The 57,671-nt window shown below is 61.5% G+C and carries 50 protein-coding genes and 1 pseudogene (1 of these 51 running past the window's edge); 29 read left to right on the forward strand and 22 right to left on the reverse strand.

The features are described 5' to 3' along the window. A pseudogene (locus IU397_RS17425) lies at nt 1–757 on the reverse strand (transposase); the annotation flags it as partial. A gap of 89 nt (nt 758–846) precedes the next feature. On the opposite strand from IU397_RS17425, the gene IU397_RS17430 reads away from it, so the two are divergent. After that, the gene (locus IU397_RS17430) at nt 847–1,692 is read left to right on the forward strand and encodes an aminoglycoside N(3)-acetyltransferase (RefSeq protein ID WP_204416231.1); all 846 of its coding nucleotides are present in this window, start codon (nt 847–849) and stop codon (nt 1,690–1,692) included. A gap of 388 nt (nt 1,693–2,080) precedes the next feature. On the opposite strand, the gene IU397_RS17435 is transcribed toward IU397_RS17430, so the two are convergent. Continuing rightward, complete coding sequence (locus tag IU397_RS17435; protein ID WP_204416232.1) at nt 2,081–2,662, reverse strand: transglycosylase SLT domain-containing protein; 582 nt, start codon at nt 2,660–2,662, stop codon at nt 2,081–2,083. 77 nt (nt 2,663–2,739) lie between these two features. After that, nucleotides 2,740–3,621 carry an AEC family transporter gene (locus IU397_RS17440; protein WP_204416234.1) on the reverse strand — a complete coding sequence of 294 codons (882 nt, stop codon included), beginning with the start codon at nt 3,619–3,621 and terminating at the stop codon, nt 2,740–2,742. Nucleotides 3,622–3,705: 84 nt separating this feature from the next. Between IU397_RS17440 and hspQ the strand changes: the two genes are divergently transcribed. Beyond that, nucleotides 3,706–4,032 (forward strand): heat shock protein HspQ, encoded by a 327-nt coding sequence (hspQ, locus tag IU397_RS17445; RefSeq protein ID WP_204416374.1) that lies wholly within the window; start codon nt 3,706–3,708, stop codon nt 4,030–4,032. 15 nt (nt 4,033–4,047) lie between these two features. Here hspQ and IU397_RS17450 read toward each other — a convergent pair whose 3' ends face one another. Further along, the gene (locus IU397_RS17450; RefSeq protein WP_204416236.1) at nt 4,048–6,294 is read right to left on the reverse strand and encodes a transglycosylase domain-containing protein; all 2,247 of its coding nucleotides are present in this window, start codon (nt 6,292–6,294) and stop codon (nt 4,048–4,050) included. Between the two features lie 263 nt (nt 6,295–6,557). Here IU397_RS17450 and IU397_RS17455 point away from each other — a divergent pair, with 263 nt between their 5' ends. From IU397_RS17455 to IU397_RS17465, 3 genes are all read left to right on the forward strand, one after another. Then, a complete protein-coding gene (locus IU397_RS17455) occupies nt 6,558–6,896 on the forward strand; it encodes a P-II family nitrogen regulator (protein WP_204416238.1) in 339 nt (112 codons plus the stop codon). A gap of 28 nt (nt 6,897–6,924) precedes the next feature. Further along, nucleotides 6,925–8,304 (forward strand): ammonium transporter, encoded by a 1,380-nt coding sequence (gene amt, locus IU397_RS17460; RefSeq protein WP_204416240.1) that lies wholly within the window; start codon nt 6,925–6,927, stop codon nt 8,302–8,304. Between the two features lie 205 nt (nt 8,305–8,509). After that, nucleotides 8,510–9,463, forward strand: coding sequence for an acyl-CoA desaturase (locus tag IU397_RS17465; RefSeq protein WP_204416242.1), 954 nt, complete (start codon nt 8,510–8,512; stop codon nt 9,461–9,463). On the opposite strand, the gene IU397_RS17470 is transcribed toward IU397_RS17465, so the two are convergent. The 4 genes from IU397_RS17470 to dapA all read right to left on the reverse strand — a co-directional run bounded on the left by IU397_RS17470 (nt 9,453) and on the right by dapA (nt 12,955). Next, entirely contained in the window at nt 9,453–10,637 is a 1,185-nt protein-coding gene (locus tag IU397_RS17470) for an aromatic amino acid transaminase (RefSeq protein WP_370541721.1), read from the reverse strand. The two genes, IU397_RS17465 and IU397_RS17470, sit on opposite strands and share 11 nt — an antisense overlap. 5 nt (nt 10,638–10,642) lie before the next feature. Next, nucleotides 10,643–11,491, reverse strand: a complete 849-nt coding sequence (gene sseA / locus IU397_RS17475) for a 3-mercaptopyruvate sulfurtransferase (RefSeq protein WP_204416246.1) — start codon at nt 11,489–11,491, stop codon at nt 10,643–10,645. A gap of 72 nt (nt 11,492–11,563) precedes the next feature. Next, complete coding sequence (smpB, locus tag IU397_RS17480) at nt 11,564–12,037, reverse strand: SsrA-binding protein SmpB (protein ID WP_204416248.1); 474 nt, start codon at nt 12,035–12,037, stop codon at nt 11,564–11,566. A gap of 42 nt (nt 12,038–12,079) precedes the next feature. Next, complete coding sequence (gene dapA, locus IU397_RS17485) at nt 12,080–12,955, reverse strand: 4-hydroxy-tetrahydrodipicolinate synthase (RefSeq protein ID WP_204416376.1); 876 nt, start codon at nt 12,953–12,955, stop codon at nt 12,080–12,082. Nucleotides 12,956–13,115: 160 nt separating this feature from the next. Between dapA and IU397_RS17490 the strand changes: the two genes are divergently transcribed. Then, nucleotides 13,116–15,053: a lytic transglycosylase domain-containing protein gene (locus IU397_RS17490; RefSeq protein ID WP_239479898.1), complete on the forward strand. Its 1,938-nt coding sequence runs from the start codon at nt 13,116–13,118 to the stop codon at nt 15,051–15,053. A gap of 1 nt (nt 15,054) precedes the next feature. On the opposite strand, the gene IU397_RS17495 is transcribed toward IU397_RS17490, so the two are convergent. Both IU397_RS17495 and mnmD read right to left on the reverse strand, forming a co-directional pair. Beyond that, nucleotides 15,055–15,921: a DMT family transporter gene (locus IU397_RS17495; RefSeq protein WP_204416250.1), complete on the reverse strand. Its 867-nt coding sequence runs from the start codon at nt 15,919–15,921 to the stop codon at nt 15,055–15,057. Next, on the reverse strand, nt 15,918–16,589 hold the full coding sequence (gene mnmD, locus IU397_RS17500) for a tRNA (5-methylaminomethyl-2-thiouridine)(34)-methyltransferase MnmD (RefSeq protein WP_204416251.1): 672 nt from the start codon (nt 16,587–16,589) through the stop codon (nt 15,918–15,920). Before mnmD ends, IU397_RS17495 begins: the two co-directional genes overlap by 4 nt. 53 nt (nt 16,590–16,642) lie before the next feature. Between mnmD and IU397_RS17505 the strand changes: the two genes are divergently transcribed. After that, the gene (locus IU397_RS17505) at nt 16,643–17,704 is read left to right on the forward strand and encodes an FAD-binding oxidoreductase (protein WP_204416253.1); all 1,062 of its coding nucleotides are present in this window, start codon (nt 16,643–16,645) and stop codon (nt 17,702–17,704) included. Here the strand turns inward: IU397_RS17505 and pncB are convergent. From pncB to pncA, 3 genes are all read right to left on the reverse strand, one after another. Beyond that, on the reverse strand, nt 17,686–18,978 hold the full coding sequence (gene pncB / locus IU397_RS17510) for a nicotinate phosphoribosyltransferase (protein ID WP_204416255.1): 1,293 nt from the start codon (nt 18,976–18,978) through the stop codon (nt 17,686–17,688). The two genes, IU397_RS17505 and pncB, sit on opposite strands and share 19 nt — an antisense overlap. 96 nt (nt 18,979–19,074) lie before the next feature. Beyond that, nucleotides 19,075–21,333 carry an ATP-binding protein gene (locus tag IU397_RS17515; protein WP_204416257.1) on the reverse strand — a complete coding sequence of 753 codons (2,259 nt, stop codon included), beginning with the start codon at nt 21,331–21,333 and terminating at the stop codon, nt 19,075–19,077. 78 nt (nt 21,334–21,411) lie between these two features. Further along, on the reverse strand, nt 21,412–22,011 hold the full coding sequence (pncA, locus tag IU397_RS17520; protein WP_204416259.1) for a bifunctional nicotinamidase/pyrazinamidase: 600 nt from the start codon (nt 22,009–22,011) through the stop codon (nt 21,412–21,414). Between the two features lie 69 nt (nt 22,012–22,080). On the opposite strand from pncA, the gene IU397_RS17525 reads away from it, so the two are divergent. The 8 genes from IU397_RS17525 to IU397_RS17560 all read left to right on the forward strand — a co-directional run bounded on the left by IU397_RS17525 (nt 22,081) and on the right by IU397_RS17560 (nt 32,347). Further along, nucleotides 22,081–22,986, forward strand: coding sequence for a rhodanese-related sulfurtransferase (locus IU397_RS17525; RefSeq protein WP_204416261.1), 906 nt, complete (start codon nt 22,081–22,083; stop codon nt 22,984–22,986). Nucleotides 22,987–23,377: 391 nt separating this feature from the next. Further along, nucleotides 23,378–24,670, forward strand: coding sequence for an ABC transporter substrate-binding protein (locus IU397_RS17530; protein WP_204416263.1), 1,293 nt, complete (start codon nt 23,378–23,380; stop codon nt 24,668–24,670). 97 nt (nt 24,671–24,767) lie between these two features. Next, complete coding sequence (locus tag IU397_RS17535) at nt 24,768–26,531, forward strand: phosphate ABC transporter substrate-binding/OmpA family protein (RefSeq protein ID WP_204416265.1); 1,764 nt, start codon at nt 24,768–24,770, stop codon at nt 26,529–26,531. A gap of 363 nt (nt 26,532–26,894) precedes the next feature. Then, complete coding sequence (locus IU397_RS17540) at nt 26,895–28,502, forward strand: peptide ABC transporter substrate-binding protein (RefSeq protein ID WP_204416267.1); 1,608 nt, start codon at nt 26,895–26,897, stop codon at nt 28,500–28,502. A 57-nt stretch (nt 28,503–28,559) separates the two neighbouring features. Further along, nucleotides 28,560–29,483 carry an oligopeptide ABC transporter permease OppB gene (gene oppB, locus IU397_RS17545; protein ID WP_204416269.1) on the forward strand — a complete coding sequence of 308 codons (924 nt, stop codon included), beginning with the start codon at nt 28,560–28,562 and terminating at the stop codon, nt 29,481–29,483. Nucleotides 29,484–29,486: 3 nt separating this feature from the next. Further along, nucleotides 29,487–30,404, forward strand: coding sequence for an ABC transporter permease subunit (locus IU397_RS17550; protein WP_204416271.1), 918 nt, complete (start codon nt 29,487–29,489; stop codon nt 30,402–30,404). 1 nt (nt 30,405) lies between these two features. Continuing rightward, entirely contained in the window at nt 30,406–31,380 is a 975-nt protein-coding gene (locus IU397_RS17555) for an oligopeptide/dipeptide ABC transporter ATP-binding protein (RefSeq protein WP_204416273.1), read from the forward strand. Further along, a complete protein-coding gene (locus tag IU397_RS17560) occupies nt 31,373–32,347 on the forward strand; it encodes an oligopeptide/dipeptide ABC transporter ATP-binding protein (protein WP_204416275.1) in 975 nt (324 codons plus the stop codon). The genes IU397_RS17555 and IU397_RS17560 overlap by 8 nt, the downstream gene beginning before the upstream one ends. A gap of 58 nt (nt 32,348–32,405) precedes the next feature. Here the strand turns inward: IU397_RS17560 and IU397_RS17565 are convergent, their stop codons facing one another. After that, the gene (locus IU397_RS17565; RefSeq protein WP_204416277.1) at nt 32,406–32,966 is read right to left on the reverse strand and encodes a hypothetical protein; all 561 of its coding nucleotides are present in this window, start codon (nt 32,964–32,966) and stop codon (nt 32,406–32,408) included. A gap of 106 nt (nt 32,967–33,072) precedes the next feature. On the opposite strand from IU397_RS17565, the gene IU397_RS17570 reads away from it, so the two are divergent. The 6 genes from IU397_RS17570 to IU397_RS17595 all read left to right on the forward strand — a co-directional run bounded on the left by IU397_RS17570 (nt 33,073) and on the right by IU397_RS17595 (nt 39,104). Further along, nucleotides 33,073–34,335, forward strand: coding sequence for an Hsp70 family protein (locus IU397_RS17570; RefSeq protein WP_204416279.1), 1,263 nt, complete (start codon nt 33,073–33,075; stop codon nt 34,333–34,335). A 48-nt stretch (nt 34,336–34,383) separates the two neighbouring features. Beyond that, complete coding sequence (gene mtnA, locus IU397_RS17575) at nt 34,384–35,481, forward strand: S-methyl-5-thioribose-1-phosphate isomerase (protein ID WP_204416281.1); 1,098 nt, start codon at nt 34,384–34,386, stop codon at nt 35,479–35,481. Between the two features lie 89 nt (nt 35,482–35,570). Next, a complete protein-coding gene (ltnD, locus tag IU397_RS17580) occupies nt 35,571–36,473 on the forward strand; it encodes an L-threonate dehydrogenase (RefSeq protein ID WP_204416380.1) in 903 nt (300 codons plus the stop codon). Then, complete coding sequence (gene otnK, locus IU397_RS17585; RefSeq protein WP_204416283.1) at nt 36,473–37,705, forward strand: 3-oxo-tetronate kinase; 1,233 nt, start codon at nt 36,473–36,475, stop codon at nt 37,703–37,705. Before ltnD ends, otnK begins: the two co-directional genes overlap by 1 nt. Next, nucleotides 37,702–38,349, forward strand: coding sequence for an aldolase (locus IU397_RS17590; RefSeq protein WP_204416285.1), 648 nt, complete (start codon nt 37,702–37,704; stop codon nt 38,347–38,349). Before otnK ends, IU397_RS17590 begins: the two co-directional genes overlap by 4 nt. Further along, a complete protein-coding gene (locus IU397_RS17595; protein ID WP_204416287.1) occupies nt 38,346–39,104 on the forward strand; it encodes a hydroxypyruvate isomerase family protein in 759 nt (252 codons plus the stop codon). The genes IU397_RS17590 and IU397_RS17595 overlap by 4 nt, the downstream gene beginning before the upstream one ends. Here IU397_RS17595 and IU397_RS17600 read toward each other — a convergent pair. Beyond that, entirely contained in the window at nt 39,090–40,004 is a 915-nt protein-coding gene (locus tag IU397_RS17600; RefSeq protein ID WP_204416289.1) for a hydrogen peroxide-inducible genes activator, read from the reverse strand. The genes IU397_RS17595 and IU397_RS17600 overlap by 15 nt on opposite strands. A gap of 178 nt (nt 40,005–40,182) precedes the next feature. On the opposite strand from IU397_RS17600, the gene katG reads away from it, so the two are divergent. Continuing rightward, nucleotides 40,183–42,408 (forward strand): catalase/peroxidase HPI, encoded by a 2,226-nt coding sequence (gene katG / locus IU397_RS17605; protein WP_204416291.1) that lies wholly within the window; start codon nt 40,183–40,185, stop codon nt 42,406–42,408. A gap of 84 nt (nt 42,409–42,492) precedes the next feature. On the opposite strand, the gene IU397_RS17610 is transcribed toward katG, so the two are convergent. Beyond that, complete coding sequence (locus IU397_RS17610) at nt 42,493–43,116, reverse strand: LysE family translocator (protein WP_204416293.1); 624 nt, start codon at nt 43,114–43,116, stop codon at nt 42,493–42,495. Between the two features lie 262 nt (nt 43,117–43,378). Between IU397_RS17610 and IU397_RS17615 the strand changes: the two genes are divergently transcribed. From IU397_RS17615 to IU397_RS17645, 7 genes are all read left to right on the forward strand, one after another. Further along, nucleotides 43,379–44,410 (forward strand): LacI family DNA-binding transcriptional regulator, encoded by a 1,032-nt coding sequence (locus IU397_RS17615; protein ID WP_204416294.1) that lies wholly within the window; start codon nt 43,379–43,381, stop codon nt 44,408–44,410. 99 nt (nt 44,411–44,509) lie between these two features. Next, nucleotides 44,510–45,823 (forward strand): sugar ABC transporter substrate-binding protein, encoded by a 1,314-nt coding sequence (locus IU397_RS17620; protein WP_204416297.1) that lies wholly within the window; start codon nt 44,510–44,512, stop codon nt 45,821–45,823. A 143-nt stretch (nt 45,824–45,966) separates the two neighbouring features. Further along, on the forward strand, nt 45,967–46,833 hold the full coding sequence (locus tag IU397_RS17625) for a carbohydrate ABC transporter permease (protein ID WP_204416299.1): 867 nt from the start codon (nt 45,967–45,969) through the stop codon (nt 46,831–46,833). Nucleotides 46,834–46,846: 13 nt separating this feature from the next. After that, on the forward strand, nt 46,847–47,677 hold the full coding sequence (locus tag IU397_RS17630) for a carbohydrate ABC transporter permease (protein ID WP_204416301.1): 831 nt from the start codon (nt 46,847–46,849) through the stop codon (nt 47,675–47,677). A gap of 12 nt (nt 47,678–47,689) precedes the next feature. Then, nucleotides 47,690–48,694: an ABC transporter ATP-binding protein gene (locus IU397_RS17635; RefSeq protein WP_204416303.1), complete on the forward strand. Its 1,005-nt coding sequence runs from the start codon at nt 47,690–47,692 to the stop codon at nt 48,692–48,694. Continuing rightward, a complete protein-coding gene (locus IU397_RS17640; RefSeq protein WP_204416305.1) occupies nt 48,691–49,458 on the forward strand; it encodes an L-iditol 2-dehydrogenase in 768 nt (255 codons plus the stop codon). The genes IU397_RS17635 and IU397_RS17640 overlap by 4 nt, the downstream gene beginning before the upstream one ends. After that, complete coding sequence (locus IU397_RS17645) at nt 49,446–50,933, forward strand: mannitol dehydrogenase family protein (RefSeq protein ID WP_204416307.1); 1,488 nt, start codon at nt 49,446–49,448, stop codon at nt 50,931–50,933. The genes IU397_RS17640 and IU397_RS17645 overlap by 13 nt, the downstream gene beginning before the upstream one ends. Nucleotides 50,934–51,144: 211 nt before the next feature. Here the strand turns inward: IU397_RS17645 and IU397_RS17650 are convergent, their stop codons facing one another. The 6 genes in view from IU397_RS17650 to IU397_RS17675 are tightly spaced (at most 9 nt apart) and all read right to left on the reverse strand, a layout consistent with a single transcriptional unit that may run on beyond the window. After that, nucleotides 51,145–51,960, reverse strand: coding sequence for a TIGR01459 family HAD-type hydrolase (locus IU397_RS17650; RefSeq protein ID WP_204416309.1), 816 nt, complete (start codon nt 51,958–51,960; stop codon nt 51,145–51,147). After that, nucleotides 51,957–53,204, reverse strand: coding sequence for an FGGY-family carbohydrate kinase (locus IU397_RS17655; RefSeq protein ID WP_204416311.1), 1,248 nt, complete (start codon nt 53,202–53,204; stop codon nt 51,957–51,959). The genes IU397_RS17650 and IU397_RS17655 overlap by 4 nt, the downstream gene beginning before the upstream one ends. Next, entirely contained in the window at nt 53,201–54,247 is a 1,047-nt protein-coding gene (locus tag IU397_RS17660; RefSeq protein ID WP_204416314.1) for a class II aldolase/adducin family protein, read from the reverse strand. Before IU397_RS17660 ends, IU397_RS17655 begins: the two co-directional genes overlap by 4 nt. Further along, nucleotides 54,244–55,764: a glycerol-3-phosphate dehydrogenase gene (locus IU397_RS17665; RefSeq protein ID WP_204416316.1), complete on the reverse strand. Its 1,521-nt coding sequence runs from the start codon at nt 55,762–55,764 to the stop codon at nt 54,244–54,246. The genes IU397_RS17660 and IU397_RS17665 overlap by 4 nt, the downstream gene beginning before the upstream one ends. A 9-nt stretch (nt 55,765–55,773) precedes the next feature. After that, the gene (locus tag IU397_RS17670; protein ID WP_204416318.1) at nt 55,774–56,814 is read right to left on the reverse strand and encodes a 2-hydroxyacid dehydrogenase; all 1,041 of its coding nucleotides are present in this window, start codon (nt 56,812–56,814) and stop codon (nt 55,774–55,776) included. Continuing rightward, nucleotides 56,811–57,671, reverse strand: the 3' portion of a protein-coding gene (locus IU397_RS17675; RefSeq protein WP_204416320.1) for an FGGY-family carbohydrate kinase. 699 nt of this gene lie beyond the right edge of the window; only the last 861 of its 1,560 coding nucleotides appear in the window; the start codon falls outside the window, past its right edge — the gene reads right to left on this strand; it ends in the stop codon at nt 56,811–56,813. Before IU397_RS17675 ends, IU397_RS17670 begins: the two co-directional genes overlap by 4 nt.

Consider the following 57,671-nt stretch of genomic DNA (forward strand, 5'->3'; position numbering starts at 1 on the left):
CAATCATGGTTTGCGCAGCACCTACTTCAGCCTGTCTGATTGAGCGTGTCGCCTCAACATCCACGATAACGGAATGATCCGTGTCGATCGGATAATTGTTCGAATAGCTGAAGATTGCAGGCCGCAGTCCATTGGCTGGCCGGATCAGAATGTGATGTGAACTTCGGCTTGACCGGTGTCGAAGCCCCAAACGCTTTATCGTCAAGAACGTCGAGATATTCCCTGACAGCGCGGGGTGCATCATCAGGATCGATGGCGGATGCATCCCAATCTGCTTGTGCAGTTGAGTTCATCCTGTCGACGTCGGCCTCAATCAAGCTGGCATCAGCGGCAAATCCATGACCACCAACCAGGCCTTCAGAAATGCAGCTTGCGACGGTGGCTTCAAATACGGTGCGCAGAAGATCACTATCCCGGAACTTACCATGGCGATACTTTGAGAAGGTGCTGTGATCTGGCACTTTGCCGTCGATGCCAAGACGACAAAACCAGCGATAAGCTAGGTTCAGATGGACTTCATCACATAGCCGCCGCTCCGACCGGATGCCCAGGACATAGCCAATCACCAACATCCGCACGATCAGCTCAGGGTCAATCGAAGGACGGCCTAGATGGCTGTAGTGTGGTGCAATTTGCTGCCGGACAGTGCCGACATCCAGAAACCGATCAATCTCGCGCAGTAGATGGTCCGCAGGGACATGCGCCTCAAATCAAAGTCGTAAAACAACCGAGCCGGAGCTTCCTGAACACCCATCATCGTCAAATCCCTCCTCATCCGACAAAAGGAAGTGAAGCAAACGAATTGGCCCAAAACAACAAAGACTTCTTCAACAAAATAAGCCCAGTTTGACGGATGTTGCATCTGCAGAAATGGTGATAGTCAGGCGTATGGTTGCCGCATTTCATACCCAGACAAGCCTTTTCGGCGATCTGATCTCGCTCGGCGTTCACGCAGGAGACGGGCTTTTTGTGCATGGCTCGATGAGGGCCGTTGGCGGTACCGTCGCCGGTGCCCGAACGATTGTGGAAAGCCTTCTCAAAGCGGTGGGTGAAACAGGTCTTGTAGGAATGCCAGCGTTCTCTTCCGACGCCTACTTTCCTGCTGGAGTTGATGCGTCCCGCTTGACTCAAGATCAGATTGCCGAAATCGAAGACGCGGTTCCCGGTTTCGATCTAGCGAAATCCCCAACGTCGGGCATGGGTGTCATTGCGGAGACTTTCAGAAACTGGCCGGGAACCCAACGCAGCGACCACCCGGCTGTATCAATCTGCCTCAATGGGAAGAAAGCAAAGGGCTTTCTCAAGGAACACAGCCTCGCGTGGGCAACGGGAGAGAAAACGCCCCTTGGGAAGCTCCGTGATCGCCCTACCATGAAGATCCTGCTGATCGGGGTCGGCTGGAACCGATGCTCGGCCCTTCACACAGCCGAGACCTTTGCGCAACATAAGCGGACCAAGACACGGCGCTTCAAGAACGGTGGCCCCAAAGGATCATGGATCGAAACAACCGACGTAGCAGATGATATGAACCGGCTTTTTCCTGCAGTGGGTGAGGCGTTCGAAAAGACTGGCGCGGTGTCTTTCGGGAAATTCGGTGGTGCGGATTGCAAGATATGTGATTTTCGATCTCTAGTCGAGTTTGCCTCTGATTGGATCGACTGCGCCAACAAAAGAAGCGGCGATCTCAGCTAGCTGAACTGTGCTCCGCAATGGCAGCGTTGTCCGCACAACGACTTCAGACCGGGACGGCGTGACCAAGATCGCCTGAGATGACTAGTTGAGACGCTCCACACGACCTGCTGTATCGGGTCAGAGGTTTGTGGCGTTCCATAGCAATGTTAACGCATCACCACCGCGCGCTCTGTTAAGAGGCGTCCGGACTGCCTCTCGTATGCATGGAATGTGCATCATTTGTGTATGGGTTCTGCACCACGGATTTCACCCAAATCCCGGCTGTTTACGGGTTGGACGCCCCAAAAGCCCATCGGGTGTTCAGTTCCACCGAACGGTGCGTTAACCCTTCGGGGCCATGCAACATGCGTCCTGACGGGCAGTTATCCCACCAGCCAGAGCGGTCAGGTCACAGCCTGCCGCAGCTGATCAGCTGATTGCGATAAAGCTGCGAGCGCGCGTCGATCTCACCTGCGATGCGCACCAGCCACGGCTTCTTGTTGTAGCTGCCCCGGGCGAACCCGGTATGCCCGTCGTGATAAGCCAGATACTGGTTGCGCGCATCGGTCAGGGGCACGCCGTTCCGCTCCCGCGTTTTGGTCATGTACCAGCCCATGAAATCCGTTGCATCCTTGATATCGTTGCGCCTTGCACCGCGCCGACCGGCTTCCTGCTTGTACTCTTTCCAAGTCGCGTCAAGGGCTTGGGAATATCCGTAGGCCGAACTCCGTCGCCCCATCGGGATCACGCCCAGCGCATATTGGAACGGTGTCCGCGCGTCGCTCTTGAATTTGCTCTCCTGATAGATCGTCGCCATCTGCACGTTCACCGGCACACCCCATCGGCGCTCGGTCTGCTTGAACGCGCGCAAATAACTGGGTCGTTCCCGCACGATGCTACACGCATCATCCAGGTTGCGCGGGGCCGTATTACTGCCACCGCCACAGCCACAAAGGACCGCCAATAGAAAAACGCAAAGGATCCTGCTCATATGCCCCTCGCTATGTGTTTGTTTTTTCGCGTTATAGCTGATCCGACAAGCTAAGGAAACCAACTTGACGGTCACGTTTACAGCAGAAATGCCAGCGCCAGCGGAAAGGTGACAATCGACAGAAGGGTCGACACCACGACCAGGCCCGCCACGTCCTGAGGCCCCGCCTGGTACCGTTCGGCCAGCATGTAGGATGTGACCGCAACGGGCGTGATCAGCTGTAAAACAAGGACGCCAAGGGCCACTGGCGAGAGGTCCAGGGCCATGCCGACCCCCACCGCGATTGCCGCCGACAGACCAGCCTTGAGCAGTGATAACCAGATCGGGCGCCACAACGTGCCGGGCGACATCCGACCCACGGCGACCCCCAGTGTCAGCAACATCAGTGGGATCGCCATCTGCCCGATCAGATCCAGCATGTTGCCCAGCCATCCCGGCACCTGCCACCCTTGCGACAGAAACAATGCGCCCAAAACCGTGCCAATCAGGATCGGTTCGCGCAATACACGCCCCGGCGCTCCACTGCCCGAAACCAGCCAGATCCCATAGGTGAACGTCCCCATCGCCATGATCGCGAACACAACCACAGCGAGTGCCAGGCCCTCTTCGCCAAACGCAAACAGCGCCAGCGGCAAGCCGACATTCCCGGTATTGCCAAAAATCAGCGGCGCCCAATAGGTGCGGCGGTCCAGCCCCGAAAGCCAGCCGATCAGGCAGACCATCAACGTCACACCTGCATAAGCCACTATGGTCGCTACGGAAATTGCGGTCAGTGCTGCGGCCTCCAACTCTGTATCGACCAGCGCGGTAAAGATCAGGCACGGCACGGCCAGCGTCATGGCCAGCCGCGTGACGAATGCCACCGGGTAGTCAAAGCCCAGGCGGATCCACCCGAAGCCCAGCCCGGCAATCGCAATGACAGGGGCCACAACCTGGAGTACTGTGAGAATCAGTGCCACAAACTGTTTCTCTCAACCGGAACATGTTGAATGGACAATACCCCCGTAGAGCGATTAGGTGGGGGCGTCGAAGGGTGCATTACCATGTTGAAAAAGCGCGCCAAGTATCACTTAGGTCAGATCGTTCGCCACAAGAAACATCCGTTTCGGGGCGTTGTCTTTGACGTGGACGCCATGTTTTCGAATACCGAGGAATGGTATGATGCCATCCCCGAAGACAGTCGCCCGTCCAAGGAACAGCCGTTTTACCACCTGCTGGCGGAAAACGAGCAAAGCTATTACGTGGCCTATGTCTCGGAACAGAACCTGCTGCCTGACTATTCGGGCGAGCCTGTGGACCACCCTGACCTGCCCGATCTGTTCGGTGAGATCGAGGATGGCGTCTATCCCCTGCACTTCCAGCTGAACTGATCGCGGGGCCACGCTCTACTGGCCCAGCAATTCACGAAGTACATTCTGCAAAACCCGTTCGGCAACATCGCCCTGCTCCTGGCGGCGCTGCTGTCGCTCCAACCGACGTTGGCGTCGTTCGGCCCGGCGCTGATCCTGCAGGCTGGGCTGTCCTGCCTGTTGCTGGCGCGACTGACTGTTGGCGCTTGCCGTCGATCGCTGGCTCACCGGGGCCTTGGGTTGCTGGGGCACCAGCATAGGCAACGGATTGATCGGGGTATCCTTGTGGACCCGCACCATGGTTTCGCGCCAGATATCAGCCGGCAGACCACCGCCCGTGGTGCCTTTCAGCGGGGTGTTGTCATCATACCCCATCCAGACACCCACGACGTAATCCGCAGTAAAGCCGATGAACCACGCATCCCGCGCCGCCTGGGTCGTGCCGGATTTGCCCGCCGCCGGGCGCTCCCCCAGTTGCGCGCGCTTGCCGGTGCCATCCTGAATGACCCGGCTCATCATGTAGACCAGGTACTGGGAGGCTTGCTCGGTGATCACCCGCTCTCCATACCCGCCATCTTGCCCAGCCAGGGGGTCGGCATCGCCTTTCAACTGCAACGCGCGCAGACCATAGGGTTTGACGCTGCGCCCGCCATTCAGGATCCCGGCATAGGCGCCCGTCATCTCGATCAAGGTCGACTCCGATGCGCCAAGGGCCAGCGCCGCGCCATCCGCAAGGTTGCTCGCAATGCCAAAATCGGTGGCGATCTTCTGAACGTTTTCGCGGCCCACCTCCTCTGACACTTTCACCGCAACCACATTCACACTATGGGCCAGCGCTTCTGACAGGGTGATGCGGCCACGAAAGTTGCGCGTGTAATTCTTGGGGCAGTACTCTCCCGATCCGGGAATATTCATGCAAAACGGCTCATCCACCACGGTGGCATTGGGCGTGAAACCCAAATCCAGCGCAGCCGCATAAACGAATGGCTTGAACGACGACCCGGTCTGCCGCCGCGCCATCGCCGCACGGTTGAACGCCCCTGAAACCTTGGTCTTGCGGCCTCCCACCATGGCCCGAACGGCCCCATCGGCCGACATGACGACAATCGCCGCCTCCGCCTTGGATCCTGGGCTGACCTTGGTGGTAAAGATATGATCCATCGCCTCCTCGGCTGCGGTCTGCAGCTTTTGGTCCAGCGTGGTCTGCATGATCACGTCTTCGGTGGTGTCCCGCGTCAGAAAGGCCGGGCCGGATTTCATGACCCAATCGGCAAAATATCCACCGGCCCGCTTTTCCGCTGCCGATGACAGCGTGGCAGGCGCATTCCAAGCTGCATCGCGTTGCGCGGCCGTCAGATATCCCTGTTCATGCATCAGTTTAACAACCGTCGCCGCGCGATCCTGGGCCCGTTTCAGGCTGTTGGTCGGGGCATAGCGCGTGGGCGCCACCAGCAGACCAGCCAGCATCGCGGCCTGGTTGGGTTGCAATTCCGCCGCCGATATTCCGAAATACCGCTGGCTGGCCGCCTCAAACCCGCGGGCCGAGGCCCCCAGATAGGCCCTGTTCATATAGATCGTGAGGATCTCGTCCTTGGTATAGCGAGCCTCCATCGCCATGGCATAGATGGCTTCCTTGACCTTGCGCCATTTGGTCGTGCGGCGGCAATCCTCTTCATATTCCGCTTCCGTCATGCCTGTGGCGGGATCAAAGGGAACGCCCAGGCATAACAGCTTGGCCGTCTGCTGGGTCAGGGTCGATCCGCCATGGCCCGATAGCGGGCCGCGCCCTTCCCGCAGGTTGATCTTGACGGCGCTGGCCACACCGCGCGGGCTGACCCCGATATGGCGATAGAACCGTTTATCTTCGGTCGCGATCACGGCATTGGTCAGGTTGTCCGACACCTGGCCCAAATCGGTGATGCTGTTAAACACCTCACCCCGCCAGGCAAATGTCCTGTCTTCGCGATCCAGTAACGTGACCGACCCGCGGGTGCGGCCATCGACCAATTCTTCAACCGGGGGCAGTTGGGCGTAGAAATAAAAGACACCAACGGCGATCACAGCGGTCACCATGGCGGTCGCCCGCCAGGTCACACCCCAGATCAACCGGGCCACGAACCGCACCAGGCCGATGATCCATCCCAACGGGCCACGCGACCGGGCTGCCGCCTTGCGTTTGCGCGGCGATTTTCGGGCCGGGGCCCGCTTGGATTTTGCCTTGGCAGACGGTGTCGTCCGCTTGTCGGCCCGCAAAACTGGGCGCTTGCCGCCGGAATTGGCCATGCTTTGTCCTGTTTGTCTGCGACTGCTCGTTTTGACGTCATCTTAGACTGCGCCAATCGGAAAGGGGAGAGAAACGCTGCAATTGTCCGGTTTTATGTCTGCTCAAAAATTAAGCTGATCAGCGTATTTGTGTAAAAATTGTGCACAAATGCCCAAGGAACGATCCATTTTTAGGCTGCCCTTTCTTGAAGCACCCCGGCTTAGCCTGTTGTCACTGCACGGGGGCCCGACTGGAACGCCCAAACGGAGAGAAGGGGACAAGCGTGAAACTGATTATTGCAGCGATCAAGCCGTTCAAGCTGGAGGAGGTCCGGGAGGCTCTGACCACCATCGGCGTGCGCGGCATGATGGTCACGGAGATCAAGGGGTTTGGATCGCAATCCGGCCATACAGAGATCTATCGCGGCGCCGAATATGCCGTGAATTTCGTGCCCAAGGTCAAGCTGGAGTTGGTCGTATCGGCCGCAATGGCGGATCAGGTCGTGGATACGATCCAAAAGACGGCAAAGACCGACAAGATCGGCGACGGCAAGATCTTTGTGCTGGACGTAGATCAGGCCGTGCGTGTGCGCACCGGCGAAACCAACGACGACGCGCTGTAAAGCCTGCGCACCAACAAGGGTAAAGTATATGAAACTCAAATCACTCCTCTGGGCAGGCGTCGTCGCTGCGACGCTTGTACCGGTCATGGCCATGGCGCAAGATGAGGTCGCCGCCGCATCTGCTGAAGAAACGGCGTTTATTTTCACGACATTGCTGTTCCTGATCGGCGGTTTTCTGGTGTTCTGGATGGCAGCCGGATTTGCCATGCTGGAGGCTGGTCTGGTCCGCGGCAAGAACGTGACCATGCAGCTGACCAAGAACATTGGCCTCTTTTCAATCGCGGCCATCATGTACTGGTTGATTGGCTATAACGTGATGTATCCCGGTGATGGGAACTGGATCATCGAAGGCGTCTTTGGCACAATTTCCCCCAAGGATATCAAGACCGACATTGATGCGGGCGGGTATTCCAACGCCTCGGACTTCTTCTTTCAGTTGATGTTTTGTGCCACCACGGCCTCCATCGTTTCGGGTACCCTGGCCGAGCGGATCAAGCTGTGGCCCTTCCTGATCTTTGTCGCGATCCTGACCGGCCTGATCTACCCGATCGAGGCATCCTGGCAGTGGGGCGGCGGCTGGTTGTCCGCCATGGGCTTTAGCGACTTTGCGGGTTCCACTCTGGTGCATGCAGCCGGTGGGTTTGCCGCGCTGGCCGGTGCCATCGTCCTTGGCCCCCGTTTGGGCAAATACAAGGATGGTCGCGTCAATCCGATGCCGGGCTCCAACCTTGCCCTCGCCACTTTGGGAACGTTCATACTGTGGCTGGGTTGGTTCGGCTTCAACGGTGGTTCGCAACTGGCCTTCGGTACACTATCCGATGCCGATGCCGTGGCTCAGATCTTTGCCAATACCAATATGGCCGCAGCAGCCGGTGCGGTGACCGCACTGATCCTGACGCAGGTGATGTATGGCAAGGTTGATCTGACCATGGTGCTGAACGGTGCCTTGGCTGGTCTGGTGTCGATCACGGCGGAACCTTTGGCGCCGTCCCTGTTCGACGCCCTGTGGATCGGTGCCGTCGGTGGCGTGATCGTGGTGCTGACCGTGCCGATGCTGGACAAGTTCAAGATCGACGATGTTGTCGGCGCTATTCCCGTTCACCTGCTTGCCGGTATCTGGGGCACGCTCATCGTCGCGTTGCACACCCAGGCAGATCGGGTCGATGCCGAGGGCAACCCAGTGTTGGACGCGGCTGGTGATCCTGAAAAGGTCGGGTTCGTCGCCCAGCTGATCACCCAGGCCATCGGTGTCATCGCGATTGGTGGGTTTGTCTTTGTCACATCCCTGATCATCTGGGTAATCCTGAAAGCCGTCGCAGGCATCAGGGTCAGTGAAGAGGCCGAGGTGACCGGGCTCGACACGGCCGAATTGGGCATGGAAGCCTATCCGGAGTTTTCCAAGGGCTGACACCTCCCTTCCTGTCAGTCACGACTTGCCCCGGGCTTTGCGGCCCGGGGTTTTTTGCTGGCGAATTATGCCGTGAAAACAACTGTCCCCGCGGGGACACCTTTTTCAGCCGATGCAAATAATCCGCGTTGATCGGAAATCCCTGGCGCATCTGGCCGCCCAGAATACCCCTTGCCGCATCACAGAAGGCCACCATAGTGGAACCATGACGCATCTCATCTCGACCGAGCGGGTCTTGGCCACCGCACAGACCTCTGCCACGGACGGCCAGATCCGCGTGCTGCCGGGTAAGACACTTTGGCTGGCGACCCATGGGCTGGGCGGGCTGGCGGGGATCATCCTGTTTCCACGTCTTGATGCCCTGGTCGTGTTCCTTGCCCTGAGCGCCGTTACCATTTGCGCAGGCCATTCGGTGGGCATGCACCGATTACTGATCCATCGCAGCTTTAAGACGTCGAAACCCGTTGAATACGGTCTGGTCTGGCTGGGTGTTCTGGTGGGGATGGCCGGCCCGATCGGCATGATCCGGGCCCATGACATGCGTGACTGGCACCAACGACAAGCGGTCTGTCCGCCCCATCCCGCCCATGGGGCAGGGTTTTGGCGGGATGCCTGGTGGCAGCTTTGCTGCGAGTTTCGGCTGACGCGGCCACCCCAGTTCACAGTTGAAAGTGAGGTATCTAAAGACCCCATATACTTCTGGATGGAACGCACATGGATGCTGCAACAGCTGCCCGTGGCGGTTTTGCTTTACGTCCTTGGCGGGTGGGCCTGGGTGTTGTGGGGAGGCTGCTTGCGGATATTTGTCTCGCTCGTTGGGCATTGGATGGTGGGCCATTTTGCCCATAAGGGCGGCCATCAAGGGTGGCAGGTCATGGGTCTGCCGGTGCAGGGTTACAATCTGAGGGGGCTGGGTCTGATCACCTTTGGCGAGAATTGGCACGGCAACCACCATGCCTTTCCCCACTCCGCCAAGCTGGGCGTGGAGGACGGACAATCCGATCCCGGCTACCTGTTCATCCACATGCTGGCGTGGTTAGGGATCGCCTGGGACATCAACGGCCCGTCGAGCGCACCGGAACGCGACGGATTACGCCGGCTAACCGATACGGCCAAAAATGCCGAAAAGAATGCTTTAGATCAGCACGTTACGTCATAGCAGCTGCAATGGCCGCAGCGGCGGAAGGCACCGTTTCAATGGTCAAACCGGCCAAGTTGATACGGCTGTCGCCGACCATGTAAACGCCATGATCCGTGCGCAGGGCAGCCACCTGATCGGGTGTCGCGCCCAAAAGAGAGAACATACCCCGCTGGTGGCGCAGCTTTTCGAACCGATCCGTGCCGGTGATGCGACCCAGTTCAGCGCTAAGGGCCTGCCGCATCTGGATGAGGCGCAGGCGCATCGCATCCAATTCGCTTTCCCATGATTGCCGCAGGTCTGGGTCGGTCAGGATCGTAGTCACGACCCGGGCGCCGTGATCGGGCGGAAAGGCGTAGGACAGGCGGTTGAGCCAATCCATGGTGCCAGCGACCCGATCCCGGGTTGCGCCATCGGGACAGCAAGCCAGCAGGATGCCCACCCTATCACGGTAAAGGCCAAAATTCTTGGAGCCGCTGACCGCCACCAGCATCTCTGGCACCGCCGTGGCGAGGTGGCGCAGGCCAGCCGTGTCAGCCTCCAACCCGTCGCCAAAGCCCTGATAGGCCAGATCGACCATGGGAAGCAGGCCAAGGCGGCCGCACAACCGCGCGACCTCTTCCCAGGCGTCCCGCGACAGATCGGCCCCGCTGGGATTGTGGCAACAGCCATGGAGCAAGACGACATCCCCCGTCTTGGCCTGGGCGAGATCATCGAGCATGGCAGAGAGGTCGGCAATCCCCGTTGCCGGGTCATAGTAACGGTAGGTGCGCACGGGCACGTCCATCGCCGCCGCAATGGCGGGGTGGTTCGGCCATGTGGGCGCGCTGAGCCATAAGGTCATGTCGGGGTTGGCGCGGATGGCCATTTCCAGGCCCTGGCGGACCGCGCCGGTGCCGCCCGGCGTCGCGAGCGCCGCGATCTGGCCCTGCGGCACGCTGTTGCCCAGCACCAGATCAGCCATGGCGCGGTGAAAGGCGGGATCACCGGATAGGGCCGTATACCCCTTGGTCAGTTGCGCATCGAGCAACCGGGCTTCGGCGGTTTTGACGGCTTTGAGGATCGGGGTCTCACCGGTTTCCGTCCGGTAGACGCCAACGCCCAGGTCGATCTTGCCGGGCCGGTCATCGGCGGCAAACATCGACATCAGGCGGATGATCTTGTCCGGCTCCTGCGCGGGCAGCCCGGCCAGCAGCGCCGTCATCCAGTGGCGACTTTCAGGTCAGGGTATTTGCCCCATTCTGTCCAGGATCCATCATACAGCGCGTGGCGCGAATGGCCGATCCGTTCCAGGGCCAAGCTGAGGATCGCGGCGGTGATGCCCGATCCGCAACTCGTGATCGCGGGTTTTGCGGGGTCAAACCCGGCCTTGGCGAAGGCGGCCCGCAGGTCATCGACCGGTTTCATGGTGTGATCATCGTTCAGCAGGTTTTTGTACGGCAGATTGATCGCATTGGGGATATGCCCTGGCCGCAGGCCGGGGCGCGCCTCGGGCGTATCGCCCCGAAACCTATCGGCTGCGCGGGCATCGATGATCTGCCAATCACCCAGCTTGGAGGCGGCGGCGACTTGAGTGACGTCTTTCACCAGATCGGCCTGGCGTTGCACCGTGATATGCCGGTCGCGGACCATGGGGGGCAGATCCTCCAGAGGGCGATCCTCGGCCGTCCATTTGGGCAGGCCACCATCCAGCACGGCGACGTCGCGCTTGCCCATGAGCCGCAGGAGCCACCAGACACGCGGCGCCGAAAATAGTCCCATCCCGTCATAGACCACCACCTGATGGCCATCGCCGACACCCATGGCGCGCATCCGGCTGATGAATTTCTCAACCGGGGGGACCATATGGGGCAGTTCGGACCGGGTATCACTGATCTCGTCGATATCAAAAAACCGCGCGCCGGGGATATGGCCGATCTCGTATTCGGCCTTGGCGTTGCGGTCCATGTCGGGCAGATACCACGAGGCATCGAAAACGCGCAGGTCGGGATCCCCCAGATGATCGGCTAGCCAGGCGGTGGATACCAGCGTATTCGGATCGTCGGTCATCGAGAAGTCCCCCAAGGGTCACGGTTGATGCAGATGGTTACTGCGGGACCGGGCGTGAGGCAAGATTGCCGCCTACCCGTTCTGCCGCAGCAGACGCGCCTTTTGGCGACCCCAGTCGCGCTTGGCCTCGGTCGCGCGTTTATCTTGCGTTTTCTTACCCTTGGCGATGCCAATCTTGATCTTGGCCTTACCGCGATGGTTAAAATACAGGACCAGCGGCACCAGGGTCATGCCCTTGCGCTGCGTTTCGGACCAAAGATGCGCCAGTTCCTTGCGGCTGACCAGCAGCTTCCTGCGGCGGCGTTCCTCGTGGCTGAACATCGCCCGATTGTAGGGGGCGATGTAGCTGTTCACCAGCCACAGCTCCCCGTTTTCGACCGCGGCATAGCTTTCGGCGATGTTGGACGGGTTTTCGCGCAGTGATTTGACCTCGGACCCCTGCAGGAGGATCCCGCATTCGACATCGTCATCGATCGCGTAATCGTAACGTGCTCGCCGGTTTTCGGCGATCACCTTGTAGTTGGGGTTTGCTTTATCCTTGGCCATGGGGGCCGGATATAGGGGGAGAGCGGCCCCACGCCAAGGGGTCTAGTTGATCAGCCCCGCATGGCGCATGGCATCCTGGATAGCGGCCTTGGTGCCATCTGTCAGCTCAACCAGCGGGGACCGCACCTCTGCCGCGCATTTGCCCAGGACCGAAAGTGCATATTTCGCGCCAGCCAGGCCCGGTTCGATGAACAGGGCCGTATGCAGGGGCATGAGCCGGTCCTGGTAGTCGAGCGCCTTGACATAGTCACCGTCCAGCGTGGCTGTCTGAAACGCGGCGCAGAGCTTGGGCGCCACATTGGCGGTGACGCTGATCGCGCCGATCCCGCCATGGGCGTTGAACCCAAGGGCGGAGGCATCCTCGCCCGAAAGCTGGATGAAATCCGCGCCACAGGTGGTGCGTTGGTGGCTGACCCGGGCAATATCGCCGGTGGCATCCTTGACGCCGATGACGCGCGGCAGTTTGGCCAGCTCTCCCATCGTTTCCGGCGTCATATCGACGACGGAGCGACCGGGGATGTTGTAGATCACGATGGGCAGGTCACAGCAGTCATGGAGCGCGGTGTAATGCGCGATGAGCCCCGCCTGCGTGGGTTTGTTGTAATAGGGCGTGACGACCAGCCCGGCATCCGCCTTGACCCCGGCGGCGTGCTGCATGAACCGCACGGCCTCCACCGTGTTGTTGGACCCCGCCCCGGCCACGACAGGTACGCGACCGGCAGCGATGCGCACGGTATGTTCGACGACGGTTTCATGCTCTTCATGGCTGAGCGTGGGGCTTTCCCCGGTGGTTCCAACCGGAACCAGCCCGTGGCTGCCTTCGGAAATCTGCCATTCGATGAAGGCTTCCAGCGCCTCCAGATCCACCGCGCCCTTTTTGAACGGGGTGACCATCGCTGTCATGGATCCTTTGAGCATCTCCGTCACCTCCCGCTGTTTCATGTTGTCCGGCCTCATACCGCCCCCGTTCGGGCAAGGCCAGAGGTTAGGTATGTTACAAAGTGGTTAACGAAAGAGAGTTGCGACGCGGCAGCTTTCGATTAGCTTAGCGGCGTTCCGCAACTGGGGTTGTCTGGCTTTGCGCCTGATTCTAATTAGTCTGATCCTGGCCATCTGGCCGTTATCTGCCGGTGCCGCTGACCCGGCGCCTGGCATCGCTGCGCTGAAGGCGGCGATGAACCATATCCGATCCGGCGATTGGAGCGATGCCCGGCAAAGCGCCCAGGCGGGTGGTCAGGTCGCGGAGGACATCGTGACCTGGCACATGCTGCGCAAAGGCCGGGGTTCGTTTGTCGAATACAGTGATTTTCTGGAGCGCAACGCAGACTGGCCCGGCCTGGCGCTGATGCGGACCCAAGGCGAAGGCTCGATCCCGCGAAATGGCCAGGCGGAGGCTGTGATCGCCTGGTTTGGTGACCGCGTGCCAGAAACCGGCGCCGGTGTTCTGCGGTTGATCGAGGCCTATCGAAAAACCGACCAGGATGGTGACGCCCAGGCGCTGGCGGTCCTGGCTTGGCACACGATGACGGTGACCGCGGCCACCGAAGCCGAATTGCTGGGTCTTTATCCCGATCTGTTGAAGCGCCATCACACCGCCCGTCTGGATGATCTGCTGTGGCGAAACGAACGGACGGCGGCGCGCCGAATGTTCCCGCGTGTGTCCGCAGACCTGCGTCTGCTGGCCGAAGCGCGATTGGGCCTGCGCGCCGATGCGCCCGGGGTCGATGGCCTGATCCAGAAGGTGCCGAAACCCCTGCAAGCCGATCCAGGCCTGGCATGGGAGCGGTTCAATTGGCGCGTCCGCAAGGGGCGCCACGACGCGGCGATGGACCTTTTGGCGGAGCGCAGCACCAGCGCCCGCGATCTGGGCCGACCGGCCATGTGGGCCAATTGGCGCCGGATCTATGCAAGGCGGGTTTTGCGCGACGGCGATCCGGCGGATGCCTATGCCATTGCATCCCAGAATTACCTGCTGGATGGCAGCAACTTTTCCGATCTGGAATGGCTGTCGGGATATATCGCCTTGCGGTTTCTGGAAGATCCCGAACTGGCCCTGTTTCATTTCGACCGCTTCCGGGGCGCCGTGCGCACGCCGATCAGTCTGGGCCGGGCGGGATATTGGCAGGGGCGGGCGCACCGTGCCCTGGGCGATGCAGACAAGGCGCGGGAAGCTTTCGCTTTTGGCGCGCAGTATCAGACCAGCTATTACGGGCAGTTGAGTGCCGACACGTTGGGCCTGCCGCTGGACCTGTCGGCCAAGGGGGATGAGGCTTTTCCGGATCTGCAGGGGTCTTCGCTGGCCAATTCGACCGTGTTGCAGGCTGGTCAACTGCTCTATGCCGCTGGTGAACGCGATCTGGCGGAGCGGTTCCTGACCCATCTGGTCGAACAGCGCCCGCGCGAAGAAGCCGGTCAGGTTGGGGCTGTGACGCTGGACCTGGGCGATCCGCATATCGCGCTGATGGTGGCCAAGCGGGCTGCGCGGGATGGTAACGTGCTCCATGCCGCGTATTTTCCGATCCACGAACTGGCGAACCGCAAGCTGCCCGTTGACCCCGCCTTGGCCCTGGCCATCGCGCGGCGAGAGAGCGAGTTCAATCCGGTGGTCGTAAGCCCCGTGGGCGCACGGGGATTGATGCAAGTGATGCCGGGCACGGCTCGCGATGTCGCCCGCGACCTGAAGATCGACTATAACCTGAGCCGCCTGACCGCTGATCCGGCCTATAACGTGCGATTGGGAACAGCGTATCTGGACGACCTGATCGATACCTTTGGCGATGCGCCAGTGCTGGTCGCCGCCGGGTATAATGCCGGCCCGGGCCGCCCGGTGCGCTGGATCGAGGAATTGGGCGATCCCCGCTCTGCCGGTGTGGATCCTGTGGACTGGGTCGAGATGATCCCGTTCCGCGAAACGCGCAACTACGTGATGCGGGTGACCGAATCGATCCGGATCTACCAGGCCCGGCTTGGCCGTCCTGTCACCCCGCGTCTGACGGATCTGCTGAAGGGCAGCTAGGTCACGCCCGCCGGCGTTCGCGCCACAGGGTGAACAGGCCCGCGCTGACCACGATTGCGGAGCCGATAATAACGTTGAGCGCCAGATCCTCCTGAAAGATCAGCACACCAAAAGAGGCGGCAAAGACCAGTTGAAGGTAGGCAAAGGGTTGAACGGCGCTCGCCTCTGCCACCTCATAGGCGCGTATCAGCAGCCAGTGCCCCAAGGCGCCAAAGACGCAAAGCGCCATCATCCAGGCCCAATCGGGTGCGGCCATGGGTTGCCATGCCCACAGGCCAAACGGCGTGATCGCGATGGCGCCCACCGTTCCTGTCCAGAAAAAGCTGGTCGCGGCGCTATCGGTGCGGGCCACATAGCGGGTCAGCAAACCATAAAGCGCAAACATTGTGGCAGAGATCAGCGGGATCACAGCGGCGGGGGAGAAGACGGCAAAACCCGGACGCAGGATCACGAGGATGCCCACGAAACCGATGGCGATGGCAATCCAGCGGCGCCAGCCGACCCGTTCCCCCAGAACAGGGCCGGACAAAGCCGCGATCAGCAGCGGATAGGCCGCAAAGATCGCGTGGCTTTCGACCAGGCCCAGCACCACAAAGGCGGCGACCATCACGCAGATCTCTGCCGCCAGCAGCACCCCGCGCAGGGCCTGCATCACCGGCATCCGCGTGACGGCGGCCTGGCGTAAGCTGCCAGCCATCCGCCCGGCCATGGCAATCGCAAAGGCCGCAAAGAACCAGTAGCGGATGGTGACGATCATGACGACGTTGTATTCCCCGGCCAAATAACGGGAGATCCCGTCCTGCACCGCGAAAACCAGCGTGGTGGCGACCATCAGGACAATGCCCTTGCGGGTGTCCTGCGCGATCATAGCTGGCCCGTGGTCATGTGGCGTTTGCGCCCGAACCCGGGTTGGCGTGTCACGGTAAATCCCGCGGCGTCCAAGGCACGCCGGACATGGCCCGCCGCGGTATAGGTGGCAAAGGTCCCGCCCGGACGGGTGTGGCGGGCGACCTGCATCATCAGATCAGCCTCCCAGAGCTCGGGGTTCTTGGCCGGAGAGAACCCGTCGAGGAACCAGGCATCCGCGGCCCCTTTCCAGCGCGGCAAGGTTTGGCGGGCATCGCCGATCAGGATCGTCGCGGTCAGACCGCCATGGAACAGCGTTGTGCCGTCGGGGCGCCACGCATTGATCAAGGCCCACGCCGCGCCGGGCAGAACGGGGAAAAAGCGGATCAGGGCCCGTTCGATATCCGCCTGCGACAGGGGATATGCCTCGAACCCGGTATAGGTGATGCCTGCGATACCGACCTGTTCCGCCGCAAGAGCCAGGGCCACGATGTTGAGCCCCGTACCCACGCCCAGCTCTGCCACCGCAAAGCCCGGGCGCAGGCGGGTCGACAGGCCATTGCCGGTTATGAACACATGGCGCGTCTCGGCCAGCCCGTCCTCCAGCGAATAGAATGGGTCGTCAAAGCGTTGCGATACTGGCACGCCATTGGCTTGCCAATCGATCGGTTCCTGCTGGTCTGTTGGCATGGTCTGTCCTACACGGCAGCCTCGATTGGTGACCATGGGGAAGGTCTGACGAAATGACAACGGCGGACGTGACCATTTACGGGGCAGGCATTTTCGGGCTGTCCTGCGCCTGGGCGATACAGCGCCGCGGGGCGCGGGTGCAGGTCATAGATCCCGACGGCGTGGGCGCGGGATCCAGCGGCGGCATTGTGGGGGCCCTGGCCCCCCATACGCCAGAGAACTGGAACCAGAAAAAGCAATTCCAGTTGGACAGTTTGCTGATGGCAGAGGCGTTCTGGTCAGAGATTGATGCCGCATCGGAGCTGAGCGCTGGCTATGGGCGATTAGGGCGGGTTCAGCCCGTGTTGGATGTGCGCGGCCTGGACCTGGCCCGGGACCGGATTGCGGGCGCGGCGCAGTTCTGGCGCGGTCAGGCCGAATGGGCCATCGTTGCGGCGGCTGATCTGGACGGCTGGCATCCGGCCAGCCCGACCGGACTGTTCATCCAAGACACGCTGTCGGCCCGGCTTCATCCGCGTCAGGCCTGCCATGCCATTGCCGCCGCGATCACGGCAGGCGGTGGTGCGATCCGCGCGGAGGGCCGACCGGATGGGCTACAGCTTTGGGCCACCGGGGCGGCGGGCTTGCAGGATCTGAGTGCGGCTTTGGGACAAATGGTGGGCAATTCCGTCAAGGGGCAGGCAGCCCTTCTGGATCTGGACCGCCGCAGCGGACCGCAGCTTTTTGCCGATGGTGTTCATATCGTGCCCCATGCCGACGGAACAACGGCTATCGGCTCCACCTCCGAACGGGCGGCCACCGATCCTGTCGGGACTGACCATCAACTCGACGAGCTGATTGCGCGCGCCCGGGCGCTGTGCCCGGCCTTGGAGGATGCGCCCGTCATTGCCCGGTGGGCCGGTTTACGACCGCGGGCGCGCAGCCGGGCCCCCATGCTGGGGCATTGGCCGGGCCGGGCGGGCCATTTCATCGCCAATGGCGGGTTCAAGATCGGCTTTGGCATGGCGCCCAAAGTGGCCGAGGTCATGGCGGACCTGATCCTTGACGGCATTGACCGCATACCCGAGCCATTCCAGGTTGCGGCGAACCTGAAATCTCAGACCACCAGCGCCTGAGCCTCCTGCTGACCCACACCAAAGACGTCGCGGTAGCGATCGATCTGGTCCGGCGGTCCCATCGCCTTGTTCGGGTTGTCGGACAGTTTGACCGTGGCCCGGCCATTGGCGCTCACGGCCTTGCAGACCAATGAGAACGGCGAGAGCCGGTCGCCAGAGACCAGGCCACGAAAATCATTGGTCATCAGCGTTCCCCAGCCGAAGCTGATCCGCACCCGTCCGGCAAACTGCTGGTGCAGCTCCAGGATCTTTTCGACATCCAGACCGTCAGAAAAGATGACGAGCTTTCGGGTGGGATCTTCGCCGCGGTCTTTCCACCACTGAATGGCGATCTCTGCGCCGGTGGCCGGGTCGCCGCTGTCGATGCGAATGCCCGTCCAACTGGCCAGCCAGTCCGGCGCGCGGTCCAAAAACCCCTGGGTGCCGTAGGTGTCGGGCAGTATGATCCGAAGGTTGCCGTCATGTTCTTCGTGCCAGTCCGCAAGCACCTGGTAGGGGGCCTGGGCCAGGGCGGTGTCGCCTTCGGCCAAGGCGGAGTAAACCATCGGCAGTTCATGGGCGTTGGTGCCGATCGCCTCGACCTCCCGACGCATGGCGATCAGGCAATTGGAAGTGCCGACGAATGTCTGGCCCAGCCCTTCCAGCATCGCCTGCACGCACCAATCCTGCCACAGGAAGGAATGCCGCCGCCGCGTGCCAAAATCAGCGATGCGCAGATCGGGCCGGTCACGCAAGCGTTCGACCTTTTGCCAAAGCTTGGTCATGGCGCGGGCATAAAGCACCTGCAATTCAAACTTGCCCATGTCATTGAGCACGGCGCGAGACCGCAATTCCATCAGGACGGCGAGCGCCGGGATCTCCCACAGCATGACCTCTGGCCAGAGCCCCTCAAAGGTCAGTTCATACTGATCGCCGCGGCGTTCCAGATGATAGGGCGGCAGGCGCAAGTCCTCGAACCATTCCATAAAATCGGCACGAAACATCTGGCGCTTTCCGTAGAAGGTGTTGCCGCGCAACCAGGTGCTTTCGCCCCGACTGAGTGAGAGCGAGCGGATGTGATCAAGCTGTTCGCGTAACTCGCCTTCATCGATCAGGCGCGCCAACGGCACGTCGGCAGAGCGGTTGATCAAGCTGAATGTGACCTTGGCATCGGGTCGATTGCGAAACACCGATTGGCACATCAGCAGCTTATAAAAATCGGTGTCGATCAGCGATCGCACGATCGGATCGATCTTCCATTTGTGGTTCCAAACGCGCCGGGCAATATCGACCATGGCCCCCTCCCTTATCCGTATCGGGTTTTCCCGCCCGCTTCGCACCATAGGCTAACGCACCGGGACAGCTTAGGAAATGGGCGTCCGTGAAATGCCCTAGCCAGCGGATCGGTGATTGTGGGTAGGGGCAGGAAGCTGGGCAAGGATCGCATTGACCAGGGTCACCTTTCGGATAGGCTTTGCCAGGTGATCGTCCATGCCCGCGCTCAGGCAGCTTTGGCGATCCTCGGCAAAGGCATTGGCGGTCAGGGCGATAATCGGGCAGCGTTCCCGGGCGGCATGGGTTTCGTATTGCCGTATGGCGATGGTCGCGTCCAACCCGTTCATCTCCGGCATAGACATGTCCATCAGAACAAGATCGGGCGGCGTATCGACAAAGGCAGCCACGGCTTCTGCGCCATCTGCGGCCTGCGTGATCGTGATCCCCATGGGCTCCAACATACGCTGGAGGAGCAGGCGATTGGTCCGATTGTCGTCGGCCACGAGGATGTGCAGACTGGCAGGCAAAGCTGCCATGGGCTGGTGCGGCGCGGTGACCTGTGCCGCGGCGATTGCGAAGGACAGATCGATGGTGAAGGTCGATCCGCCGGGCATTTGGGAGTGCACCGCGACCTCGCCGCCCATGGCCTGAACCAGCCGTTTGACGATCGACAAACCAAGCCCGGTACCGCCGAACCGGCGGGAGATCGAAGCATCGGCCTGAGTGAACGCATCAAAAACATGGTCGATCCGGTCAGCCGAGATCCCCAAACCGGTATCTGCGACAGTGAAGGTGGCGCGATACTCCCGGTCGACGACCTGTCCCGAAACCGTGACCTGAATGGAGCCCGCATCTGTGAACTTGATGGCATTTCCGATCAGGTTGAGCAGTACCTGCCGCAGGCGACCGTCATCGCCGATCACGGCCTTCGGCAGATCGGGCGGCAGGGTAATGAATAGAGACAGCCCCTTTTGATCGGCCAACGGGGTCAGGAGCTGCACCGCCCCAGCCACACAGTCACCGGGAGAGAACGGGTTTGCGGAAATGTCGAGCTTGCCAGCCTCAAGCTTGGAAAAATCCAACACGTCATTGATGATCGCCAACAAAGCCTCTCCGGCAACGGAGATCATCTGGACATGGCCGTCTTGATCCGTCGTCATGGGCGTTTCGCGCAGCATATCGCAGGTCGCGATGATTGCGTTCATGGGCGTCCTGAGTTCATGGCTGATCGTCGCGAGGAAGGCATCCTTTGCCTTGGCCACGTCGAGCGCATGTTCACGGGCCTGGGCAAGGGCCGCCTCTCGCTCCTTGGAGGCGGTGACATCGCGCTGCACCACCACAACCGCCATCAGGGACCCGGTCTTGTCCAGCAGCGGCGTCAGATTGGTGCTGAGCCAGATCCGGTCGCCGCCTTTGCAGATATGGGCCAATTGGGCATTCTGCGCCGTCCGGCTGATACGGGCCTGGGCCAGGCGGTCAAGTTCGGCCGGATCCGTGTCGGTCGCCACGAAATCCTCGATCGCCCGCCCCGCTACCTGTTGCAGGTCATAGCCCATCATCTGCTCAAACGCGCCGTTGACCCAGAAAATGCGCCCGTCCGGGTCCGTGAATGCCACGCTGTCACTCGCCTGCTCCACCGCCATGGCCATCTGGCGTGTCTGGCGTTCTGTATCGGCCAGCAGGCGGTTCACGATGACCAGCTGTTCCCCTTTTTTCAGTTGCTCATGCTGGGCGGCGTTCCGTCGGCGATAGTCCAGTTCCCGGTGGTGAAGAAAGAGCCAGCCAAATGATATCAGGATCAGGACCGACAGCATGTCGAGCAGCAAAGCCGACCGCGCCGCGGCATCCGCAACCTCGACCCAGTGGCCATAAAAGCTGGCAAGCAGAAGGGACAGAAAGATGGAGAGCCGCGTCGCCGTCGCCGCCCTGTTGACCGAGGCATAAGAGGCGGCGTCCAGGATCAGGCCAAGGCAGATCGCGCTGGCAAAAAATAGCCCACCGGGCCCAACCGCCCCGTTCATGATCACCCAGGCGACACTTGCGGCGATGGCCTGACACCCCGCCAGCAGGCAGGTCAGGGCCTTGCGGAGCGGCAGGCGGTTTTGATCGACATCCGTCCGCGCCAAGTAACGCAACACCGCCCAATCCAACGCCTCCCCACCTGCGGCGATAGCGACCGTCAGAACGGCCATCTCCGCACCGCCGAACCAAAACACCACGCCCCCGCAAACAAGGATGATGGCACAGCGAATCCAGGCATATTCGACCCGGCGGCGGCAATAGGTCTGCAGCTTGCCGGCCGGACTTCGCCGCCATTCGAACGCTTCAAGCGCACGATGTTCGGGGCCGAATGGAGCGGAGGGAGAGAATTCCATAACGTTTTGAGCTGGCTTCCGGACATCAGTGATCCGGGCCAGCCAAACAGAAAACCATTTTCGTCCGCTTAACGGCGCCTAGTCTATCAGAGCGATACCTGCCTGCCCCATGGCATCCAGGGCGTCCTGCAGGGAGCCAGAAAGGTCAATGCCGCGGCAGGCGGACAGCTTGACCGTCACGTCAAATCCCAACCTGGCAGCATCAAGCGCCGAATACTGGACGCAGAAATCCGTGGCGAGCCCGGCAAGGAGCAGCGACGTCACGCCCCGCGCGCGCAGATATCCATCAAGCCCTGTCGGGGTCGTCCGGTCATTTTCAAAGAAGGCAGAATAGCTGTCGATCTGCGGGCGAAACCCTTTGCGGATAACCATATCGGCAAGGTCCACCTGCAGGTCGGGATGAAAGGCGGCACCCTCGGCGCCCCGGATACAGTGATCGGGCCAGAGCACCTGTTTGCCATAGGGCATATCGATCAGGTCATAGGGCTGCCTGTCCGCATGCCTACTGGCGAAAGAGGAATGGCCTGCCGGGTGCCAATCCTGGGTCAGCACGCGAATCTGTGCGCTTTGCAGCAACGCGTTGATCGGGGCCACGACCTGATCGCCACCCGCCACGGCGAGGGCACCACCTGGGCAGAAGTCGTTCTGAACATCGATGACGATCAGCGCATCGGCCATGGGTCTCTTCCTTTCCGTCAGATCCGCCAGCGCTTGAAGATCGGTCTTGGCTGGTTTTATGAGTGCACCATGCCCATCGTCGCCGCCCTCTACAAGTTTACCCGATTTGAGGATCCTGCAGCCGTGATCGCGCCGTTGCGCGAAACCTGCATGGATCACGATGTGCGCGGTATTCTTTTGGTGGCGCACGAGGGGATCAATGGCACGATCAGCGGCACCCGTCCCGGGATCGACGCGGCGCTGGCGCATATCAGGGCTCTGCCCGGCTGTAACGATCTGGACTGGAAGGAAAGCACGGCCAAGGCGCCGCCCTTCAGCCGGCTGAAAGTAAGGTTGAAGAAAGAGATCGTGACTATGGGCCAGCCCCATGTGGATCCGGACGCGCGGACCGGGCATTACGTGGCACCTGCGGAGTGGAACGATCTGATCTCGTCCCCGGATGTCGCGGTGATCGATACGCGCAATGATTATGAAGTGGCCATCGGCACCTTCAAAGGGGCGGTCGATCCGGGCACGAGAGCCTTTGGCGACTTCCCGTCCTGGTGGGCCGCCAACAAGCATCGCTTTGCCGACAAGCGCATCGCGATGTTTTGCACAGGCGGCATACGGTGCGAGAAATCAACGAACTACCTGCTATCCGAGGGCGTGGAAGACGTGTTTCACCTGAAAGGTGGCATTCTGAAATACCTCGAAGAGGTGCCCCAGGATGACAGCCTTTGGGACGGGTCGTGTTTTGTGTTCGATGAACGGGTATCGGTCGGGCATGGCATGGTAGAGGGGCCACACGAACTGTGCCGGGCCTGTCGCCGCCCGATCCTGCCGGAGGATCGCAAACATGGGTCCTTCGAAGAAGGCGTGTCGTGTCACCACTGCATCGATGAAACCACGGCCACGGCCAAGGCGCGCTTTCGCGAGCGGCAAAAGCAGATCGTTTTGGCCAAAAAGCGGGGCACCCGGCATCTGGGGCAAGATTAGCCACTGATCCGCCAAACAGATCTGCTCAGATGGCTCAAACATGTTGATTGACGGCGCAAATATGCTGAAAGATAGCAGATAGCACGGCAAGGCATTGCCAAATCAACCGCTGCCTTGGACACCGCGATACGGGCTCGACCGTCGGATGGATATCGTGTGGCCAAATTGAATGGTTACCAAATCGTGCTAACAGCCGCGTGAGAAGGTACTTTCGACATTCAATGACCGTGCCAGCGGTCGAACTTAGCCACTAGTCCGCCTAAGTTTGGTCTCAAATCAATACTATCCCGGCATTCTAACATTATTGTTTCCGAATTATTGTACACTTATGACTAACCTTGGGTGTGCGATATACCGGTCCGTCGGACAACAGATAGGAGAATAGAGCGTGATGCGACGTCAAAGAACTGGTCTCTGCGCCAGCCTGTTCCTCATCGCTAGCTCCATAGCGCCCGCTTTTGCGGAAATCGTCATCCCGTCGCTGACCTACCGCACAGGCCCCTATGGCGGTAGCGGTGTGCCATACTCCGATGGTTTCACCGATTATCTGACCCTTCTGAATGAGCGGGATGGGGGAATTAACGGCGAGCCGATCAAGGTCGTTGAATGTGAATACGGGTACAACACTGAAAAAGGGCTTGAGTGTTTCGACGAAACCTTTGAGCAGGGCGCGCTTCTTTATCACCCGATGTCGACCGGTTTGACCTATCAGTTGATTCCACGCGCCAATGAGCTTGGCGTCGTGATGCACACGATGGGGTACGGACTGACGGCCGCAGCCGATGGTGGCATGTTCCCGTATGCATTTAACTTCCCGGCCCATTACTGGCATGCCGCCTCCGCTCAGATCCGCCATATCAAGGAAACCGAAGGGGGCGATCTGACGGGCAAGAAGATCGTGCACATGTACCACAATTCCGGTTACGGCAAGGAGCCCATTCCAACCCTGGAAAAGCTGGCTGACATCGAAGGTTTTGAATTGGTCTTGGCCCCGATCGACCATCCCGGAGAGGATCAGACAGCCATCTGGCCCGATGTCATGGCCCAATCGCCCGATTACATCTTGTTGTGGGGTTGGGGCATCATGAATGAAGTGGCCCTCAAAAGCGCTGCCAAGGCCGACTTTCCGATGGATCGTATGATCGGCGTTTGGTGGTCGGCAAATGAAGGCGACATCAAACCGCTTGGCAAACGTGGAGATGGTTACAAGGCCGTGACGTTCCATGCGGTTGGCACCAGCTTTCGTATCTTTAACGAGATGAACATGCTGGTTTATCAGACGAACAAGGCCCGTGGCGAGCTGAACAACATCGGCGACGTCCTTTACAACCGGGGTATCATGGCGGCGATCTTTGCGACCGAAGCCATTCGTCTGGCCATGGAGATACACGGCACGACCGACGTGACACGCGAAATGATCCGCGACGGATATGAACAACTGAACTTCAGCGAAGAGACCTTTGCCTCCTTGGGCATGGAGGGTTTCATACCTGATGTTTCGATCAGCTGCGAAAACCACGCCGGCGCCGGTCTGGTGGCTGTTAAACAATGGAATGCCGTCGTGCGCCGTTGGGAACAAGTGACCGACTATTATGAACCGGACGACGCGCTCATCGACCCGCAGGTGGCGACAGCGTCCGAAACATTCGCAGAATCCGCCGGGATGACCCGCCGAGGGTGCTGACCGGAGCGACACCAACGAACGAGAGCCAGCCAACGACGTCCGGCTCTCATCCTCGCCTTAAAAACGACCGGGCGACAAAAGTGAAAGAGGCCACGATATGCAAAAATCTCTGAAATTTTCGGTGACGGCCGCCCTCATGCTTACCGTCGCCCATGTTGCAAGCGCCGACGAGGTTAAATTGCAGTCGGACGACAACTCCATCAACCTGTCCGGTGACCTGATCGACTTCAAGAACGGGGTTTACTTCATCCGGACGGACCTTGGCGCCCTGCGGATTAGCGCAGACCGGGTGAACTGCATCGGTGCGGCCTGCCCTGACCTCGAAGGCCAGGAAGCGGTCGTGAACGATCAGGTGCGTCTGCGGACCGACGATGGCTCGATCGAGCTGGAAGGCCGATTGGTGAAGTTCGAAGATGAAACCTATTTCGTGGAAACCACCATCGGTGACTTCCAACTTGCATCGGACGGCGTTCAGTGTGTGGGGGAAGCGTGCCCTGCCGTGAACCTGGATGTTCGGGAATTCATGATCTCGTCCTCCAACGAACTGACCCGCAACCTGATACCCGGCCTTGTGGATGGTTATGCCGACTATCTGAATGCGTCGCAGGAGCGGACAACCGATGCATCCGGTATCGAGGCGATCCAGCTGGCCAGTGCTAGCGGCGATACGGAGGCGACGATCCAGTTGGCTTCCAGCGACTCTGCCACCGCGTTCAATCAGTTGGTTGACGGTGAATCGACGCTCGCGGCCACCACTCGCGCCGTGGCCACCGAAGAGTTGAACCAGTTGATCGGTCTGAACGCCGACGACCTGGCCCGTGCCCGCAGCGAAAACGTGCTTGCCCTTGATGGTTTGGCCATCGTGGTCGCTCCCGACAACCCTGTCCGGGCGATCAGCGAGGCCGATATCGCCCGCATATTTTCGGGTGAGATCACGAACTGGGCCGAGATCGGGGGCAATGATGGCCCGATCTCCCTTTATGCCCGGAGCAAGGAAAGCGGTTCGGGATCGGTCTTCTTTGACCTGCTGATGGATCCCGCCCGTTCTACAATGAGCTTGGACGCGCAACTGCTGGGCTCTGACAGCGATGTCGCTGATGCCGTACAGGGCGACCCGGCCGGTATCGGCTTTACCAGCTTTTCAACACTGGGTGAGACCCGTCCCCTGGCAATCCGCGGTGAATGCGGGATCCAGACCCCGGCCACGGATTTCACGATCAAAACCGAGGAATATCCGCTGACCCGCCGCCTGTTCATGTATCGCCCGGGCGCCAGTATTCCAAAGGTGGCCAGCGAATTCCTGGATTATACCAAGACCGAAGAAGCCCAGGACATTATCACCACAGCTGGCTTCGTGGATCAGGGCGTGTCTGCTGTATCTGTGAACGAGCAAGGCCTGCGTTTCGTGGCCTCGGTCCTGCCATCGGAGGTCGATGTGACCTACGAACAGATCCAGGACATGATGCTCGAATTGGCTCCGGCCGACCGCGTTTCTTTGACATACCGCTTTGAACAGGGTTCGGCCCGCCTCGATACCCGGGCTGAGGCTGACATCATCCGCCTGGCCGAAATGATCAAGCGCGGCGATTTCAGCAACAAGGAATTGCTGCTGATCGGTTTCACCGACTCCATCGGTTTGGGTGACCTGAACCTGGAACTGAGCCGCGCCCGGGCCGAACAGATCCGTGATGAACTGTTGCAAGCCATCGGAGAGGACGTGCCGGAGGATGTGGTCATCCGAGCAACGGGTTATGGCGAAATGTCTCCTCTCAGCTGCAACGACACGCTGAACGGGCGTCAGATCAACCGCCGCGTTGAACTTTGGACCAAGGACATCATCAGAAGCTCCACCAGCTTCTGATACACCCAGAACCATCCGTCAAAACAGGGCCCCGTCTTCAACATGAAGGCGGGGCCCTTTGCTGTCATGGCCGCAAATGCAGGCGAGGATACGCGTACTACCTGATGGAAGGTCGATCAAAAATCAGCCTGTGAAACGGGCGGCGCTGTTCAATTCTGCCATTTGGCTATTCACATCCGGCACAACTGGTTGAAAGCCGCCAAGAATACCGCGACGCGACGTTATTGCGAGCCGGGTGTTCTTGCATGCCCGTTGGCACACGATATGCTATGCTCAGTTATCAACCATTTGCCTCAGTTTTCAGCGATAGTCGGCGACATAAGACCGGCTTCGATAACGCGTATCAAAACATGGAGGATTCCAATGAAAAAAGCCCTCATCGTCTCGCTCTTGATGGGTTCATTCCTGACCCCAGTTGCCTGGGCCGATACCAAGGATGGCGTCGAACTGGCCGGGGAGCAGGTCTTCACGTACCGGGTCCTCGATGATATCAAATCATTCGATCCACAGATCAACACGGATGTGTCCGGGTCGGAGATCATGCGGGACCTGTTTGAGGGTCTTTACAATGACGATGCCACCGGCGGTCAGGTGCCCGGCGCCGCCGAAAGTTTTGAGCTGTCAGACGACAAGCTGACCTACACATTCACGTTGCGCGAGGCGACCTGGTCCAATGGCGATCCGGTGACCGCCTCCGATTTCGTTTATGCATGGCAGCGGCTGGTTAACCCGGAATTCGCCTCGGAATATGCGTGGTATATGGAATTGATGGGCGTGGTGAACGCGGCTGCCGTGACCACCGGTGACATGCCGCTTGAGGAATTGGGCGTCGTGGCGGTTGATGATCAGACCCTTCAGGTGACCATCGATGCGCCCCGGCCCTATTTTATATCGATGTTGACCCATGCCTCGACATTTCCCGTGCCACAGGCCGTGGTCGAGGAAATGGGGGATCAATGGACGAAGCCCGGCAATCTGGTCGGCAACGGCGCCTATACCCTGACCTCCTACAGCCCTGGCGAGCAGGTCGTGCGCGAACGCAACCCGGCCTATTGGAACGATGCCGAAACCACGATCGACAAAACAGTGGCCCTGATCATCAACGATGAAAACCAGGCCCTCACCCGGTATCTGGCCGGTGAATTGGACAAGACCGAGGTGCCCGCGGGCCAATACCCGCGGCTTGAAGAGGAATATCCTGATCAGGCGCATTCCTTCCCGCGGTCCTGTTCGTATATCTACATGTATAACCTTGGCGAAAGCGGGCCTGAATACCTAAAAGATCTCCGCGTGCGCCAGGCCCTGTCCTATGCCGTGAATCGCGACATTATCGTCGATAACGTCCTGCAAGGCGGTCAATATCCATCTTACAACTGGACGCATCAGGCGACGACCGGCTTTCAAATGCCGGACCTCGAATGGGCCAGCTGGACCCAGGAAGAGCGCGACGCCAAGGCCGTGGAGTTACTGACCGAAGCCGGTTATGGCCCTGACAATCCGCTAACGGTCAAACTGTCCTACAATACGGATGAAGGGCACAAAAAGATTGCCATCGCCGCTTCGCAGTTCCTGAAAAAGACGCTGGGCGTAAATGTCGAGTTGTCGAACTCTGAATGGAAGGTGCACTTGGACAATCTGCGCCAGGGCAACTTTGAACTGGCCCGCTACGCGTGGTGCGGCGACTATAACGAACCCTCCACCTATCTGGGCCTCTTCACCAGCAATTCCGGCCACAACAATGGCAAATATTCCAACCCGGAATTTGATCGGCTGTTGGAGGAATCCAAAACCCAGGCCGATCCCAGCGCCAGCTACCTGGCCGCCGAAACCCTCCTGATGGAGGATATGCCCATGATCCCGATCTACCAGTACACGACCGTGATCATGCTGGATGAAACCGTGAGGGGCTGGCCCTTCGAAAACCTGATGCAGAACTGGTATTCGCGCGACCTTTACATCGCAGCCGAATAACGGCGATCGGGGCTGCCCCGTGCAGCCCCACCTTCAGTCTGTATCGGAACGTCCCAAATGCTTATCTTTATCGCAAAGCGCCTGACGGTCGCGATCCCAACCCTGTTGGTCCTGATCGTGCTGTCTTTTGTGCTGATGCATGCCGCGCCCGGCGGCCCCTTCACCCAGGAACGCGCGCTGCCCCCGGAAGTCTTGGCCAATATCGAGGCGAAATACGGGTTGGACCAGCCCCTGTGGCGGCAGATCGGAACCTATCTGATCAATGTCACGACGCAGTTCGATTTCGGCCCGTCCTTCATCTACAAGGACCGGACAGTGAATGAGATCATTGCCAACGGCTTTCCCATCACCCTGACCTACGGCGGGATCTCTTTCGTGGTCGCCGTGCTGGCTGGCTGCACCCTTGGCGCATTGGCGGGCGTCTACCAGAACACCTGGCTGGATTACCTGGCGGTCGGCATCTCCATCGGGGCGCAGGTTTTGCCGAATTTCGTGATGGCGCCGATCCTGGTGTTGATTTTCACGCTCTGGCTGGGCTGGCTGCCAGGGGGCGGTTGGCAAGGGGGCCAGTGGCAATACCTGATCATGCCCGTCATCGCGCTATCGACCAGCTTCATGGCCTCCATCGCGCGGATCACCCGGTCATCGATGCTGGAAGTTTTGAACTCCAACCACATCCGCACCGCGCGCGCCAAGGGGTTACCCATCCGGCAAATCATCCTGCGGCACGCCCTGAAACCGGCGATGTTGCCCGTGATCTCCTATCTTGGGCCCGCTTTCGTGACGATGATCACAGGATCGGTCGTGGTGGATTTCTTTTTCAACACGGGCGGGATCGGGCTGTCTTTCGTCAACGCGGCCCTCAACCGGGATTATGCCGTCATGATGGGTGTCACCATCCTCGTCGGCGCCCTCACCATCCTGTTCAATCTGATCGTGGATATCCTCTACGCCTGGATCGACCCGAAAATCAGGTACTGAACCATGGCTGTCAGCAGCACAGATATCTCCAGCGCCACCACAGAGACAGAGGTCAAGGGCCGCTCCCTTTGGGCCGATGCCCGCAAGCGGTTCTTTCGCAACTATGCCGCCGTGGGTGGGCTGATCGTTCTGATTCTCGTCGGTCTGTTTGCCCTGTTCGGCCCCTGGATCGCGCGGTTCGAGATTGACGAGATCGACTTCACCGCCATCGGCAACGCTGCCCAGATGGGCCGCCCCTCCATCGAGACGGGCCATTACTTCGGCACCGACGATCTGGGGCGGGACATCTTTGCACGCACTGTGCAAGGCACCCAGATCTCCCTCCTGGTTGGGCTGGTCGGTGCGGGCATCGCGGTCCTGGTCGGCACGGTCTACGGGGCGGTGGCGGGCTATGTCGGCGGGCGCACCGATGGCATCATGATGCGGCTTGTCGATGTGTTGATGGCGATCCCTTATATGTTCGTTCTGATCCTGTTGCTGGTCATGTTTGGCCGGTCGATGATCATGCTCTTCGTGGGCATCGGTCTGCTATCCTGGCTGGACATGAGCCGCATCGTCCGCGGCCAGACCCTATCCCTGAAAAACAGGGAGTTTATAGAGGCTGCGCGCGCCACCGGTGTCTCCACCGCCAAGATCATCACCCGCCATATCATTCCCAACCTGCTGGGCGTCGTCGCCGTTTATGCCACCCTGCTGGTGCCGCTGATGATCCTGGCGGAAAGCTTTATCTCGTTCCTTGGCCTTGGCGTGCAGGAACCGTTGACCTCCTGGGGCGCGCTCATCCGCGAAGGGGCGGGCACCATGCGTTACGGCACGCTTTGGCAACTAGGCTATCCGCTCTTTTTCTTCGTCATCACCCTTTTCGGGTTCTTTTTTGTGGGCGACGGGCTGCGCGACGCGCTCGACCCAAAGGATCGCTGATATGGCCCTGCTGAGTGTTGAAGATCTGGGCGTCCAGTTCAAAACCAATGACGGCACCGTCAATGCCGTCAACGGGATCAGCTTTGACGTTGAAGCCGGTGCGAGCCTTGCAATCGTCGGGGAAAGCGGGTCGGGCAAAAGCCAGACCGCCTTTGCCATCATGGGCCTTCTGGCGGGCAATGGCGTGGCCAGCGGATCTGTCATGCTAGATGGGGAGGAGATCCTGAACAGTCCGCCCGTAGCCCTGAACCAGATCCGCGCGGCCGAGATCGGGATGGTGTTCCAGGACCCGATGACATCGCTGAACCCCTATATGCGCGTCTCCGATCAGATGGCCGAGGTGCTGGTCCACCACAAGGGGATGTCCAAGCGCGACGCCGTGGCAGAAGCCATCGCGATGCTCGACGCAGTCCGCATCCCCAGCGCGGCCGAGCGCATCCGCCTCTATCCGCATGAATTCTCCGGCGGGATGCGCCAGCGGGTGATGATCGCGATGGCCCTGCTCGCCCGCCCCCGCGTGCTGATCGCGGATGAGCCGACCACCGCGCTCGACGTCACGGTCCAGGCGCAGATCATGGATGTGTTTGCCGACTTGCGCCGCGATTTCGGTATGGCGGTGATCCTGATCACCCATGATCTGGGCGTGGTCGCTGGCTTCTCCGAAGAGGTCATCGTCATGTATGGCGGCCGCATTATGGAACAGGCCAAGACCGACGCGATCTTTGCCCATCCCCGCCACCCCTATACCGGCGGCTTGCTGGCGGCGATCCCGCGGCTGGATACCACCAATGATGAGCTTTACAGCATTCCCGGCAACCCACCCAACATGCTGCGTCCGCCGGTCGGTTGCCCGTTCAACCCGCGGTGCTCCAGCGCGTCAGATCAATGCCGTGCCACCATCCCGCCCCTGGAGCAAATCGGCGGTGGCCACAGCCGCGCCTGTTTCCACCCGATCGAGGAAAGCCTAAGTGCCTGATCTTCTGTCTGTCGAAAACCTCGCCGTCACCTTTGACATCCCCCGCCGCAACGCCTTTCCATGGAGCGAACCGCTCAGCCTGCGCGCCGTCAATGGCGTCGAATTCACCCTCCAACAGGGGGAGACGCTGGGCATCGTCGGCGAATCTGGTTGTGGCAAATCCACCCTCGCCCGCGCCCTGATCCGGATGGTGCCAAGCGCCGGGCGCGCGGTTTGGATGGGCGACACGGATCTGCTTTCCCTCACCCCGCAGGAGATGCTGAAATACCGGTCCGAGATCCAGATGGTGTTCCAGGACCCGCTGGCCGCCCTTGACCCGCGCATGACGGTCGGCAGCATCATAGCGGAGCCGCTGAAAACCCACCGCCCCGACCTGACCAGCGCCCAGGTCAAGGAACGGGTCCGTGTCGCAATGGAGCAGGTCAGCCTGCACCCCAATCAGATCAACAAATATCCGCACGAATTTTCCGGCGGCCAGTGTCAGCGCATCGGCATCGCCCGCGCCCTGGTGGTGGAGCCCAAGCTGATCATTTGCGATGAACCGGTTTCCGCCCTCGATGTGTCCATCCAGGCGCAGGTGATCAACCTGCTGATGAAACTGCAACGCGAGATGAACCTGTCGCTCATCTTCATCGCCCATGATCTGAGCGTGGTGAAACATGTCTCTCACAGGGTCATGGTCCTTTACCTGGGCCGCGTGATGGAAATCGCAGACCGCGATACGTTGTTTGCCGACCCCAAACACCCCTACACCAAGGCGCTGCTCTCCGCCGTGCCGATCCCCGACCCCCGCATCGAACGCGACCGTAAAGTGATGATGCTGGACGGAGAACTCCCGAGCCCGCTTGACCCGCCCTCGGGCTGCGTGTTCCGCACCCGCTGTCCCATCGCCAAGGACGTCTGCGCCGAAACCCCGCCCCGCCTGGTTGGCGACACCCACAAAACCGCCTGCCATTTCGCCGAATAACTAAATATTTCTAGCGCAGTCATCACCATCGCATCGGCAGATGCCGGTTGAACCTGTCTTAGGGTTTCTTTCTGAATTCGCAGATCGGTTTTCCAAGGTCCTGCAGGTAACACGCCCGATATCCACCTTTAAGGTCCCCGACGGGAACCTGAATCTCAACCTTAGTTCTGGCGCGGATGATCCGCTGACAGGGATAGATGCCGTGTTCGGTCGTGAAACACTGGTGGTCCCTGAAATCTCGGTTGCCAATCTTGACCTCAAAAACGATATCGACGTCGCAATCGTTTTCAAAAGCTAAGGTACCGCTGTCGTCATTCTGCGGAATAAGACACTGCACCTGCGCTTGGGCCAGCTGGCCCGAAAGGCAGATAAAAAGGGTGATGAGGACCCACCGCAGATGTTGCTGTTTGTGCGCTTTCCGATGTCGTTGGTTCTGCATGCACTCCCCATGTGTTGCGGCCTCAATTGCGGCAAACCTATCGCGTTTCCAACCAAGACGACCAGCCTCCGCTGGCGCCATAGCCTTATTACACAATCCGCGACCGCCAACGATCTTGTGCTGAGCCATCGACACGGTACGATTTCGGACGCGCAACAGGGCGACCATCGGTGTCGTCATACAGACCAACCGAGCGCTCCAGTTCTGCGACAGGCAAACCAAAGCTTGATGCCAGGGCCCGCTTGCTTTACCCGCCCATATCTCCCCAATTCGATGGAGTCGTGCCATGACAACGCGCAGCACAGCGGCAACGCTGGGAATTGACTTTGGAACGTCGAACTCCGCTGCAGGGATCCTGCTAGATGGCAAGCCCCACCTGATTGAGCTTGAGGCGGGCCACCAGACCGTCCCAACAGCTCTCTTCTTTGATTTTGTCGCGCGTAAAGTTCTCTACGGAAATGCCGCGAGTAAAGCTTTGGTTGCGGGCGAAGAGGGGCGTTTTATGCGCGCGCTAAAAAGCGTGCTCGGCACCGCCCTGATGCGCGAAACGCGCCACTTGATGAACGAAACGTTGACCTTTATCGACATCATCAGCCGCTTCCTGGCCGAGGTCAAAACCCGGGCCGAGGCCGCCACCGGTCAGACCTTCGACTATGCGCTGTCAGGCCGCCCGGTGCATTTCCATTCCACCGATGAAAAGCGCAACATCCAGGCCGCCATCGACTTGCGCGATTGCTACGCCGCGGCGGGATTCAAGGATGTCCAGTTCATGTTCGAGCCAGAGGCCGCCGCACGCGCCTATGGCCCCTTGCCCGGCGACCGCTCTATAGGTCTGATCGTCGATATCGGGGGCGGCACGTCGGACTTTTCGCTGTTTCGTAACGCGCCGGGTGGCGGGGCAGAGATCATCGTCAACCACGGCACCCGGGTTGGCGGTACAGATTTTGACCGCAGCCTCAGCGTCGATCATGTGATGCCGCTCTTTGGGCGCGGTGCGCAGATCCGCAAGGAATTAGGGGCCGGGCTGCTTACCGCGCCTAACGCGATGTTCCAGGACCTGGCCACCTGGGAAAAGATCCCATTTCTGTACGCTGGGACAACGCGGCGCGATGTCCGCCAGTTGCAGAAACTCGCGGTCGAGCCGCTGTTTTTCGAACGTCTCGGCGCGGTGTTGGACAATGAGCTGGGCCATGATGTCGCCTTCGCCGTCGAACGGGGCAAGATCGCAACCAATGCCAATGGCGCCGGTTCTGTTGATCTGGGTGTCGTCGAACCGAGGCTGACCGCGCCCCTGACCGGGGACAGCCTCACCCAATCGCTGGACGGATATGCCAGCAAAATCTGCGAGGCAGCGGCAGAAACGCTGACCCTTGCCCAGTGCCGTACCGGTGATGTGGACACGGTCATCTTTGTCGGCGGCTCCAGCCTCATGTCGATCGTCGAAACCCGCATTGCGCGGCAATTTCCCAATGCGACGCTCAACTACGCCAATGCCTTCACCGCCGTCATCGACGGATTGGCGATCTCCTCCGCGACCGCCTTTCAGTAGCCCACCAACCCCGCTATGGTCGCGCTAACGGCCATTGGGAGATGCGGGATGAAAGTCGGCGAGACCCATTACAGATCCATCTGGCGAGACGGTGAAACCGGTGCCGTGCGCATCATCGACCAGCGCTGGCTGCCCCATGAATTTCGGGTCGTCACCCTGAAAACCCGGGAAGAATTCGCAACTGCCATCCGGGACATGTGGGTGCGCGGCGCCCCCCTGATTGGCGCGACCGCCGCCTATGGCATGGCCGAACAGATGGCGCGCGATCCTTCGGATGCTTCACTAAATGAAACATGGGACGTGCTGCATCAGACCCGCCCCACGGCCATCAACCTGCGATGGGCGCTCGACCGGATGCGCACCCACTTGCGCCCCCTGCCCGACGCGGCCCGCGCCGACGCTGCCTTCCAGAGGGCCGCTGACATTTGCGATGAAGATGTCGAGATCAACCGCCAGATCGGTCTTAACGGCCTATCTTTGATCAAGGAGGTCGCCGCCAAGAAGGCCCCAGGCGACCCGGTCCGCATCCTCACCCATTGCAATGCCGGTTGGATTGCCACCGTCGACTGGGGCACCGCGACCTCCCCCATCTATCACGGGAAGGAGGCCGGGATTCCCGTTCATGTCTTTGTCGATGAGACCCGCCCCCGCAACCAGGGCGCCTTGCTGACGGCGTGGGAAATGGTGGGCAATGGCGTGCCACATGACCTGATCGTGGACAATGCGGGCGGCCACCTGATGCAACATGGCGAGGTTGATATGGTCATCGTCGGCACTGACCGCACGACCGCATCAGGCGATGTCTGCAACAAGATCGGAACGTATCTGAAGGCGCTGGCCGCCCATGACAACGGCATCCCGTTCTACGTGGCGCTGCCATCGCCCACCATCGACTGGACCATATCGGATGGCCTGGCCGAGATCCCGATTGAGGAACGGACCGGCACCGAGGTGACCCGCGTTCAGGGCAAGCTCGCGGATGGCACCACGACAGAGGTGCAGATCTCCCCAGATGCCACGCCCGGCCGCAACCCAGCCTTTGACGTGACGCCCGCCCGCCTTGTCACGGGCCTGATCACCGAGCGCGGCATCTGCGACGCCTCTGCCAAAGGGTTGGCCGACCTCTTTCCGGAACATGCGAAGTAGTAAGCTCAGTGCCTTGCATCAGCCCCGCCCTGCGCATTAACGTATACATTAACACAGATCACTGGATCTATTCAGACGGGAGCAGACCCCTGACCAACCCTTCGAAAATCGCTGTCTTTGGCCTTGGCTCCATGGGCTACGGCATGGCCGCCTCCCTGGTCGCCGCCGGACACACCACGTTTGGCTTTGATGTCCGCCCTGAGCAGATGGACCGTTTCCGCAGTGACGGTGGGACGGCGGGCGCGCTGGCGGATGTCGCCCCCGACCTGGATACTGTCGTTGTCGTCGTCCTGAACGCGGCACAGACAGAGGCGGTCTTGTTTGGAGAGGCAGGTATTGCGCCACACCTGAAACCCGGCGCAGTCGTCATGGCCTGCGCCACGGTCTCCCCGGATTTCGCCCGGCAGATGGAGGCGCGCTGCACCGCCGCCGGTATTCACTATCTCGACGCACCCATCTCTGGCGGGTCGCTCAAAGCCGCAAAGGGCCAGCTTTCGATCATGGCGTCCGGGACGCCAGCCGCCTTTGACGCGGCCAAGCCGGTGCTGGATGCGACGGCCGAAACGGTGTTCCGCTTAGGCGACACCGCGGGGGCTGGGTCCGCCATGAAGGCCGTGAATCAACTGCTGGCAGGCGTTCACATCGCCGCCATGGCCGAGGCGATGACCTTTGGCATGACCCAGGGCGTCGATCCCGATCAGTTTGTCGAGGTGATCAGCAAATGCGCGGGCACGTCCTGGATGCTGGAAAACCGCGCGCCGCATATCGCGGCGGGCGATTATACGCCCCATAGCTCGGTCAATATCTGGCCCAAGGATCTGGGGATCGTGCTGGATATCGCCCGCGCTTCCAACTTTGGCGCTCCGATCACCGCCGCCGCACTGCAACAGTTCCTCGCTGCCGCCGGGATGGGCCTAGGGGCTGAAGATGACGCCGCCGTCGCCAAAGTGTACGCGCGCAATGCGGGCCTGACCTTGCCGGGGGAACGCTGATGCTGCTGGGCTGTATCGGCGACGATTTCACGGGCTCCAGCGATCTGGCAAACACGCTGGCCAAGGGTGGGATGCGCGCGGTGCAATATACCGGCATCCCGGACCAGCCCGCTGCTCCCGACGTGCAAGCCGGAGTGATTGCCTTGAAATCACGCTCCATCGACCCCGCCGACGCGGTTGCGCAATCGCTCGCCGCGCTCGACTGGCTCAAGGCGCAGGGGTGCCAGCAGTTCTTTTTCAAATATTGCTCCACCTTTGACAGCACGCCCCAGGGCAATATCGGCCCCGTCGCCGATGCCTTGGCCGCGGCTTTGGACGCGCATAAAGTCATCATCTGCCCCGCCTTTCCTGGCACCGGGCGGTCGGTCTACCAGGGGCATCTTTTCGTCAATGACACGCTGCTCAGCGAAAGCGGTATGCAGAACCACCCTCTGACACCCATGACGGACAGCGACCTGCGCCGCTGGCTCGCCCCTCAAACGCGCCATGCGGTCGGCTATGTCGGCGCGGCCCACGTCTTTGCCGGGGCTGCCGCTATCAGCGCCGCGCTTGAGGCCGAACATAAGGGGGGCAAGCGCCATATCGTGGTCGATGCCATCCGCGACGACGACCTGATCCAGATCGGCCGGGCTGCGCGTGACCTGCCCCTGATCACCGGGGGCTCCGGCGTGGCGCTTGGTCTCCCTGCCAATTTCGGGTGCAAGGCGGCCACCGCGCCATGGACCGGCCAGCCCGGCAGCGCCATCGCCCTGTCCGGCTCCTGCTCCATCGCCACGCGCGGCCAGGTCGCCCAACATCACGGTCCCACGCGGGAGGTGATCGCCGCCGATGTCATCGAAGGCAGCCTGACGGCCCAAGACCTGGCTGACTGGCTGCTGAACGCCGACGGCTTGCCGCTCGCCTACAGCTCCGCCGATCCCAGCGTCGTCCACCAAGTGCAACAGACCTATGGCCGCGAAAAAGCGTCTGACATGCTGGAGGCCTTCTTTGCCGAAACCGCCCGCCTCGCCGTCGCAGGTGGCGTCACCCGGGTGATTACGGCAGGCGGCGAAACCTCGGGCGCCATCGTCGAAGGCCTTGGTTTGACAACACTGGAGATCGGGCCAGAGATCGACCCCGGCGTCCCGGCTCTCCGTGCACGCCCCGACCTCGTCGTCGCGCTGAAATCCGGCAATTTCGGCGCGCCGGATTTCTTTGCCAAGGCCGATGCCCTCCTGGCGGGCTCCGCATGACGGAAACACAGTTGCGCGAACAGATCTGCCTGCTGGCCAAATCCCTGTTCGACCGGGGCCTGACCCATGGCAGCACTGGCAACATTTCGGCCCGGACCGAGGATGGCGGCCTGCTGGTTTCCCCCACGGGGACCAGCTTCGGGCGGCTTGACCCCGCAATGCTCAGCCGGTTCGACCCAGCCGGTCAACACGTCGATGGCGACAAGCCGACCAAGGAAATGCCCCTCCACACCGCCTTTTACGACACGCGCAGCACTGCTGGTGCGGTGGTCCACCTCCATAGCTGCCACTCCGTCGCCTGGTCGATGATGCCCGATGTCGACGCGGATAATTTCCTGCCGCCACTTACCCCCTATGCCATCATGAAGCTGGGCCGCGTGAAGCTCCTGCCCTTTTTCCTACCCGGTGATCCGGCGATGGGGGAGGCGGTGCGCGGCCTTGCTGGCAAACGCTCCGCCGTGATGCTGGCCAATCACGGCCCCGTCGTGGCCGGCAAGGACGTGGAGGCCGCCTGCCACGCCATTGAAGAGCTCGAAGACGGCGCCCGCCTCGCCATGATGATGCGTGGCGTCCCGGCGCGCGGCCTCACACCCGACCAGATCACGGCCCTGGTCACCAAATTCGATGTGGACTGGGACGCATGACGCAATTTTCTGCCAATCTGGGCTTTCTCTGGGCTGACCGGCCCCTGCCAGACGCGATCCGCGCCGCCAAGGCCGCCGGGTTCGACGCGGTCGAATGCCACTGGCCCTATGACATCCCCGCCGCCGAGACCCTGACGGCACTGCAGGAAACCGGCCTACCGATGCTAGGTCTCAACACACGTCGCGGCGATGTCGCTGGCGGCGAAAACGGCCTGTCGGCCCTACCCGGCCGTGAGGCCGACGCCCAGGTCGCCATAACCCAGGCCGTCGACTACGCCACCGCGATCGGTGCAGGCGCAATCCATGTCATGGCCGGTTTTTCCCGCGGCCCCAGAGGGCACAAGACCTTTCTGCGGAACCTGGAATTCGCAACCAAAACCGCAGGTGCTAAAACCATCCTGATTGAACCGTTGAACCGCCACGACGCGCCCGGATACTTCCTGCAAACCACCGACCAAGCCCGCGAGATCATCGCAGAACTTGCCGCACCCAACCTGAAACTGATGTTCGACTGCTACCATGTGGGCCGCACCGAAGGGGATGTGATCACCCGGCTGACAGACCTGCTGCCGATCATCGGGCATATCCAGTTCGCCTCTGTCCCCGACAGGGGCAGGCCCGACCATGGCGAATTGAACTATGCGGGTATTTTTGCGGCTATCGCGGATCTGGGTTGGGACGCGCCGCTGGGCGCAGAGTACAAACCCGGTGGGCCGACTGACGCGACCCTGGAATGGATGTCAGACCTCCGCTGAGGCAGCCCGCTGTTCCTCGGCGGATTGGCACACAATCTCGGCAATCTTGGTCAGCTGCGGGGCCAGGGGGCTGGTCCTGCGCCAGATCATACCCACCGTGCGCGAGGGTTGCGGGCTTTGGAACCGCCCAACCGATACAGGGGCCGACCGCGTTTCAACCGACAGGGCCATTTCGGGGATCAGCGTCACGCCGATACCTGCCCCCACCATCTGCACCAGCGTCGACAGGCTGCTGCCATCCAACCCGTCCCGCGGCATCGCCGACTGGATGTTGCAAAAGGACAGGGCCTGGTCGCGAAAACAATGCCCCTCCTCCAGCAGCAGCAATCGCATCTCGCGCAGCCGGTCGGGGCTGGGCACCGGCTCCCCGGCATCAGCCCCCGGACGGATCAGCACCATGTTTTCGGTGAACAACGCCACTTCCTCCAGCGACGCTTCCGAAACGGGCAGGGCCACGATGGCGGTATCCAGCCGACCCTCCAGCAACTCTTCGATCAACCGCGGCGTCACCGTTTCGCGCACATGGACATCAAGCCCCCCATGGACGCGGGTCAGATTGCTGATGATCCCCGGCAGCAGATAGGGCGCAATGGTCGGGATCACCCCGATCCGCAGCCGCCCCACCAGCCCCTTGCGGGCGGCGCGTGCCAGCTCTCCCAACTCATCGACCGACCGCAATATATCACTGACACGCAAGGCGAATTCCTCGCCAAAGCTGGTAAGCCGCACCTGCCGCGCGGCGCGTTCAAACAGGGGCGTGCCCAGCGTTTCCTCCAATTCCTTGATCTGGACCGACAAGGCAGGTTGCGAGATCGCACAAGTATCCGCCGCCCGCCCGAAATGTCCCTGCCGGGCCAGTGCTTCGAAATACTTTAACTGCTTCAGCGTCACATTCATCATAATACCAAGTTATGGAACTGATTAGAAATTGCAACTTAAGCCAATGGAACGGATCTGTTAGAACGATTCCAATAGCAGCGGAGGAGAGCCATGCATCACACATATCCATTGCCCGCCCCCGCCGCCGTAGCACCGGTTTGAACCCACTCAACACACCCAGCCACGATTGGAGAGCGACATGGACGGCAACGATATCGACAAGGCAGGCAAATGCCCGGTTATGGGCGGCGGCGTTTTGCACACAACATTCGGCGTGCAGTCCAACCGTGACTGGTGGCCCAACCAGCTGAACCTCAAGATCCTGCACCAGAACGCACCCGTGGCAGACCCGCTGGGCGCAGAATTCGATTATGCCGAAGAGTTCAACAAGCTGGACTTGGAAGCCCTGAAAAAAGACCTGACCGACCTGATGACCGACAGTCAGGCCTGGTGGCCCGCCGATTACGGCCATTACGGCCCGTTCTTCGTGCGCATGGCCTGGCACAGCGCCGGAACCTACCGCACCGCCGATGGCCGTGGGGGCTCCACCTCCGGCACCCAGCGGTTTGCGCCCCTGAACAGCTGGCCTGACAATGGCAACCTCGACAAGGCCCGCCGCCTGCTCTGGCCCCTCAAGCAGAAATACGGCAACCAGATCTCCTGGGCCGACCTGATGATCCTGGCCGGCAACGTCGCCATGGAGTCGATGGGGTTCAAGACCTTCGGCTTCGCCGGTGGACGGGCTGACATCTATGAGCCGGAAGAAGACATCTACTGGGGCGCGGAAAAGGAATGGCTTGAAGAGAGCGGCGGCCCCAACACACGCTACACCGGCGACCGGGAGCTGGAAAACCCGCTGGCCGCCGTCCAGATGGGCCTGATCTACGTCAATCCCGAAGGTCCCGATGGAAACCCCGATCCGCTCGCCTCGGCCCGGGACATCCGTGAAACCTTTGCCCGGATGGCCATGAATGACGAGGAAACCGTGGCTCTCACCGCCGGTGGTCACACATTCGGCAAGGCCCACGGCGCCGGTGACGTTGCCCATGTCGGCGCCGAACCAGAAGGCGCCCCGATGGAGGCGATGGGCCTTGGCTGGCTCAGCACGCACGAATCCGGCAGCGGTATCCACGCCATCACCAGCGGCATCGAAGGGCCCTGGACACCCACCCCAACCACCTGGGATCACAGCTATTTCACCGTACTCTTCGGGTATGAGTGGGAGCTGACCAAAAGCCCCGCCGGTGCCCATCAGTGGCAACCCAAGGGCCTGGCCGAGGATGATCACGCGCCCCAGGTCGATGGCAATGGCACGGTCAACCTGATGATGACCACCGCCGACATGGCCATGCGGATGGATCCGGCCTACGAAAAGATCTCGCGCGATTACCTGGCCAACCCTGAAAAGTTCGCCGATGCCTATGCCCGCGCCTGGTTCAAACTGACCCACCGCGACATGGGCCCGATCAGCCGCTATCTGGGCACAGAGGTCCCGTCCGAAGAGTTGATTTGGCAGGACCCGATCCCGGCGCCGGACCATGATCTGGTCAACGCACAGGATATCGCGGATCTCAAGGCGCAGGTGCTCGCCTCTGACCTGACCATCGCGGAACTGGTGACCACGGCCTGGGCCTCAGCCTCGACCTATCGGGGCTCCGACAAGCGCGGCGGTGCAAATGGCGCGCGCCTCCGCCTGGCCCCGCAAAAGGATTGGGAGGTCAACCAGCCCGCCCAATTGTCCAAGGTCCTGACCGTGCTGGAAGGCATCCAGACAGGGTTCAACGACGCACAGTCGGGCGGCAAAAAGATCTCGCTCGCTGACCTGATCGTGCTGGCGGGCAGCGCCGCGGTGGAAAAAGCGGCCAAGGATGCCGGTCACGACCTCGACGTGCCGTTCACCCCGGGCCGTGGCGACGCAACAGCCGAGCAGACCGATGCGGCTTCCTTTGACCCGCTCGAACCTGCCGCAGACGGCTTCCGCAACTATCTGAAGTCCGATTTCTCGATCTCGGCCGAGGAGTTGCTGGTCGACAAGGCCCAGTTGCTGACCCTCAGCGCGCCGGAAATGTCGGTGCTTGTCGGCGGCATGCGGATGTTGGAAGCCAACTTTGATCAGACCAAGCATGGCGTCTTCACCGATACGCCCGGCCAACTGACCAACGATTTCTTCCGCAACATCGTGGATATGGGTACCGAATGGAAAGCCATATCCGACCGGCAGGACGTCTTCGAGGGTCGCGACCGCGCCACCGGTGACCTCAAGTTCACCGGCACACGGGTCGATCTAGTCTTTGGATCCAACAGCCAGTTGCGCGCCATTGCCGAGGTTTATGCCCAGGACGATGCCAAGGACCGGTTCGCAGCCGACTTCATCGCCGCCTGGACCAAGGTCATGGATCTCGACCGGTTTGACGTGAAGCACTAACGATCAAACACAATGAATAAAGGGGCGCGGACCCACATCCGCGCCCCTTTATTGTCAGCAACCCCATTGCGATATCCGTCGGGTCTAGGTCTGCGGGATCGCGCGATATCCCTTGATCACCATGGCAAGGCCAACACCGAACAGGCCCATACCGCTCAAAAGATCGGGCTTCAGCCAGCGCCGCGTGGTGCGTCTGACCGCATGCATCGTCAACAGCGCATAGCCCAGGATCGACACCGCATCCAGAACGATGAAAATCGCGCCATACACCACGCTTTGCAGCAACACGTTATGGTCAGGCGAGATGAAGGCAGGGAACAACGCCACGAAAAAGACAATCGCCTTGGGATTGGCAACACAGGCGAAAAACCCGGCCCAGAACGTGGCACGGCCCGACGCTTTGGCAGGCTGGCCCACGGTGCCCTCCGCCCCGAACACCGTCTGATACGCCATGTAGAGTATGAAAATCCCGCCCGCGACCTGCAAGTAGGGCAGCACCATGTCAGACATGGCCATCAGGGCGGCCAGGCTGCTGACCGCGATCACGATATGCACGACGGTTCCCAACGCATCCCCCGCAGTGGCGACCAAAGCGGCCCGCGTTCCGTATTTCAGGGCCTGGGCTGTCGCAAAGGCCACGGATGGCCCCGGGACCACCAGGAACAACAGCGTTGTGGTCAAAAACGCCAGAAACAGAACCGGATCCATGATCACCCCATGCCATTGCCATCGCCGTGGGCACCGTAAAGCGTGTGCCTGTTGGCGTGTGTGGAAGCAGACAATACCCAAAGCCGGGCCGCCGCCACCCCCAATGCGCAGCACGCCACTGCTGTGCGATGCGACAAACAGGTGACGTTTCGCTTAACGCGCGCAAGGCCTCAAACTTTACATGGGAAGAGAAAGTTGTCGCGCGACAAATTTTTAGATACCAATCCTTGGGGGAAGGTCCAGGCGCAGGCAAAGGCACGATATGGGCGATAGCAAGATCAGGAATATGGAGGAGTTCGCCGCCAAAAGCGGTGTGTCCCGCCCCACCGTCTCAAAATACTTCAACGATCCCGGCAGCGTCCGGCCTGCGACGCGCACCCGCATCGAAGAGGCACTTAAACAGTATGATTACCGTCCCAACATCTATGCCATCAACCAGAACCGACGCCTGACAAAGACGATCGGGATCGTTGTGCCCTACCTCGCCGATCCCTTTTTTGCCGAGATCGCGCGCAATCTGGAAAACCGCTGCCTCGATGCTGGCTTTTCCCCGTCGCTCTTCAGTTCCCACGGGCGGCCCGAGTTGGAAAACGACATCCTCGATAACCTCCGCTCCATGCGCCCGGCCGGTGTTTTGCTGGCGCCCCTGGGACGCGCCTCTGACAAGACGACCCTCGAAAAGTTTTGCGCCGACATCCCAACCGTTCTGTTCGACAGCAATATCGACGGGATCGGATCGGCCTTTATCGGCATGGATAACGGTCAATCCATCACCATGCTGGTCGATTACCTCCACCGCACCGGGGAACCGCCGTGCTTTTTCGAGATCCGCAATGCCGCCAATCCCAACGCCAACAAACGCCGCATCGCCTATCTGAACGCGATGGCGCAGTTCCGTTTGCGCCCCCAGGTGATCAGTGTCGATGGCGCAGGCTGGGATTTTGAGGATACCGGCTATGGCGAGGGCAAAAAGGTGATCGCGGCCAAGACCTTTGCCACCAATACCGTCTTGTGCAGCAATGACCGCCTCGCCATCGGGCTGCTGTCCGCCGCGTTCGAATTGGGGATCAGTGTGGGCCACGACCCGGCCAACGCGATGCGGATCGCGGGCCATGATGATCATCCCTTTGCCCGCTTCACCTGCCCGCCGCTCACGACCGTGGCCCAGGATTATGCTGCAATCTCAGATCGCAGCGTCGAGACGCTGTTCACCATGATCGATGGCGGTGAGACGCCAAAGACCCGCTCCGAAACCCTGTTTGACGGCACCCTGGTCATGCGCGCCTCGGCCTAAAATATTTGCGCGCGTAAAGTTTTTATTGACTCCGCGTCGCGATTCTCCCTACCTTTGTCTCAAAAAACAAGACATCCAAAGCACCATGGGAGGACAAGGATGAAACTGAGACCGTCACTTTGCGTGGCGAGCGCATTGGCCATTGCCGCAAGCTCGACCGCCTACGCCGAAACCACGACATTGACCATTGCGACCGTCAACAACGGCGACATGATCCGCATGCAGGGCCTGACTGACGATTTCACCGCGCAAAATCCCGACATCGCCCTGGAATGGGTCACGTTGGAAGAAAATGTCCTGCGCCAGCGCGTCACCCAAGACATCGCCACCAAGGGCGGTCAGTTCGACGTCATGACCATCGGCACCTACGAGGTGCCGATCTGGGGTGCGCAGGATTGGCTGGTCTCACTGAACGACCTGCCCGCTGAATGGGATGCCGATGACATCCTGCCCGCGATCCGCGGCGGTCTGACCGTCGATGGCGAACTTTACGCCGCACCGTTCTATGGCGAAAGCTCCATGGTCATGTATCGCACCGACCTGATGGAAGCTGCTGGTCTGGAAATGCCCGACGCCCCCACATGGGAGTTCATCGGCCAGGCCGCTGAAGCCATGACCGACAAAGACAACGAAGTGTATGGCATCTGCCTGCGCGGCAAAGCCGGCTGGGGCGAAAACATGGCCTTCCTCACCGCCATGTCGAACTCCTTCGGCGCGCGCTGGTTCGATGAAAGCTGGACGCCCCAGTTCGACAGCGAGGCCTGGGCGAACACGCTCAACACCTACATGAACCTGATGACCAACTACGGTCCTCCGGGCGCCTCGACCAACGGGTTCAACGAAAACCTGTCGCTGTTCCAGCAGGGCAAATGCGGCATGTGGATCGACGCCACCGTCGCGGCCTCTTTCGTGACCAACCCTGACGACTCGACCGTAGCCGACAAGGTCGGCTTTGCGCTGGCGCCGGACAATGGCTTGGGCAAGCGCGGCAACTGGCTCTGGGCCTGGTCCCTGGCCATCCCCGCGGGCTCTGACGCGACCGATGCGGCCAAGAAATTCGTCGCCTGGGCCACCAGCAAGGAATACACAGCCCTGGTTGCTGAAAACGAAGGTTGGGCCAATGTTCCACCGGGCACGCGCACGTCCCTTTACGAAAACCCGGCCTATACCGAGGCCGCGTCTTTCGCCGAGATGACACTGGGCTCCATCAACTCCGCCGATCCGACCGCACCAACGGTGGATCCGGTACCCTATACCGGCGTGCAATTCGTGGCCATTCCCGAATTCGCGGGCATCGCGACCCAGGTCGGGCAGGAAATGTCAGCCGCCCTCGCCGGTCAGCAGACCGTCGAAGAAGCCCTGGCCAAGGCGCAATCCATCACCGCGGAAGAGATGGAAGCCGCAGGTTACTAAAGCCTGCCGCCGCCCGTCCCCCCGGGGGCTGGCGGCGGTACGCTACTCCCCGTTCGAAGGGCACCCACTCCGGCCCTTCGAACACCCTAACCCCGCATCGCTGACTAACCCATTAACCACGCCCCGTGGACAGGAGAGGTGTCATGGCCACACAGCATTCCCGCTCCGCAGCCCGCCTGATGATGGCCCCCGCCGTGGTGCTGCTCTTGGGCTGGATGCTCGTCCCGCTCACCATGACGCTCTATTTCTCGTTCAAGAAATACTTGCCCTTGCGCGGCGGTGATCTGGGCTGGGTCGGTTTTGAAAACTACACCCGCTTCGTCACCTCCAGCGCCTTTTGGCCCAGCGTCCAGGCCACGCTCGTCATCGTGGGCGGAGTTCTTGCGATCACCGTGGTATTCGGCGTGCTGCTGGCCATGCTGCTGGATCAGCCGATGTGGGGCCAAGGCATCGTCCGCATCCTTGTGATCGCACCGTTTTTCGTCATGCCCACTGTCTCTGCCCTGGTCTGGAAAAACATGTTCATGGATCCGGTGAATGGCCTTTTCGCCCACTTGTGGCAGGCCTTCGGACTGACCCCGGTGGAATGGCTGAGCCAAGCCTCCCTCGGGTCGATCATCATGATCGTATCCTGGCAATGGCTGCCCTTCGCAACACTGATCCTGCTGACCGCCATCCAATCCCTCGATAGTGAACAGCTGGAGGCCGCAGAGATGGACGGCGCCCCGCCCCTCGCGCGGTTCGGTTTCATCATCCTGCCGCACCTGTCCCGCGCGATCACGGTGGTCGTGCTGATCCAGACGATCTTCCTGCTGTCGATCTTTGCGGAGATTTTTGTGACCACCCAGGGCAGCTTTGGCACCCGCACGCTCACTTACCTGATCTTCCAGCGCGTGCTCGAAAGCCAGAATGTCGGCCTTGGCTCCGCTGGCGGGATCTACGCCGTGATCCTCGCCAATATCGTCGCGCTCTTCCTGATGCGCATCGTCGGCAAGAACCTGGACGCGTGAGGAGGATCTGACCATGGCCCGCGCCGTATCCCAGCAACGCAAGATCATTAACACCGTCCTGGCCTGGGCCGTCGGCCTGCTGATCTTTTTCCCGATCCTGTGGACCATCCTCACCAGTTTCAAGACAGAGGCCACGGCCATCGCCGACCCGCCCGTGTTCCTGTTCTTCGACTGGACGCTCGAAAACTATACCGTGGTCCAGGAACGGTCCGACTATATGCGGTTCCTGTGGAATTCCGTGATCATCGCGGGCGGCTCCACCCTCCTGGGCATCGTCATCGCCGTGCCCGCCGCCTGGTCCATGGCCTTTGTCCCGTCGAAACGGACCAAAGACATCCTGCTCTGGATGCTCTCGACCAAGATGTTGCCAGCCGTGGGCGTCCTTTACCCGATCTACCTGATCTTCATCCAGATGGGCCTGCTGGATACCCGCATCGGGCTGACCGTCGTTTTGATGCTGATCAACCTGCCGATCATCGTCTGGATGCTCTACACCTATTTCAAGGAAATCCCCGGTGAGATCCTGGAAGCCGCGCGGATGGATGGCGCCGGTCTGCGCGAAGAGATCCTGTACGTCCTGACCCCCATGGCGATCCCCGGCATCGCCTCAACGGTACTGTTGAACATTATCCTCGCCTGGAACGAGGCATTCTGGACCCTGAACCTCACCGCGGCCAAGGCCGCCCCGCTCACCGCGTTCATCGCCAGCTATTCCAGCCCGGAAGGGTTGTTTTACGCCAAGCTGTCCGCCGCCTCGACCATGGCCATCGCGCCGATCCTGATCCTGGGCTGGTTCAGCCAAAAACAGCTGGTGCGCGGCCTCACCTTTGGTGCCGTCAAGTAAGGAGACACCAATATGGGACAAATCACCCTCGACAGTGTCACGAAATCATTCGGCGACGTGCAGGTCATCCCGCCTCTGGACCTGACGATCGAGGATGGGGAATTCGCGGTCTTCGTCGGCCCCTCCGGCTGTGGCAAATCCACCCTCCTGCGCCTGATTGCAGGGTTAGAGGATACCACATCGGGTGCCATCCACATCGACGGGGCGGATGCCACCGACCAGCCCCCGGCCAAACGCCGCCTGGCCATGGTGTTCCAGTCCTATGCGCTCTACCCGCACATGACCGTGCGCAAGAACATCGCCTTTCCCATGCGCATGGCCAAGATCGACAAGGCCGAACAGGACCGCCGGATCGAACAGGCCGCCGCTGCCCTTAACCTCACCGACTATCTGGACCGCCGCCCCGGGCAGTTGTCCGGCGGCCAGCGCCAGCGGGTCGCCATTGGCCGGGCCATCGTGCGTGAACCCGCCGCTTTTCTGTTTGACGAGCCGCTGTCGAACCTTGATGCCGCCTTGCGCGTCGGCATGCGGCTGGAGATCAGCGAACTGCATAAACGCCTGAAAACCACCATGGTCTACGTCACCCATGACCAGGTCGAGGCAATGACAATGGCCGATAAGATCGTGGTCCTGAGGGCCGGCCATATCGAACAGGTGGGCTCCCCGCTGGATCTGTACCGCGCGCCCCGCAACCTGTTTGTCGCGGGCTTCATCGGTTCGCCCAAAATGAACCTGATCGAGGGGCCCGCCGCCGCCGAACACAGCGCCCAGACGATCGGTATTCGCCCGGAACATATCGACGTCGGTGAAACGGGCGGCACCTGGACGGGCAAGGTTGGCGTGGCCGAACATCTGGGGTCCGACACGTTCTTTCACATCCACGAAACCGGCCTTGCCGACATGGTCACCGTCCGCGCGCCCGGCGAAGTCAATTTCAGCCACGGCGACACGATCCACCTGACGCCCCGCGCCGATCAGATCCACCGTTTTGACGCAGAAGGGCTCCGTATCCCATGACCCAACTCACCGGCAAAACTGCCCTGATCACCGGCGGGGCCCGGGGCATCGGCGCCGCTTTCGCCAAGGCCTATATCGACGCAGGCGCCCGGGTCGCCATCGCCGATATCGACATCGCGCGCGCCCGAGAAACCGCCGCCGAAATCGGCGCCACTGCCATCGAGCTTGACGTCACCGAACAGGCCAGCATCGACCGCGCCGTGGCCGAAACGATCCAGACCCTGGGCCATATCGACATCCTGATCAGCAATGCCGCGATCTTCACCGCCGCCCCCATCATAGAGATCGAGCGCGCAGATTACGCCCGCACCTTCGACATCAACGTCGCTGGCACGCTCTTTACCCTGCAGGCCGTGGCCCGCCACATGATCGACCGGGGCCAGGGCGGCAAGATCATCAATATGGCCAGCCAGGCCGGACGCCGCGGCGAACCCCTTGTCGCCGTCTATTGCGCGACCAAGGCGGCCATCATCTCCCTCACGCAATCTGCCGGGCTGAACCTGATCCAGCATGGCATCAACGTGAACGCCATCTCCCCCGGTGTGGTCGATGGCGAACATTGGGACGGGGTCGACGCCTTATTCGCGCGGTTTGAGAACAAACCACGCGGCCAGAAAAAGGCCGAAGTCGCCGCCGCCGTCCCCCATGGCCGCATGGGCCGGGCCGAGGATCTGACCGGCGTGGCCGTCTTCCTCGCCAGCGACGCGGCCGACTACATCGTGGCCCAAACCTACAACGTCGATGGTGGCCAATGGATGAGCTGACCCAGCCGCTGAAATTGTCCAACGCGACCCTGCCCGACCTGTCGCCGCAGGTCCGCGTGCCGCAATATGACCGCGCTGCCCTCACTCCCGGTATCGTCCATATCGGCCTGGGCAATTTCCACCGCGCGCACCAGGCCTGGTACCTTCACCGCCTGTTCGACCAGGGCCTCAACCACGACTGGGCCATCATCGGCGCCGGCGTCCGCCCCAACGATGCCTGGCAGCGCGACAAGCTCGGGGTGCAGGACCACCTGACCACGCTGATCGAACTTGACCCCGCCGCCACCTCGGCTGAAATCTGCGGCTCCATGACTGGCTTCCTGCCCGTGGAGCCTGACAATGCTGCCCTCATTGCCCAGATGGCGGACCCGGCCATCCGCATCGTTGCGCTCACTGTCACCGAAGGCGGATATTACATCGACCCGGCCACGGGCGGCCTCGATGCCACGCACCCCGATATCCAACATGACACGGCCCATCCCGACAGCCCCCGCACGGCCTTTGGCGCCATCGTCGCCGCCTTGAACCAGCGCCGCCGAAATGGCCACGGGCCCTTCACCGGGCAAAGCTGCGACAACCTGCAGGGCAATGGCGCGATCCTGCGCCAGACGGTCGTGTCCCTTGCGCGGCTGTCCGATCCAGACCTCGCCGATTGGATCGACGCCCAGTGCACCTTCCCCAATTCCATGGTCGATTGCATCGTGCCCGCCACCGGCCCGGCCGAGATTGCCCTGGCCTGCAGTTTCGGCATCGACGATGCCGCTCCCGTCACCCACGAAAACTTCCGCCAATGGGTGATCGAAGATAGCTTCTGCGCCGGGCGTCCCGACTGGGACAGGGTTGGCGCCACCTTCACCAGTGATGTCCACAGCTATGAAGCCATGAAGATCCGCCTTCTGAATGCCGGGCACCAGGTCATCGCCAATCCGGGAGAGATCCTGGGCCTGGGTACCATCGCCGATTGCATGGCCCATCCGGAGATCCGCGCTTTCTTTTACAGGATCGAACAGCGCGAGATTGCGCCCCATGTCGCCCCCGTGCCCGGCACGACACCTGACGCCTATATCGACATGATTGCCGGGCGGTTCGCCAACCCGGCGATCCGCGACACGACCCGCCGGGTGGCCTTTGACGGCTCTGCCCGCCATACCGGATTTGTGCTGCCCATCATCCGCGATGCCTTGACCGCCGGAACCGCGATAGAGGGGCTGGCCCTGGTCGAAGCGCTCTGGGCCCGCATGTGTGACGGCACCCGCGAAGACGGCTCCACCATCCAGCCCAACGATCCGCACTGGGCCGATCTTCAGGCGACGGCGCGCACGGCCAGGCACCGTCCCATGGCATGGTTGGAGCAAGCGCATATCTACGGCGATCTCGCCACCGCCTCCCGCTTCGCCACGGCGTTCGAAAGCTGGCTCAACCAGCTGTGGTCCGACGGCTGCGTTGCCACCCTGCGGGCCTATTGCGCTGATTGAAATGCAAAAGGTCAGTTCGACTGGATGAGGATATAGCCCGACCTGGAGGGCGTTCGAAACAGTTGAGCAGCTGCCCCAGTCATCAAATCATCCGACCGCTCCACGATTTGAAATGGCGCAAAATCGGCCTCCGGGGGGAGGTCGGCCGATGCCCGGCCTATCAGCCGGGCAGGGCATTTGATCGGCGCTGCGACCACCTTTCATACACCGGCTACCAAACCAACCGTTCCATCGCATAAGTGGCCGTGGCATCCCGCGTTTGTTCCCCGGCCTGAACCCCGCTTTCAATCAACACGGTCTGCACCCCCACCGCCGCCGCCCCGGCAATATCATGCACCGGGCTGTCACCGATCATCAGCACACGCGCGGGCGGCACCGCTCCGACCATGGTCAGCGCCTGGCGAAAGAACACCGCTGACGGTTTGCCGATATAGGTCACGTCGCCCCCGGCCTGCGCATAGTCCTGCGCCACCAATCCCGCGCTGAACATCGGCCCTTGGGGCGTGTATTTTACCAGATCCGGGTTCGCGCACCAAACCGGGACCCCGCGTTTGGCCAGAGGCGCCAGCCGCGCGCCATAACTCTCCCGACTGGTCCCAACGGGATCGACCCCGGCGAGCAGAACAAGATCAGGCGCCTTCGTCCAGTCCACCATCTCAACATCAAGGCCAGCCAGCAGGTCAGCCTCGGTATCCGTCTGAACCGCATAAACCTTTGCCTTAATTGGCATTTCACCGGCGGTGAGGGCCGCGCTCAACCTGTGCCGCGCCACCTCCCCCGAACTCAGAACGCCGCTGATCAAGGTCGCGTCAAACCCGAAGCGGGCCAGTCGCGCAGCATTGGCCGCCGCTGATTTTCCAGAATTCGTGACAGCGATGATTGGAACGCCTCGGGCCACGATCCGGGTGAGGCACTCCAACGCGCCGTCGAACACGACCTGCCCGTCATGCAGGACCCCGTACTGGTCGCAAAGCACCGCATCGACCCCGTCGAGGATCTGCGAAATCCCGGTGATCCGCGTTGTCATGGCAGATGCGGCAGGGCGAGGCGGGCAGCCCCCTCGCTCGCTTGGGTCGACAGGGAGTGTTTCACGGTGGCGCCGGTCAACCTTGCCCGCATCCGGGTCCAGACCGCGTTTTTGGCACCCCCGCCAACGGTGTAAAGCCCGGTCATTGCAGGAGCCCCAAGCTCCCTAAGCCGCTGATATCCCAAGGTTTCGATCCGCGCGACCCCATCAAGTAGGCCATGAAGGAACGCGACCCGGTCCGTGGGGCGCGGGTCCAGCCGCGGGGCCAGATCGGGGTCGTTGATCGGGAAACGCTCCCCGGCTTTGGGCAGCGGATAGTAGTCAAGACCACTGTCCCGATCCGGGTCGATCTGGGCGGAAAGGGTCGTGATCTGGTCCGGCGTGAAATGTTGGAGGAGGACCGCACCGCCACTGTTCGAGGCTCCACCGGCCAACCACATATCGCCGATCCGGTGGCTGTAGATGCCATATGTGGGGGCAACGATCGGCGCCTCGCTCAATACCTTGATCGTCAGCGTCGTACCCAACGCCGTCACCCCATGGCCCGGCGCATCCGCCCCCGTCGCCAGAAAAGACGCGCAGCCATCGGTCAGCCCAGCAACGAGCGGCACGCCCTGGGGCAGACCCAATGCGCCCGATGTCTGGCCAAAGACTGTCCCCGCGGGGACAACCTCTGGCAGCAGGGCTCGTCGCATGCCAGTCGTCCCGATCCAATCGGGCCAGCACCGGGCCACGGGGTCATACCCGGTTTTCAGGGCGTTGCTTTCATCGGATGGCAAGACCCCATCGGTCAGCAAACTAGCGACCCAGTCGGCCTGGTGAAGGATACGGGCCACTCCGCTGCGCCCTTGCAGCTGCAAGGCCCGCGCCAGGGCCGACGAAGCGCTGCGGGCGGCACTCTGCTGGGGCGCGTGGGCCATGATGGCCGTGACGATTTCGAGATCGTCCACCGTGTCGTTATACATCAGCGCCCTGCCAACGGGATCGCCCGCAGCATCCAGGCCAAGCACCGTCCCCGATGTTCCGTCAACGCAAACCGCTCCGATCCGGGACAGCGGCATCCGATCAGCCAGCCGGTTGAGCGACAATCGCAACGCCGCGGCCCAAGTCGCGGGGTTGCAGGGGTCTGTCCCGGCCTCTGCCATCGTGGCCTGCCCAGCGGCGACAAGCCCACCATCGGGGTCAAGGGCTGCGGCGCGGATGCCGCTGGTCCCAACGTCGATGCCAAGGGCAACCGGTGTCATTCCCGGGCCGCCAGACTTTTGCGGTAGGCTTCGGCATCCCAATCCAGCAACGCGGCTTCGTCCGCAGCAGTCAACCGGTTCAACTTTGTCCCCGCGGGGACACGTAGCAAAACATCGCCCAAGCACCGCGCCATGGCCTGAACGGCGGGAGACGACCCCCCGGGGATCGCAACGCCCATACCCGGAAAAACAACGAAACGGCGCGGAGGATCCAGGTGTTCGATCCTTTCCAGGCTGTCGCTGAGATCAGTTGTGAAGGGATCACCAAGGGCAATGCCTGGACCCAGGAAGACAAGATGATCTGGGTAAAGTGTTTCTCCGTTTGCCAACCCCAGTATATTGTCAGTTAACCCAACATGCTGAGATTGGGGAGGTCCAGGCACCCAACCTGTGCCTCCCAAGCTCTCCGCCAAATCATCGAAGGTCGGAATAGCAGACAGGAGGCCACGAGGCTCCAATGCGGCACTGACCCGGCGCAAAAGGTCTTCGGCGGAGGCGGGGGTGCAACCGCAGCAGATCAGGCCGTGATTGCCCAGAACGATCACGCGGGTCTTGGGCGTGGTGGCGGCCAGGATCGCCCGGGTCAGGTCACGCCCGGGTTTGACATAGGGCACGAACGCCGCGTCGAACTCTGCCAGCTTATCCGCCACCACCGCCGCGGCATCGGCGCGGATCGCGGTGGCGAGGGTGGCCACGCAATGGGTGTGCAAGACGACGGGCCAGGGGAGGGCTGCGTGAAACGATGTCTCGATCGAGGGGCGCAGATCCGTTTGCGCCACATCGGCGGGCACGAAACCGGTATCCGGGATATCCTGATCGAGCGAGGCCAACAGGGCCGCGGCATCCACGGGGACCATGATATCCTTGGTCAAGGCATCGGCCAGCCAGGTGCCCGATGCCTTGACCCACATGCACCCCTCGGACTTGATCGAAGTATTGCCGCCGGGGCCCTGAACCTGCAGGGGGTTGCTGCCAAGCCGGGCGGAGACGTCCAGCAAGGCGGCGTAGTTGTCAGAGGCGCGCAGGCTGTCCCATCCGGTCATGCGGCTGCGGCCTGTTGCAGCCATTGGTCAAAGGCCGCGATCTGCGCCTTGGTCAGGAAGATGCCATGCTTGGTGCGCCGGGTGAGAATGTCATCGGCGGTTTCGGCCCATTCGTTTTGGATGAGCCAGTCGGCCTCGACCTCATAAAAAAGCGCGCCGAAATGTTGGCCGAGGTCCGGCAGGGCCTTGGCGCCCGCCAGGAGTTTGGGGGCATCCGTACCGTAACAGCGGGCATAGTGGCGGGCCAGCGGATCGGGCAGCCAGGGATGATCGGCGGCGAAACCTTTGAACCAGCTGTCGAAATCGGCGCCGGGCACATCGCCACCGGGCAGCGGCGCGGTGGCGGTCCAATCCTTGGCCATGGCCGGGAAGAACGGCACCAGTTTCTGCAATGCATGTTCCGACAGTTTGCGATAGGTCGTCAGCTTACCACCGAAAGCAGACAGGATGGGCGCGCGATCCCCGCCGCCATCCAGTTCAAACGTATAATCGCGGGTGACGGCGGAGGCCCCTTTGCTTTCGTCGTCATCAAAGAGCGGGCGGACCCCGGAATAGCTGTGGAGCACGTCATCGGGCGTCAGTTGCGTGGTGAAATAGCGGTTGAGGATGGTCAGGAGGTAATCGGTTTCTTCGGGCGCGATCTGCACATCCTCGGGCCGGTCAGAGAACGGGATATCGGTGGTGCCGATCAGGGCCAGATCATCGAAATACGGATTGACGAAGATCAGTCGTTTGTCGGGCGCCTGGAGCACATAGCCATGGTCGCCCTGCCACCAGCGTTTGGTGATGATATGGCTGCCCTTGACCAGCCGCACCCGGCGCTGGGAATTGACGCCAGCCACGTTGCCCAGCACCTGTTCGACCCACGGACCGGCGGTGTTGACGATGGCGCGGGCGGTGATGTTGCGGGTCGCCCCGGTGCGGCTGTCGCGCAGGGTGGCGTGCCACAGCCCGCCGTCGCGTCGGGCGGAGGTGCAGGTGGTGCGGGTCAGCACCTCTGCCCCGCGGCGGGCGGCATCGACGGCGTTCAGCACGACGAGGCGGGCATCGTCGATCCAGACATCCCAATAGGCGAAGGCGTTTTTGAACTGGGCGTTGACGATCTGCCCTTCGGGCGCGCGGGTCAGATTGACGGCGCGCGTGCCGGGCACGCGTTTGCGGCCCCCCAGATTGTCATAGAGGAACAGGCCCAGCCGGATCAGCCAGCGCGGGCGCTGTTCGGGGCTGTGGGGCAGGATCAGGCGAAGGGGCCAGCCAAGATGCGGGGCGACCTGGAGGACGACTTCCCGTTCGATCAGCGCTTCGCGGACCAGGCGGAATTCGTAATATTCCAGGTAGCGCAGGCCGCCATGGATGTATTTGCCGGAGCGGGAGGACGTGCCTTGGGCGAGGTCGTCTTTCTCGCACAGGATCACGTTTAGGCCGCGCCCGGCCGCGTCGCGGGCGACACCTGCGCCGTTGATGCCACCGCCTATCACCAGCAGGTCGATTGGATTGGCCGTGTCAGTTGGGGTCATGGGCAGTCCTCAGCACGGGTTGAGGGGCGGTTCATTGTCGAGCCAGCGGCGGATTTCTTCGGCGGCCTTGGCGGCGGCGACGCGGACTGTGCGCAGGGAGGCGCCCGCGATATGCGGTGTCAGCGTGACATTGGGCAATTGCAGGAGCGGGCTGTCCGCCGGGACGGGTTCCAGCGCAAAGGTTTCGAGCATGGCGCCGCGCAGGTGGCCTGAGCGCAGGGCATCTAGCAGGTCATCATAGTTCATCAGCGGGCCACGGGCGGTGTTGACGATGATCGCCCCCGGTTTCATCTGGGCGAAGGTTTTGGCATTCATCAGGCCTGTGGTTTCCTTGGTCACGCGGGGGTGGAGCGTGACGAGGTCGGCCTGGGCCAGGAGCGTTTCCTGGGAGACCAGTTCGACCCCGGCGGCGCGATCCTCGGGCGTGAGTTGGACGTAAGGGTCGCTGACCAGGATCCGGCAGCCAAAGGCGCGCAACAGGCGCACGACCCGGGTGCCAATCTGGCCATAGCCGATGACGCCGATGGTCATATCGCAGATCTCGTCCCCCACGACATCGGCGCGGTAAAGGTCGGTGCGGTAGGTGCCGTTGCGCATCGCCTCGTGCCCGCGGGCGATATTGCGCAATTCGGCGATCATGGCGCCGATGGTGAATTCAGCCACGGCGGAGGCATTGCGGCCCGGCGCATTGACGACGGTGACATTGCGGGATTTTGCGGCCTGGCGGTCAATGTTGACCGGGCCGCCGCGGGAGACGGCGATCAGGCGCAGATCGGGCAGTTGGTCCAACATGTCGGCGGTGACAGGCGCGTTATGGGTCACGAGGACAGGCGCGGTGCCGATATGGGCCAGCATCTGGTCGGGATCGCCCTGGTATTCGTAGATGCCCGGCAGGCCGGTCCCGTCAAAGCCCTGGATGACCGGTTCATCAGGCCAACCGAGGTCAAGGGGGCGGCAGGTCGTTCGGTCGCCGCAGGCCTGGGCGATGGCCTGTTCGAAGAAATCCGAGCGCATGAAATTGTCGCCGATGATCGCGATATCGGTGGTCATTGCAGGGCCTTGCGCGTGTCGGCCTGGGCCTGCCAGACGGGCGGCAGGGCGTGGCGGGTTGTGAGATAGGCGTCAAAGAGGCGGTCGTAGGTTTGGGTGAGGCCGGGGTCGGGCGGGGTGGGATCTTGCAGGAGCGGCGCGACCCAGGCCTGGGCGGCGGCGTCGATATCCGGGAAGATCCCTTGGGCCGTCGCGGCGATCATGGCGGCCCCGGCGGCCCCGGCCTCGTCCTGCGCGACGGTCCGGACGGGCCGGTCGAGGGCGGAGGCGAGGATCGTGCGGAGGGCGGTGGAGCGGGCGGCACCGCCGGTGATGCGGATCTCTGCCGGGATCGGGCCCATGGCGGTGTAGCAATCGCGGGCGGCCAGGGCGAGGCCATCGTAAACCGCGCGCATCAGGTCGAACCAGCCGGTGGTTTGGTCCAGGCCGGTGAGGCTGGCGCGGGCCTGGGCATTGACGAAGGGGCCGCGTTCGCCCGCCTGCTGGATGTACGGGTGGTAGATCGCGGCACCGGGGCGGGCCGCCATGACGTGGTCATCGAGTCCCTGGAGCAGGTCGGCGGGGCTGCGGTCGGTGCCCTGGCTGGCGAGGATCTGGGTGGCGAGGCCCAGCATCCAGTCGATGTTGAGCGTCGCGGCCATGTTGGTTTGTAGTTGTGCAAAGGCCGCCCCCGGAAAGGGCATGGTGTAGCCCGAGCGATCTGCGTTGAGGCGCACGGCGGCGGCATCCTTGGCAAAGCGGGCATGGACGCCTGTGGAGCCCAGAATGGTAAGGCCGGGCTCGACAGCGGGGTCATAGAGGCCAGCGGCCAGGGCAGCGCACATCAGATCGACGGAGCCGAGGCTGACGGGGAGGCC

This window comes from Actibacterium sp. 188UL27-1 (assembly GCF_016901225.1).
In the GTDB taxonomy this organism is placed as follows: Bacteria; Pseudomonadota; Alphaproteobacteria; order Rhodobacterales; family Rhodobacteraceae; genus 188UL27-1.

Bases quoted from the DNA above. Each gene is read 5' to 3' on its own strand.
- IU397_RS17435 (WP_204416232.1), bottom strand. From the start codon at position 2,662: ATGAGCAGGATCCTTTGCGTTTTTCTATTGGCGGTCCTTTGTGGCTGT.
- hspQ (WP_204416374.1), top strand. From the start codon at position 3,706: ATGTTGAAAAAGCGCGCCAAGTATCACTTAGGTCAGATCGTTCGCCAC.
- IU397_RS17450 (WP_204416236.1), bottom strand. From the start codon at position 6,294: ATGGCCAATTCCGGCGGCAAGCGCCCAGTTTTGCGGGCCGACAAGCGG.
- amt (WP_204416240.1), top strand. From the start codon at position 6,925: ATGAAACTCAAATCACTCCTCTGGGCAGGCGTCGTCGCTGCGACGCTT.
- IU397_RS17465 (WP_204416242.1), top strand. From the start codon at position 8,510: ATGACGCATCTCATCTCGACCGAGCGGGTCTTGGCCACCGCACAGACC.
- sseA (WP_204416246.1), bottom strand. From the start codon at position 11,491: ATGACCGACGATCCGAATACGCTGGTATCCACCGCCTGGCTAGCCGAT.
- smpB (WP_204416248.1), bottom strand. From the start codon at position 12,037: ATGGCCAAGGATAAAGCAAACCCCAACTACAAGGTGATCGCCGAAAAC.
- dapA (WP_204416376.1), bottom strand. From the start codon at position 12,955: ATGCTCAAAGGATCCATGACAGCGATGGTCACCCCGTTCAAAAAGGGC.
- IU397_RS17495 (WP_204416250.1), bottom strand. From the start codon at position 15,921: ATGATCGCGCAGGACACCCGCAAGGGCATTGTCCTGATGGTCGCCACC.
- mnmD (WP_204416251.1), bottom strand. From the start codon at position 16,589: ATGCCAACAGACCAGCAGGAACCGATCGATTGGCAAGCCAATGGCGTG.
- IU397_RS17505 (WP_204416253.1), top strand. From the start codon at position 16,643: ATGACAACGGCGGACGTGACCATTTACGGGGCAGGCATTTTCGGGCTG.
- pncB (WP_204416255.1), bottom strand. From the start codon at position 18,978: ATGGTCGATATTGCCCGGCGCGTTTGGAACCACAAATGGAAGATCGAT.
- IU397_RS17515 (WP_204416257.1), bottom strand. From the start codon at position 21,333: ATGGAATTCTCTCCCTCCGCTCCATTCGGCCCCGAACATCGTGCGCTT.
- pncA (WP_204416259.1), bottom strand. From the start codon at position 22,011: ATGGCCGATGCGCTGATCGTCATCGATGTTCAGAACGACTTCTGCCCA.
- IU397_RS17525 (WP_204416261.1), top strand. From the start codon at position 22,081: ATGCCCATCGTCGCCGCCCTCTACAAGTTTACCCGATTTGAGGATCCT.
- IU397_RS17530 (WP_204416263.1), top strand. From the start codon at position 23,378: ATGCGACGTCAAAGAACTGGTCTCTGCGCCAGCCTGTTCCTCATCGCT.
- IU397_RS17535 (WP_204416265.1), top strand. From the start codon at position 24,768: ATGCAAAAATCTCTGAAATTTTCGGTGACGGCCGCCCTCATGCTTACC.
- IU397_RS17540 (WP_204416267.1), top strand. From the start codon at position 26,895: ATGAAAAAAGCCCTCATCGTCTCGCTCTTGATGGGTTCATTCCTGACC.
- oppB (WP_204416269.1), top strand. From the start codon at position 28,560: ATGCTTATCTTTATCGCAAAGCGCCTGACGGTCGCGATCCCAACCCTG.
- IU397_RS17550 (WP_204416271.1), top strand. From the start codon at position 29,487: ATGGCTGTCAGCAGCACAGATATCTCCAGCGCCACCACAGAGACAGAG.
- IU397_RS17555 (WP_204416273.1), top strand. From the start codon at position 30,406: ATGGCCCTGCTGAGTGTTGAAGATCTGGGCGTCCAGTTCAAAACCAAT.
- IU397_RS17565 (WP_204416277.1), bottom strand. From the start codon at position 32,966: ATGACGACACCGATGGTCGCCCTGTTGCGCGTCCGAAATCGTACCGTG.
- IU397_RS17570 (WP_204416279.1), top strand. From the start codon at position 33,073: ATGACAACGCGCAGCACAGCGGCAACGCTGGGAATTGACTTTGGAACG.
- mtnA (WP_204416281.1), top strand. From the start codon at position 34,384: ATGAAAGTCGGCGAGACCCATTACAGATCCATCTGGCGAGACGGTGAA.
- otnK (WP_204416283.1), top strand. From the start codon at position 36,473: ATGCTGCTGGGCTGTATCGGCGACGATTTCACGGGCTCCAGCGATCTG.
- IU397_RS17590 (WP_204416285.1), top strand. From the start codon at position 37,702: ATGACGGAAACACAGTTGCGCGAACAGATCTGCCTGCTGGCCAAATCC.
- IU397_RS17595 (WP_204416287.1), top strand. From the start codon at position 38,346: ATGACGCAATTTTCTGCCAATCTGGGCTTTCTCTGGGCTGACCGGCCC.
- IU397_RS17600 (WP_204416289.1), bottom strand. From the start codon at position 40,004: ATGATGAATGTGACGCTGAAGCAGTTAAAGTATTTCGAAGCACTGGCC.
- katG (WP_204416291.1), top strand. From the start codon at position 40,183: ATGGACGGCAACGATATCGACAAGGCAGGCAAATGCCCGGTTATGGGC.
- IU397_RS17610 (WP_204416293.1), bottom strand. From the start codon at position 43,116: ATGGATCCGGTTCTGTTTCTGGCGTTTTTGACCACAACGCTGTTGTTC.
- IU397_RS17615 (WP_204416294.1), top strand. From the start codon at position 43,379: ATGGGCGATAGCAAGATCAGGAATATGGAGGAGTTCGCCGCCAAAAGC.
- IU397_RS17620 (WP_204416297.1), top strand. From the start codon at position 44,510: ATGAAACTGAGACCGTCACTTTGCGTGGCGAGCGCATTGGCCATTGCC.
- IU397_RS17625 (WP_204416299.1), top strand. From the start codon at position 45,967: ATGGCCACACAGCATTCCCGCTCCGCAGCCCGCCTGATGATGGCCCCC.
- IU397_RS17630 (WP_204416301.1), top strand. From the start codon at position 46,847: ATGGCCCGCGCCGTATCCCAGCAACGCAAGATCATTAACACCGTCCTG.
- IU397_RS17635 (WP_204416303.1), top strand. From the start codon at position 47,690: ATGGGACAAATCACCCTCGACAGTGTCACGAAATCATTCGGCGACGTG.
- IU397_RS17640 (WP_204416305.1), top strand. From the start codon at position 48,691: ATGACCCAACTCACCGGCAAAACTGCCCTGATCACCGGCGGGGCCCGG.
- IU397_RS17645 (WP_204416307.1), top strand. From the start codon at position 49,446: ATGGATGAGCTGACCCAGCCGCTGAAATTGTCCAACGCGACCCTGCCC.
- IU397_RS17650 (WP_204416309.1), bottom strand. From the start codon at position 51,960: ATGACAACGCGGATCACCGGGATTTCGCAGATCCTCGACGGGGTCGAT.
- IU397_RS17655 (WP_204416311.1), bottom strand. From the start codon at position 53,204: ATGACACCGGTTGCCCTTGGCATCGACGTTGGGACCAGCGGCATCCGC.
- IU397_RS17660 (WP_204416314.1), bottom strand. From the start codon at position 54,247: ATGACCGGATGGGACAGCCTGCGCGCCTCTGACAACTACGCCGCCTTG.
- IU397_RS17665 (WP_204416316.1), bottom strand. From the start codon at position 55,764: ATGACCCCAACTGACACGGCCAATCCAATCGACCTGCTGGTGATAGGC.
- IU397_RS17670 (WP_204416318.1), bottom strand. From the start codon at position 56,814: ATGACCACCGATATCGCGATCATCGGCGACAATTTCATGCGCTCGGAT.